Source organism: Myxococcota bacterium (genome assembly GCA_040387835.1).
In the GTDB taxonomy this organism is placed as follows: domain Bacteria; phylum Myxococcota; class UBA727; order UBA727; family JABDBI01; genus JAZKCZ01.
Genome location: JAZKCZ010000002.1, coordinates 1 through 56,690, shown reverse-complemented (window position 1 = coordinate 56,690; position 56,690 = coordinate 1). Strand labels below are relative to the sequence as shown.

Sequence of the window (56,690 nt, the reverse complement as noted above, 5' to 3'; positions counted from 1 at the left end):
CGTTGGTGGCTGTATGAAAGTTTGGCTAAGCTTGACGAATCTTTGAGCCACAAGCTTCATATTTACCAAGGCGATGCTCAAGAAATCTTAAAATCGCTGTGTGAGCGGTACCCCGTGCGAGCCGTGTATTGGAACCGTTGCTATGAACCTTGGCGTATTGCTCAAGACACAGTTATTAAAGACGATCTTCGAAAACGCCAACTCATCTGCGAGAGTTTTAATGGTTCTTTGCTCTGGGAGCCTTGGGAGATTCTTAAAGGCGATAAAACCAATTATAAAGTTTTTACGCCCTATTATCAGAATGGCTGTTTGAAGGGGACGGCGCCGAGAAAGCCTTTGAGTGCTCCAAGTTTGCAACTGGTTGAAAAAGGGCATCAAGATGGTTGGTTCACGTCCAGGCCTTGGCAAGCGAAGCTGGCGTCTCATTGGGAAGTTGGTGAGAAAGCCGCTCAGGTAAAGCTATGCGAATTCTTGGAAAACTTCGTGCAGACATATGACAACGATCGCGACTTCCCTAGTTTAGACAGCACTTCGAAGCTATCGCCTCATTTGCATTTCGGGGAGATTTCGCCTCAGCAAATCTGGCACCAGGTTCCGAATAAGAAATCGGTGTTTTTAAAAGAGCTGGTTTGGCGAGAGTTTTCCTATTACTTGCTTTATCATTTTCCGGAGTTGCCTCACAAAAACTTCCAATCGAAATTTGATAAGTTTCAGTGGGAGCATCGTACAGATTATCTGGAAGCTTGGCAAAAAGGGGAGACTGGTGTGCCTTTGGTTGATGCCGGGATGAAAGAGCTTTGGGAAACGGGATACATGCATAACCGAGTGCGCATGGTGGCAGCGTCATTTCTGGTCAAGAACTTGCTCATCGATTGGCGTCATGGGGCCAGGTGGTTTTGGGATTGTCTGGTTGACGCCGACTTGGCGAACAATAGTGCCAGCTGGCAGTGGGTGGCAGGCTCTGGTGCGGATGCCGCGCCCTATTTCCGTATTTTCAACCCGCTGACCCAGGCCGGTAGGTTTGATGCTGACGAAAGCTATATTCGCCGTTGGTTGGGAGACAGACGAATCAAACCAATCGTCGATGTAAAACTGAGTAGGGTAAATGCGCTTGATGCCTATAAGAAGTTGAGGGCTGAATGAACGAGCCTAATATTGTGGCAAGCATCGCTTTGGCCCTGGCCGTGCTTCATAGTGCGGGAACCAACTTTTTCGCGCGAGCGGCCCTTAAATGTAAGGCCGGCTCAAGTATGCAGAATATCTTTGAGTTGCTCAGTGAGGTTGAAGTTGCATTTGCAATGTGGGCATCGCTTTATTTAGCCTATTTAGTGTATGCCGTAGGATATGTGGGTACCAGCGATTATTTGGCCAGCTGCAATTTCACGGAACCAGCGTTTATTATAATGATGGTGGCTCTTTGTTTTACGAAGCCAATTCTTGAAGTCGCTGAATTATTTATCCTGTGGCTGCCTCGTCATTTGTCTGTAAATCGTTCGATGGGGCAGTATGTATCGATGTTAACCTTGGGTCCTCTATTAGGAAGTTTTATTACTGAGCCTGCGGCAATGACCATCACAGCGGTTTTATTGGCGCGACATTATTTTCATGACGGGTGGTCAGTAAGTTTTAAATATTGCTCGCTGGCCGTGTTATTTGTGAATATTTCGGTGGGTGGCACTCTGACACCTTATGCGGCACCGCCGGTTTTGATGGTAGCTCGGAGTTGGGGCTTTGATTTGCCATACATGTTTTTAAACTTTGGGCTTAAGGGTGTTCTGGTGTGTGTTGTTAATGCCTTAGGACTTGCCTGGTGGTTTCGAGAGGAATTTATGAAGCCTCTTGTGCCGAAGGACAAGTCAGCTTTAACCCCTCTCTGGCTACGCATAGCCCATGTCTGCGTTCTTGTTCTTATTGTTATTTTTGCGCACAATTTGTCGGCATTTACCACTATCTTCTTGGCTTTCTTGGTGCTGCACCATGTTACTTCGGAGCATCAAACGCCGCTAAGAATCCAAGAAGGGGTTCTGGTGGGTATGTTTTTGGCCAGCGTCGTGATTTTGAGCGGTCCTCAGAGTTGGTGGCTTGAGCCGTTAATGACTGGTAAATCCAGGGACTTGTTGTTCTTTGGGAGCCTTGGAATGTCAGCGTTAATGGATAACGCAGCAATTACTTATATGGGGTCTTTGATTCCTGTCTTGCCGGAAGCAAGCCGCTACGCTCTTCTTGCAGGCGCTGTGTGCGGTGGGGGCCTCACCGTTTTAGCAAATGCGCCGAATCCGGCTGGCTTTTTGATTCTTAAACCGTTCTTTGGACCGACTGGTATTAGTTCCATTCAGCTATTTAGATATGCTTTATTACCAACCCTAATAGCGGCATTTTGTTTTTATTTTTAGTTTGTCTGGTAGGTAATACTCTCAGCCATCCGATACGTGCATTTTTTCCGCTTTGCGCAAGACAGCCTCAAAATTCGCTATCATAGCTTTCTCTATGGAACGACGAAAAATTCGAAAAAAGATAGGCAGAAGAAGTCTAAGTTCTGTTTTCACGGCAACTCTGGTTTCTTTATCGCTGATTGAAGTAAATACGTACTCGCAAGTAACCTTTTGCGCTGGGAATGAGTTGTAGTGAAAAACAAACTTATGGTTTGGCATTACCTCATCAACATGCAATGAAACCTGACCATATTTTAGCCTAACTATAACGACAGCCCCCGGTGTCATCGGACCGGAATTCTGCACAGACTTAATCCTTGTCTTCGGGTCTAAGCTGATTAGAAATGCCGGGTCGGTAAGATAGTTCCATGCGCTCGCGATCGGAAGATTTGCAATTAATGATGTATTAAATATTATTGGAGTTTTCATCTTTCAATAGTATGGCTGATGTGCTGGATTCGTCAATCCTAGCAAGGGTGACTCGTCATTGCGAGGAGCGTAGCGACGCGGCAATCCACCCAACGCACGGAATGGATTGCTTCGCTGCGCTCGCAATGACGATCTACCCTCGGTGATGAATGCTCACATCGTGCAGAATGCTGGACGAGACTAGCTCGGTAGCGCTTTTCTCGAACCAGCTTTCGGGCATGCATTCGGCATAGCTTGGTTGTAGAAAGCGATTATCCATTAACACGATCACGCCCCTATCGGTGGGCGAGCGAATCACTCGGCCCGCTGCTTGAATCGCTTTTGCCATGGCTGGGTAGACATAGGCGTAATCAAAGCCGGCGTCATAATGCTTTTGGTAGTAGGCCTTTTTGCCTTCTTGTTGTTTGTTACAGTTAGGCAAAGGCGGGCCAATGATAAAAGCACCGATGGCCATATTGCCAGGATAGTCTACGCCTTCAGATAATATGCCGCCTTGGACGGCAAAGACAATGTGTGCTTTGTTATCATCGCGTAAATTTTCCATTAGGTCGTCAATTTGCGATTTGTTCATGCCTTTGCTTTGACGAACGAGCTCAAAACCATCGCTGGCTTTCATTCGAGTGAACACCTGTTCAAGAAAATCAAAACTGGGGAAGAAGGCGAAATAGTTACCTTGCTTGACGCTCGAAATGCGTTCAATGGTTTCGGCGATGCGGCCGTAATTTTGGGCGCGGTCCGTGTATTTGGTCGATATCTGGGGAATCAGCAATATCTTGCGATTAGATTTGGGAAACGGCGATGCGAGTTCTGTGGTTGTAAGCTTGGCGCCTTCTAGGCCGGTTAAGCGGGCGTAAAATTCGAAGGGTTTTAGGGTGGCTGAGAAGCCAACCACATGTTTGAAATCCAGATACTTAGGCTTTATCATTTTGCCTGCATCGCAGCAGGTGATGTGAATGGCGGCCGGGCTTTTATCGCGCGTGATGAAGAACTCAGGGGCATCTTGCTCGATAAGCGCTAAAACCGAGGTGAATTCAGACCAATAAAAGGACATCTGCAAGATCGGATCGCTGGCGCTGAGAGCAACATCGCTGGCTAAATAGGTGCCTAAAAATTCGCGGATGGCTTCATCGTGTGCTAAGAAGGCACGGCTCAGCTCTTCATCTGGGCAATGGGCAACGAGATGCACGCATTGACCGAGTAGGGCGTGAGCTTGTGGTTTTAAAGCCTCGGGAACTGACTCGAGTCGCGCGGCCAGTTGCTCGAAGGTATGGACTTCGAGGGAAGGGGAGTAATAATCCATGCCTCGTTGCGGCAGATTGTGGATTTCATCGATGATGAGATTGGGTTTGCCGCGTTCAGAGATGTTGTTCAAAGAGATGCGACCGCCCGAATTTGGGGAGAAAACGTAGTTGTAATCGGCAATGACCACATCGGCATGTTTGGCGGCTTCGTATTGAAGCTCTACGGGGCAAACTTGGTGGTCTTGTCCTAAAACGCGCAAGCTTTTGGCACGCCATTTGCGCTTTTTGATTAGCAGCCCGGGCAGATTGTTTTGTGCGACTTTGGTGAAATGGTCTTTGGCAAACTCGCAGTAACTTGGGTTACAGATGGGTTCGTCTTTTAAGCAAAGCTTTTGCTTGGCAGTGAGAGTCAGCGTTTTAATCGGTGATTTTGAAGTTGATAAAAGGGTAGCGGCTTCTTCTGCTAGGACATGTTGGCTATTTTTCGGGGTTAAATAGACGACTTTTTGCCCCTGAGACAGCGCATTTTTTAGGGCCGGGTATAAAACGCCCATGGTTTTGCCGAGGCCGGTGGGCGCCTGCGCTAGAAGTGTTTGGCCGTTTTCGAACGCGGTTTCTACTTGGGAGATAAGCTCAGTTTGGCCTTCTCTTTTGGTTTCGAAAGGAAATTCTAAACTTAACGCTGCTTTCTTGCGACGCTGGATGGTTTTTTGAGCCAGTTTGATTTGAACGATTAGGTCATCTAGGCGGCTATTCAGCCAAGCTTCGTAGGCGGGGACGTCTAGCGCGACTGGCATATCTGCAGATGCACCTGTGCGTGCCGACACTAAATGCAGCGTGAGCTTTGGGATATGGCCGGTCTTTTTATAGTGGAAGTAGCCATAGCTTTGAAGCTGTAGGCGGTAAGGGTGCTCGAGGTTAGTCTCCAACGCGCGCTGCAGGGCTGGTAAATCAAAGCTCGATTTTATCTCTTCGATTTGCATCGGTTCGTCTTGAAAAATACCGTCCATGCGACCGGTGATTTTGAAGTCGTAGCCTTGATGGGAGATTTCGAATGAAATGAAGACTTCTGGTTCGTAATTGGTAGATTCACTGACGCGCTTTGCTTGCAGCTTTTGATGAATCTCGATGCCAGTTTCCAGGCCAGTTAGGCCTGAGCCCGATTCAATGCTACCAACCATGGGGCTGGGCAATGCGAAATCCACCACGCTTAAAGCGATTTTCATAGCAGACTCAATTGCTGAGGGTTTTTAGGAAACAAGGCTGAGTCTGAATAGGCCTTAATGCCGAGCGAGTTTAGACGTCTGACCAATGCACCGCTGCCTCGGTGTTGGACATAGACTCTTTTGGCGCCGGTTTCTAAAACGGTTTTTAATAAATCGTTCCAATCGGCATGGTCGGATAGGATGAATCCCGGATGCGAGTTGCCCCAGCGTGGCCGCTTGGACCAGCCGGATGCGAATGCTGTTTCAAAATCGTCACCTAAAACAGGCGCAAATTCACCGCGCAAAAAGGACGGGGGCACCACGAATAATCGAGATTGGACCGGACTTGTTTGACGGGTGACTTGAATCGTTTCGGGCAAGATAACCTTTTCGTCCCGGTAACAATCGTTGATAACAGACGTTGCAGCATCGCAGAATATGGGCTCTTTGGCCCATGGGTGTAGAAGGTTGAGTACTCTTTGGGCTTTGCCCAATGAATAGGCCAAAACGACGCTATTTTTACCGGCGGCCTGATTTTCCAAATGCCAGTCGTGGATTTGCTTGCCCAAATCGATGTCTTTGCCCCACACAAAGCCAGGCGTACCAAAGGTGGCTTCGGTGATAAAGACATCGCACGGGACAGGCTCGAAAGGCGCACAGGTGCCGTCTGGCTCTCGTTTGTAATCGCCTGAGGCAACCCAAACTTCGCCGCCAAATTCTATGCGCACTTGGGCAGAGCCTAAAATGTGACCTGCGGAGTGAAACGAAAGTTTAACGCCGCGTATATAAAACGCTTCGCCATAAGCGTGATGGTTAACCGAGATATTTTGGCCGATGCGAGCTTTTAGAACACCCAAGCCTGGTGTGGTGCAATGGTACTCTCGGCTGCCACGGCGTGCATGGTCGCTATGGGCATGCGTTACGACCGCGGTGTCCACCTTGCCGTTTGGATCAATATGAAAATTTCCAGCTGGACAATACAATCCGTTTGGAGTCATTATCAGCATAAGAATTAGAACATAGTTCTAAATTCTTGACGCGTAAACTGGGATGACTTAGATGCCGATTAGGCCTTGTCTTAGGCCTTCTGTGACAGCTTCTACTCGGTTACAAACGTCTAACTTTTGGTAGATATGCTCCAGGTGGGTGCGGATTGTGGCTTTCGATAGGCCCAAAACGCCGGCTGCCTCTGTGTTGCTTAGGCCTTTGGCAATAATTTGCAGGCATTCCAGTTCGCGCTCAGTTAGGGAGCGGCGATAGGGTTCTGGGTGGAGGGTGCGTTGGGTGACGGCTGGTTGAAAGTGTTTTAATAGCTTGCGGGCTAGGGCAGGCTGGATGACGCTGCCGCCGTCGTGGACGTCTTCGATGGCTTCGATGATTTTGGCTGTTTCGCCGCCTTTTAGCAAATAACCTGCTGCGCCATGTTTGACGGCTTCTAGTACTCGATCAGCGTCGTCAAACACAGTTAGCATGAGGACTTCGATTTTGGAGTATTTGACTCTGATGAGCCGGCAAAAATCGATGCCGCTCATTTTGGGAAGGCCTATGTCACATAAAATGACGTGCGGTGGATCGGGCAGCTTGTCGATGGTGACAATCGCCTCTTCGGCGCTAAGCGCTGTGCCTACGACCTCTAAATTGGCAGGCGCGTCGAGCAGCGAAGCGAGGTTTTTTAGCAAGGCCGGCTGGTCTTCCAGAATGAAGACGCGAATTGGTTTCATAGACTAGCTCCGATTTGGATGTGAGTACCGCAAAGTGGTTGAGACTGGATCTTAAAAGTGCCGCCCATTTGTTGAACCCGCTCCTCTATGTTTCGAATCCCATAATGGTTCTTTGGAATCTTTGTGGGATCGAATCCAATGCCATCATCCTTGATATCCAGCAACAGCTGATTTTGTTCGAAGGATGCATTGACTTCGACATTATGTGCCTGAGCATGTTTGGCGATGTTGGTCAGGCTTTCTTGGAGAATGCGCAAAATAGACAATGCGCGGGTGTGCGAAATACTGGAAAGATTGCCTGGTATGTTTAACCGGCTGTTGATGTGATTGCGCTTAGCGAAAAGGTCTAAGCAGTTTTTAATTTGTAAGTTTAAGTCTAGGTCATCCCGCATGATTGAAATGGCGTAGCGGGTTTCTTGCAGGGCTTCTCTGGCTAGGTCTTGAATCTCAATCGAGCCGGCCTGCTCAGCCTGCAGTATTAATGCTGATAAAACAGAACCTACGCCATCGTGAATGTCTCTGGATAGGCGCTGGCGTTCTTCAATGATGGCTTGTTTTTTGAGCGCTTGCTCCAAATGCATAATGTGACGGCTGGTGGCTTCCTCTTCGCCCAAAATCTTGTTGGTGAGGTAGATCGTGCAGCCGTTTAGCAAGCTGTAGAGGGCCAAAGCCTGCAGCGATACATCCGGGTGTAGCGCTGTTAAAATCGGCAGAATTAACAGCGGCGGAAGCATCGTCAATGGTTGATGAAAAATCATCGCAAATAGGAGCGTTACGGCCGGCAGGATGGCGATTAAGGGACTGGCGAAATTGCCCGTATGTGAAATGACATTGATGAGCCAGATTAAATCGCAGCTTAATGTACTGAATACTAAAATGGGCCCCCATTTTTTATTTGGCGCAAACTGGTGAGATAAAGCGATGCCGGCAAGTATCAGGGCAGCAAAAACGGCGTTGGGAAAATATATTTGAGTACCAGTTAACAGCGCCGCCCGCACGAGCGTCAGCGCCCGTGCCCGCGTGACGAACCGCTGTTCAAGCCGTTCTTGTTCAGATGGGGGCTTCATATTTTATCAACAACGAGTTAGTGTTGGCAATGCATTCCCTTAAAGGAGACTTATAATGCCCGGATCTAGTCTGTTGGAACGAGTAAATACATTAAATCCACAATTTGATTTTTGGTCACTGAGACACGTCGAAGCACGCTCCGAACATCTTAAGGTGCGCCAAGACGTTTTAGAACCACCTTACCAGTGTGTCGACATAGGCATTTATGTGACGGTGGTGCAAGATGGCGGCGTGGGTTATGCGGCGAGCCCTGATTCTTCCAAAGCTGGCTTAGCAGATGCTTTTGAGCGCGCTGCCGCTTGGGCAAGACAGTCTGCGCGCCAAGCCCTCTTTGATGCTAAATTGTTTCCCAAATCGACTTTGAGTGGCCGCTATAAAAGTCATGTTAAAAAATCCTACCTCAAGTTTTCTTTGAGCGACCGCATTGATCGACTGAAAGAAGCCGCTGCGCTTTTGAAAAGCGATGACAGAATTGTGGATTGGACGGCGTCATTTTCTCACACGCAGTCTAAAGAGTTCTATTGCAACTCCGAAGGTGCGCGCATTCAACAGGATTTTGAGATTTTTATTCCAAACCTGACGGCTACAGCTCATGAAGCGGGCCAAACTCAAACGCGTACTTTGGCTGGACATGGGGTTGGGCGCCAGGCTGGCTTTGAGCTCTTGGACCAGATTAACTTTAAAGAATCAGCTGTTCGCATTGGCCAGGAAGCCGTTGAGTTGGTTTTAGCCGATAATTGCCCATCCGGTGAGCTAGACTTACTTTTGGCACCTGACCAAATGATGCTGCAAATCCATGAGTCAATTGGCCATCCTTTAGAGCTCGATAGAATCTTGGGCGATGAGCGTAACTATGCGGGCACCAGCTTTGTCACTCAAAATATGTTTGGCAACTATCAATATGGCTCTGAGCACTTGAACGTTACTTTTGATCCGGCCAGAGCCGGCGAGATTGCAAGCTATGCCTTTGATGATGAAGGTACGCCAGCCGAAAAAGTGTTTCTCATTGAAAAAGGGATTCTAAAACGCCCATTAGGCGGGCCATTGTCGCAAGCCCGTGCTGATATGGAAGGCGTGTCGAATACCAGAGCTTCTAGCTGGAATCGCCCACCCATCGATCGTATGGCAAATCTGAACTTGGAAGCCGGCTCGCATTCAATGGAAGACATGATTAGCTCGGTTGAACGCGGCGTTTTCATGGAGTCTAATATTTCTTGGTCTATCGATGACTCACGAAATAAATTCCAGTTCGGTTGTGAGCGAGGCCAGTTAATCGAAAATGGTCGATTAACTAAGGTGGTTCGCAATCCCAACTACCGCGGCATCTCTGCGACCTTCTGGCGCAACTTAGCCAAGGTCGGCAATGAAAGCACGGTGGGCGTATACGGAACCCCTAATTGCGGCAAGGGCGAGCCAAATCAAGTAATTCGTGTGGGCCATGCCTCGCCAGCCTGTTTATTTAATCAAGTCGATGTTTTCGGAGGACATCAGTGAATACTCGTGAATATTTTTTTGCATTAACTGAAAGACTGGCTGCTGGGATGAAGGCAGATGAACATTTTACTTGCTGGTTTTCCGGTGAAAGTTCCGATTTTGTCCGCTTCAATCATGCAGCTGTGCGCCAGGCAGGCTCGGTTAAACAAGGCTTTTTGAGAGCCTCTTTAATTCAAGGTCAAAAACAAAGCGTCTTCACCATGGGCATTTGTGAAGATATTGAAAAAGATGGCGAAGCATTGGAGCGCCTGCTCAATGAACAGCGCGTTAAGATGGAATTTATCCCCGATGATCCCTATCTGTTAATTTCAACGGTGCCGCACTCAAGCGATTCAGTCGAAGAAAGCCAGCTTTCGGATCCAAGGCAAGTGGTGGAATACACGCTTGCCATGGCTCAAGGCCTCGATTTGGTCGGCATTTATGCTGGTGGTACCATCTATCGTGGTTTTGCTAATTCGTTCGGTCAGAAGAACTGGCTCACGAAGCATAATTTTAATTTGGATTTCAGCGTCTATTTAAGAGCCGATAAAGCGGTGAAGGCTTCTTATGCAGGCTTTGTATTCGATCCGTTGCATTTTGAACGCGAACTTACCTTGGTGAAAGAAAAGCTCAGGGCCCTAGAACAGCCATCCAGGGATTTAAGCCCGGGTAAATACCGCGCCTATCTGACACCGGCAGCCTTGCATGATCTGGTTTCCATGCTCGGATGGGGCGGCTTAAGTGAAAAAGCGCTCAGAACCAAACAGTCTTCGCTTAATAAAATGCGGGATGAAGGTAAAACGCTTAGTGCGCTGTTTTCCCTTTATGAGCATACGGGCAAGGGCACAGGTCCGCTATTTCAAGCGCAAGGCTTTATTAAACCAGATTGCGTGAGCCTTATCAAAGAAGGCGAGCTGGTTGGAAGTCTTATTTCACCAAGAACCGCCAAAGAGTACGGCACGCATACCAATGGGGCGGACGGTTCAGAAACACCTGAGGCGTACGATGTTGCGCCGGGTAATTTGCCGCGTGAAGATGTTCTAAAAGCTTTGGGCACCGGCATTTATATCGGCAATCTGTGGTACCTCAACTACTCCGATAGGCAATCAGCTCGCATTACGGGTATGACTCGTTTTGCAACCTTTTGGGTAGAAGATGGTCAAATTGTCGCGCCTTTGAACGTGATGCGCTTTGACGATAGCCTTTACGCGTTGCTAGGTGAGAACCTCGAAGCGCTGACCAAAGAGTGCGACTTCATGCTCGATCCAAGCACCTATGAGGAACGCTCAACCGGCAGCGCGCATTTGCCCGGTGCGATCATCAACAATTTCAACCTGACGTTGTAGCTCCTCGTCATTGCGAGGAGCAAAGCGACGTGGCAATCCACGCCCCGCTCGAAAGGCTGGATTGCCGCGTCGGCTGCGCCTCCTCGCAATGACGATGGCGTTGGGCGTCAACTCTCTGCTTGGGTACTTAACCTAAGCGGCATGCCGTTCTCCCTAGCATACTGCATCACCTGGTGCGCCTTAGTCTCCGCAACATCTTTGGAGTACTGCCCCACAGTCGCTTTGCCTTCCAAATGCACGGTCATCATCAGCTTTTGAGCTTCCGCTGGGTTTTTATGAAAGTAAAACTCCAGCACATGCGTCACAAATTCCTGAGTCGTATAATCATCATTATGCATAATGACGAAATATCGCTTAGGCTTTTTAAATTCGGTATCCTGCCGAGTTAAGACATCGCCTTCTTCTTGGTGGTGCGGTTTGGTGGGCATGGCTGTTAGGAAAAGCTTAACACTCTATATCCGGACCTGACAAGCATACTGGGTTTGAAGGGTTTGGGACCTGTATTGTTATAAAGGTTCACAATGTTTAGCCTGTTGCTAACAATATGCTCAGCGCTACCAATATATCTCTCTCTTTTGGGTCTAAATTACTGTTTAAAGGCCTTTCTTTTTCTCTGCTTCCAGGCGAACGCGTTGCTTTGGTCGGGCAAAATGGGGCGGGTAAATCCACATTTCTTAAATTGCTGACCGGCCAGCTGGAGCTGGATGCGGGTTCCATTGATAAGGCAAAAGGCAAGCGCATTGGCTTTTTGACTCAAGAGCCGCAACTCGAGTTGGAGCAAAGCGTGGTCCATGCGCTTCGGCATGGATTTCATGGAGAAGATTACCAGATTGAAGAAGTCTTATCTCGGCTTCATATTAAGGCTCGGGATGAGAAGATTAAGACGCTGTCTGGGGGAGAGCGGCGGCGGGTGGATTTAGCGCGGGTTTTATTAGAAGAACCGGATATCTTTTTGCTGGATGAGCCTACCAACCATTTGGATTTGGGGGCGATTAAGTTTTTGGTGGATTATTTTAAAGCCACGAACAAGCCGCTTTTGTTTATTTCCCATGATAGCGCCTTCATTGATGAAGTCGCTAATCGCATTGTTGAGCTTGATTCGGCGAAGTTTTTCGCGCACGAAGGCTCATATGCGACTTTTATTGAAAACAAGTTGATTCGAAGCGATATTGAAGGCCGGACGTTGCATCGTAAAGATAGATTGATGGCCAGAGAGCTTGCTTGGCTTCGGGCGGGAACGCCGGCTCGTACGACCAAGCAGAGTGCGCGTATCTCGCGAGCGCAGGATTTGATTGGAGAGGTTTCGGCGGAGTTTGAGCGCACGCGGCTGAAACAGGTTGAGATTGAAAAAACTAAGAATAAGCGTTTGGCTAAGACAATTTTGGAATTCAAAAATCTTGGATTTGAGCCGTTGTTTAAAGGCCTGAACTTGATTGTTACCGCTGGGCAACGCTATGGGATTTTGGGGCCCAATGGTTCTGGTAAGACGACACTTTTATCGGCAATTTCGGGGACTCGCGAGGCAACAGAGGGCGAAATTATTCGCGGGCCGCATACGCAGATTATTCAGTTTGACCAAAACCGCGCGCAGCTGGATCCGAATAAAAGTTTGAAAGAGACTTTGGCGGATCAAGGTGAGACAGTGTTTGTGGAAGATAGGCCGGTTCATATTGCGAGTTATTTAGAGCGTTATTTATTTTCGCCTTCGGATCAGAATCGGAAAGTTTCGACATTGTCGGGTGGCGAGCAGAATCGGTTGTTGCTGGCCAAGCTTTTGAAGCATGGGGCTAATTGTCTGCTGCTGGATGAGCCTACCAATGATTTGGATACGGCGACGCTGGGGGTTTTGGAAGAACGACTCGACTCGCATGAAGGGGTGGCGTTTATAGTTAGCCATGATCGGCGTTTCTTGGATCGGGTTTGTACGGATATGTTGGTGTTTGAGGGTGGGGTGATTACGCATTATGCGGGGAGTTATTCTACTTATGAGAGGTTGGTGGCGGAGGGGGGGAAGCCCTCTTCTGCCTTTGCTGACGCTACGGCAGACAAGCCCACGAGTAGTTCAGGGCAAGACGCGCGGGTTAAGAAACCTAAGCGGAGTTTTAAGGAGCAGCAGGAATATGCCAGTATAGAGGCAGATGTTTTGGCGGTGGAGACGCGAAAAGGGGAGCTTGAGGCTTTGCTTTCGGATCCGGCGAAATATGCTGAGTATGGGGCTTATGCTAAGGAACTTAAGGCGGTTGAGTCAAAAGTTGAAAAGCTTTATGAGCGATGGCAATATCTGGAATCGCTTGCCTCCTAATCCGGAGTGTGATTTCCTACGCAGCTTATGATCGATTTAAAGGCCTTTGAAAAAGATCCTGAGCTGTTTGCGCAAAAATTGAAACGCCGCGGGGAAATTGAAAATTTGCCCGAGCTGTTAAAGCTGGTCAAAGAGCGTAAAGCGTTGATTGCAGCGTCGCAAAAGCTTCAGGAAGAGCGTAACGAGGCTAATAAATCGCTCGGCAAGGCTGCCAAGGAAGAGATTGAGCTCAAACGGGGCGCTTTGAAAGAGCTCGGCCAAAAAATTAAAGATCAAGAAGCAGAGCTCCGGCGGCTTGAAGACGCTTTGAACTTTGTTGCACTGCGTATACCGAATATGCCTGCAGATGATGTCCCTACGGGCGCAGGCGACGAAGATAACGTGGAAGTTCGGCGCGTGGGAACGCCTCGGGAATTTGAGTTTACGCCGCTTGATCACGTGGAGCTTGGCAGTCGGTTGGATATTATTGATATTGAACGAGCTGCGAAGACTTCCGGTTCGAGATTTGCCTTTTTAAAGGGGCAGGCAAGTAAACTTAATCGAGCGCTGATTCAGTACTTTTGTGATTTCCATACCAATCTAGGGGATACTGAACTCACGCCACCATATTTGGTTCGTGCAGCCGCCATGGTTGGCGTTGGGCAGTTTCCGAAATTTAAAGAAGATGTTTTCGAAATCCAGGTGCCTGAGAGTGAGCCATTTTACTTAATTCCTACGGCCGAAGTCCCTGTGACCTATTATCACGCAGATGAGATCTTAAATATTGCGGCGATGCCGATGAGGTATTGCGCGTACTCAGCTTGTTTTAGGGCTGAAGCAGGATCTGCAGGACGAGATACCCGGGGCCTTATTCGTGTCCACCAATTTGAAAAGGTTGAAATGGTGCGATTTTGTACGGCTGCGCAAGCTGAAGCGGAGCTTGACGCTATGGTGGCGCGCGCTAGCCAAATGCTAAGCGAGCTTGAATTGCCGCATCGTGTGGTAGCGCTGTGCACGGGCGATATCGGTTTTCATTCGCAAAAGACTTATGATTTGGAAGTCTGGTTGCCGGCACAAAATACTTTTAGGGAAATCAGCTCCTGTAGCTCATTTGGGACTTTTCAAGCTCGTCGCGCGAAGATTCGGTATAAAGATGAGCAAGGCCAAACTCAGCCGGTGACAACGTTGAATGGGTCAGGTCTGCCTTTGGGTCGGACTTTGGTAGCGATTTTGGAAAACCATCAGCAGGCAGACGGCAGTATTCACATTCCGAAGGTCCTTCAGCCTTATATGGGAGGGCTTACATGCTTGACCTGAAATCTAAGTTGTTAGCGGCAGGGCTTGTTACTGAAAAGCAGATTGAGCGGGCTGGGCAAAAAAGGCCACCTAATAAATTGAAAGGCATGCCGAAGGCAGAACAATACGATGTCATTCGCAAATGGGTGGATCGCAATCGCCTGGACAGAGGCATCGGGACCGAGAAGTTCTTTTTCGAGAAAGCAGATAAAAGCGTTAGTTGGCTGAGCCTGGATGCGGATGTCATTGCGAAAATTCAAAGCGGAGATGCGGGCTTGACGGCATATATGTCCAACAGCGGCTTGGCACATACGGTGCTCGATCGTGATATCGTTGAGGATATCGTTGAAGTGTTTCCCGAATGGCTACGGATTTTGAAATAGGGCAAACAACGGATGTCCTGAAGGGCTGAACTGCCTAAACTAGAGCCATGAAGATGCTCTGGCTGCTATTTAGTGCCTTGTCGGTTTCCCTTTATGCGACCTTGGCATCTCAAATACCATCGGTAAAACAGATGACCCGTAAAAGTGCGGTGATTGTCGATGCTGAAGTGACCAATCAAAAAGTATTTTTGGATGTAAAGGGTAGGATTATCACGCTCAGCACCCTAAAAGTGAGCGAAGGACTTAAAGGCGCAAAGCTGGGCCAGGAGCTCGTTTTGTACCAGGTAGGGGGCGAGCTGGACGGCAGAGTGGCGCGTATCCAGGGAGCTAGTATCTATCGACCGGGCGAGCGGGTGGTGCTGTTTGCTCAGCCCTTTCGCAGTCAAATTGTTAGTTATGGGTTAGGCCTCGGCAAGTTTAACGTTGTGCGCACACATCACGGGGCTGAGGTGGTGGAAGATATCCATGATGTTCACGTTTTAAATGGCAAGTCTTTCCAAACGCCGAAACCTAGGCGCTTTCCGTCTTTAGAAGCTTTTAAGACTGAAATCCGAGGGGCTTTATGAGGCAGGTTGTTTTATTGCTTTTTCTGCTAAGTGGCTACGCAAATGGATATGCATTTCTATGCAATGGCGTTGATGCGGAAGGCCAAAGTGAGCAAGATACTTGCGGTGTTTGCGATGACACAACTGCGACCAAGTGGCGCAACAGCTATTTGCAATATTGGGTAAGTACCACCGAACTTCCGGCTTCGCTTAACGCTTCGTCTTGGATTTCCTTGGTTAATAGTTGCTTTGCTTCTTGGAATACCGTTTCGGGCGTTCACTTGACGACTAACTATTCGTCGGACGTTGTTTCTCCTCGAAGTTTTGGTGACGACAGCGAGCATCATGACGTTTTTTGGGTTAACAACGATGATGAGTGGATGGAGTATGTGGGTGCTGCACCTGATGGCATCCTCGGGGTGACTTTGCCACCCTACGCTTGTCAAACCAGCTCTGCCAAATTCAGGGTTATTCAAGACGCTGATTTGATTTTGAATGGAACGCCTACGGCAGGTTTTAAATGGCAGCCTGAATGTAGTCGGTTGAGTAATTCATGTCAGTCGATTCGAAGTACGTTAACTCATGAACTGGGTCATTTTTTGGGCCTTGGGCATCCATGTGTGGACAGCTCGTCTGCTATTATGTGTGCGACGGCGGCTTACTTGGTTCAGTATCCTCTATTTGATGACCAGCAAGGGATTCGTGCGCTCTATGCGGATGGCTCTTCGGGTGCGTACGCAACTCGGTGTAGCAGCAACACAGACTGCTCAGCCAGCCTTCAGTGCCACACGCAAAATGGAAGCAAATATTGCAGTCATGCTTGTACCGAAGATGCTGATTGCGACAATCATTTGATGTGTACTTCAGGGTTTTGTGAGTTTCCGGCCGGGTCAGCTTTGGGTGCGGCTGATTTGCATGAAGAATGCTCTGAAAGCCCTTGCGATCAGGGCCTGATTTGTGTTGGCGTGAACGTTGCCTCAGAGCCAGCTTACTATTGCTTCGAAGACTGTAGTGAAAGCAGCGCCTGCTCTAAAGATAGAGATACTTGCCGCACTTTGAAAAACTCGAAGGAGGAAGCCATCGCTTCTAAAGCGTGTATTCAAGTGGCGACCGCTACGGACGAGCGATGTGGTGTTATCGATAATGTCCCTGTTGTGTGTCCGACAGGCTACTCGTGTAGCGCTGAGAAGTGTCAACAAAGTACAACGGGCGAAAGTCTAGCGGCAACCGGCGGCTCTTCAGGCGGCTCTTCAAGCTCTTGCGCTAGCGCGGGCCCTCCAGGTGCCTTAGGCATGCTTTTGGTGGCGCTAGGAATCTTGGTTCCCAGAAGACGGAAAAAATGCTAGAAGCCCGTTAAATGTTGGCGGCAATAGATATTGGTAACACGAATATTGTGGTGGGGGTCTATCTAGGCTCGCTGCTGCAGTGCCGCTTGCGTTTTCGGACGGAACGCAAAGCTACCGTTGATGAGATTGGCCACTGGATTACCGCACTGCTGAAGCATCACGATATCTCGAAAGAACAAATCAATGATGTTTGCATTAGTTCAGTTGTTACCCAGTTGGATCGTATTTTTGCCGAAAGTTGCGAGCGATATTTAGGTCGAAAGCCCCTTTGGGTGAAGCAAGAGCTTAAGCCGAACATGCCTTTATTGGTAGATAGGCCGGATGAGTTGGGTGCCGACCGCTTAGTAACAGCCTATGCCGCTTATCGGCAGTTTGGAGGTCCTTCTATCATTGTTGATTTGGGGACTGCCACCACTTTTGATGTGGTTAGTGGAGAGGGCGAGTATTTGGGCGGCGCGATTGCACCCGGCCTTGAAATCGCCAGTGAGGCGCTATTTCAGTCTGCCTCGAAGCTAAGCCGTGTGCCGCTGGAGCATCCGGCACGGATGATCGGCAAAAATACAGAAGAACATCTGCAAATTGGATTGGTGCAAGGTTATGCCTGCCTGATTGACGGTTTGGTTAAAGCAATGCAAAATGAGCTGAGCGTCCCAGCCCAAGTGATTGCGACGGGCGGTTTGGCGCCATTTATGAAACAAGCATCCAAAACAATTCAAATGGTTGAACCTGACTTAACGTTGTCGGGGCTATGCTTGTTGTATCAGGAGTATCAAAGTGGAACCCGAGATTCCTTTATCTCAAATAGATTTGAATGCATTGTGGGTAGTCAAGCGGCTACGTGCTAAAAACCACGAAGCCTATTTAACAGGCGGTTGTGTCAGAGATTTGTTGCTTGGCAAAACGCCCAAGGATTTTGACGTTGCGACCAGCGCGAAGCCTGAAGAAGTTCGTCAGATTTTCAGAAACTCTAGGCTAATTGGTCGCAGGTTTTTGCTGGCGCATGTATTTTTCCCCGGCAACAAAATCGTTGAAACGGCAACTTTTAGAGCGAACCCTTTGGATGTACAAGAAGACGTTCCGGAAGACTTGCTGGTTACCCATGACAATGTTTATGGGGATATCGAACAAGATGCCAAGCGACGTGACTTAACCATCAACGGCTTGTTCTACGATCCAATCGAGGGCAAAGTTATCGATTACGTCGGTGGCAGAGTCGATTTGGAGGCGCGTTCAATTCGAACGGTAGGCGATCCGGACATTCGCTTCCAGGAAGATCCGGTGCGGATTCTTCGTGCGATTAAGTTTGCTTGCAGGCTTGAATTCGACATCGAAGAAAATACCTTTGCGGCCATGAAAAAGCATGTCGCAGAGATCCCAAGATGTGCGCCGCCAAGACTGCTTGAAGAGTTTTTGCGCCTGTTGCTTTCTGGCCATGCGGTCAAAGCATTCAGCCTGTGTAAAGAGCTTGGTATTATCGATATCTTCATGCCGGAGCTTACAGAAGACTTCAGCAAGATGTTGGTTGTCTTGGATGAAGCGCATACGCGGGAAGTTGATATTTCTTCAGCTGTGGCGCTATCTGCTTTGATGCTGCCAACCTATTTGGCGCTCGAGCAATCAGAACACAACGAGCGCAATTGGATCGATAAACTTTGTGTGGCCTGGGCTGAGCGCATTCGCTTACCGCGTCATGACCAAGATAAGATTCGAAGCTTGCTTTCGACAATCTCTTCATTTAAGCCAGCGATTATTCAAAAGTCATGGTTTAGAGAAGCGTTGTTGCTTTATACTTTGCATTTGTTTGCGCATGGTGAGTCTTTAGATCCAGTTGGTGTCCTAAAAGCGATGGCCTTGCAGTCCAATAAGCCATACTTGCAAACCAAACGTGGTGCGCCGAAAATTAGACCACATTTTAATCGGCGACGTCGCCCGCAAGGCAGGCATCGCGGCAGACATCCTTCGGGAGAACATGCGGCTTAATTACTTAAGCATATGGGCCTTTCTAGGCCTCTTAAGTTTGACGGTGGGCTGTCGTACAAGCAGTGGCTTGCGAACAGCAACAGGCGGTTACGCGGGCGGGGTCTACACGGTTCAACGTGGCGATACCGTTCACACGATTGCTCAAAAGAAGAGAGTTTCTGCGTTTGATTTGATGGAAGTCAACGGCATTCTTGATTCGAGTGCCGTAAAACCTGGCCAAAAACTGTATATTCCTGAGTCTGATATGCCTTTGGCTGTGGCCAAGCAGCAGGCTAAGACCCCTAAGCCTGCTGCGAAGGCTGAGCTCACCACAGATGGCAAGAAAATGGATTTTGCCTGGCCAGTGAAAGGCGCCGTTTTATTCAAAACTTTCGATTTAAACCCCAATCGCCTTTATGAAGGCATCGCCTTAGCAGCGCCGCGTGGCACACCTGTGCAAGCTGCGGCCGAAGGCGAAGTTATCTACGTGGGCGATGACGGTACCCGTTATGGGCGTATTGTCATTGTTAAAAATGCGGATCCTTTTGTGACAATTTACGCGCATTTAGATGCGGTAGATGTTACCAAAGGCCAGCAGGTAAAACGTTTAGAGCGCTTAGGCACGGTAGGCACGTCCGGTGGCGTGGATTCGCCTCGAACTTATTTCCAAATTCGCAAAAATCGTACCCCGGTTGACCCCGAACTATATTTAAAGCAATAGCCAAATCTACGTGCTTGCTCTCATAGCTCAGGTGGATAGAGCGTCGCTTTCCTAAAGCGAAGGCCACAAGTTCGAATCTTGTTGAGAGCACCATTTAAGAATGTTTTTCGATGTAGTTTCTTACATACGAGCAGCCTGGGATGACTTTAAGATTTTGCGCCTTTGCATCTTCAAGCGCATATCTTGTTAGTTGCGCGGCGTAACCATGACCTTCGAGCTCTGGCGGCACATAGGTGCTGTAAAAATTCACCACGCCAGGGCCCGTTTCTTTGTACCGTAGCAAACATTCTTGGCCGTTGATTAAAGCGAAATACTTTCCCTGGCCCGCGTCATGCTTGATATCAAGTTTTGAATTGTCGATCATCTATGTTAGTTTAAACCAAATTTGAGGGAAAAATATGAAATCATCGAATCCTGTTTTAGCGAGAGTTTTTGACCAACCTGGGCAATATTTAACAGGCGATCGAATGTCTGTGGGTGGCACAGTTAATAAGACTGGCTTGTTGTTGGTGATTGCATCGGCAGTGGCAGCCTACCCTTGGAGTTTGCTCACTGAGGCTCGCACTGCTGAGCTTAACGGCCTTTTATGGGGCGGCATGATCGCTGGATTTATATTAGCCGTGATTATTAGTTTTAAGCCAACTTGGGCACCTATTGGTGCGCCTCTTTACGCAGCAGCTGAAGGTTTGGTATTAGGCGGTATATCAGCAATTATGAATGCGGCTTATCCTGGCATCGCTTTGCAGGCCATCGCGGGTACCTTCGGAACTTTGGGCGTCATGTTACTTTTGTATAAGACCGGCGTGATGCGAGCCACTCAGCAATTTAGAACGGGCGTGATTGCTGCGACCGGCGGTGTAATGGCAATTTATTTGTTATCTATGGCGCTTCATTGGTTTGGCGTATCTCTGCCCTTTGTTTATGGAAACGGTTTGACCGGAATTTTATTTAGTGTGGTGGTCGCAGGCATCGCCGCATTAAATCTCATTTTAGATTTTGATCTAATCGAACAAGGCGCCAAGGCTGGCGCGCCTAAGTATATGGAATGGGTAGGTGCATTCGGTCTTATGGTGACCATGGTTTGGCTCTATCTAGAGATGCTACGTTTGTTCTCCAAGATTCGCGGCCGAAACTAGCCAAGGATGCTGCAACAATGCGGAAATGGGTTCATCGGCGGCTTTGTAGCGGGCAACAAAATCGTTTGCAATCTGTGAATGCTCGCCCGGACCTAAAAGGCGCTCACAAGTGACACCAGCTGCATGAATGTCGACTCTGACAGGGTTTGACTGCTCATCTATGGCTGGTGATTTGCCTATCGAAGGCTTAATTTCTGTTGGCATATTAATATAATATCATAATCCTTTAATATTTTTGGCAAATTGCCATATTAATAGTTTTCTAAAATTTGAACGATTGAGCTGTTGCCATGTAGACAAAGTTCGATAAGTCGTTCGCTCTTTGGGCTTGTATTTGCGCCTAGCATGGCTCTGCAGGTTAAAGCCGCTGCGTATAGGTCAATTTCCACCGCATTTATCGAGCCTAGCTTTCGATAGGCTAAAGTTCCACTAGAGAGGTGCGAAGGGATCAAAGGTCTGCCTGGAGTAAAAAAACGCGCTTCACCAAAATCGATTAACGTTAGGTGGCGAGTTTCTGAATCCCACATGATATTGGTTGGCTTAACGTCTAGATGAGCGATGCCTTGTTGATGGCAGTAATCTAAGACTGAAAGCAGCTGCCGAATCGCAAGTTGCGCATCGGCTTCGTTTAAGATTTGATCCTGCAAGAGGGCTCCAGGGGCTACTGTGGTCGCAATTTGCAGGTAGTTATCTTTCTCTGAGCTGCCGATAAATCTTGGGATGTGAGGGTGTGGGGACAGCTGTGCAAGCACTTTAATTTCCACTCGCATTTTTTTAGCATGATATTCGATCAGGCCTTGTTGCACAACACCCCCGTATTCTCGCTGCGCAATATGACCAATATCTATCGTTTTAATCGCCATGGATTGGCCATTATAACGTTTGACAAGGACAACTCTGCCGAAAGCGCCCCGTCCAAGCGCGGTCGGTTGGCGTCTCTCAAATGACGGAATCAGAGCTCTAGGCGTTTTGATGCTTCGCCCTAGAGGCGTCAAATGGCCCGGCTCAAACGAATTTTCTGGAGTGTCAAACGTTGCATGCTCCAGATCGGGAAGTTCTAACTCCGCTAATGTAGCCATGTCGCCTGATTGGCTCGCTGCAGAGGAGGGTCGTGTGACACGCATATAATCAGCTTAAACTGATTTAAACAGCAAAATATTCTCGCCTGCTTTGATGGGGGTTGCATCCATGACACAAATTTTATCTATAATCATGGGCACTTGGCCTTCGAATTTCAAAGGATGAAAACATTTCATCACTTCTATGAGCCCAACGGTATCGCCAGGATTTAATTTTTGGCCCTCAACGATGAATGCTGGTTCAGTAGGTGAAGATCTGAGATAGAACAGGCCTTCCAGAGGGGCTTTAAATGTCTCGCCAGAAACCGGACTGCTGTTCGCTATTGGCGTGTTAGCCGTGATGTTAGACTCGATGGCGGAGGCACTTGGATAGCCTAGCAATGCCAAATCATGAAGGCTCCAAATCCTCGGGTTTTTAATTCTACGACTGCCTTGGTTTTGGTAGCAGCATTCGACAAGGCATTCGAGATAGGACCTAATTTCAGAGAGCTTAATAATCTCGTCCGTATCCATTTGCCCTGCGGCTTTGTAGGGATCCATGTCGGCTTCGATACGCTCAGACAAACTCTTCATGGCATCGGTTTCACCGGGCCTGGTGTTAAACGCCCCCAGCGCCAGTGTTTTGCCTTCCATAACCGCAAGGCGTGAAAAACAAGTCGATAGCTGAATTACCGGATCGTAAGGTAGCCCAGCCATCGCATAATAGCCTGCGCCTGAGGCCTTGCGCAGTAATACGGTCATGAAAGGTGTTTGGTTGACCGAGTTCGCATAAATTAAACTTGAGCCATAACCCAATAGACCTTGCTTTTCTGCTTCAGCGCCTACGTCGAATCCTGAAACATCTTGCAGCCAAACCAGCGGAATGCCGTCGCTATCACAGGCTCTGGCGAAGGTGGCAAGTTTTGCGACGCCTTCTTTATATAAAATGCCACCCGGCCGCTTTTGCTGAGGTGCGTCTGGGTGAGGCAGCAGCCCTTGCACATTGGCAGCGATGCCCACGTACAAGCCAGATATTTTGGCAATGCCGGTGATAACTTCATGGCCCATGTGCTCAAAGACTTCCATAAACAAGCTGTCATCAACCAAACGCGCTAAAACTTGTCTAATGTCATATGCCTCGTTCGCTGAAATCATGTCTTTAAGTTCAGTGGTCTCAAAGTTTGGCAGGGCCGCTTCAGCGTCATTTCGATAATAATCCGCACTGCTGGAATTGCAGCGCCCAATTTCTTCTCGAATGCGGGCTAGACAAGTTTGATCATCAGGCACTCTGAAATCGGCACAATTGGAAAGATGCACATGCACACTGGGTCCACCGATGTCTTTGGAACTTAAATTTTGACTTTTGGCGCCTTGAATCAAAGCCGCGCCGGCAATGACCATATATGCTTGCTCGGTCATATAAACTTTGTCAGAAATGATGGGCATGTAACCACCACCCGCAATGCAGTCCCCAAATACGCCAGCGATTTGAGGCACTCCGGCGTTACTTAACAAGCTGTTCATTTTGAAAATATGACCAGCACCTTTTTGACCGGGGAAACTTTTTGCCTGCTCTGGCAAATAAAGCCCGGAGCAATCCACCAAATAAACCACCGGGATTGTAAGCTTTAGAGCCATCTCTTGCGCCCGGATTATCTTTTCCGGCGTCTTAGGCCACCAAGATCCCGAAGCGACTGTGTTGTCATTTGCAATGACCATACACCAACGATTTTCAATCCGAACAAACGCCGTAATCACACCCGCCGCCGGCGCAATTTTATCTGCGCTGCCTGTCTGAACAAAAGTTCCAATGGGAAGGATGTGGTGCTGGGTGCTGGGGCCCCCGCTGTCACCCCGGCCTTGAGCCGGGGTCCAGGGTTGTGCTGGGTGCTGGATCTCGGGTCGATGCCCGGGATGACAGTCAGCCAACGCCTCCACCCGCTCCCAAGCCGTCATCTTCCCCTTGGCATGCACCCGCTCTCGATACTTCTCACCCCAACCTAGCTTAATCTCCTGCCGCTTAGCCTCAAGGATATCTTCAAGCGGCGATTCTTTTGGCGGCAAATTCAGTTTCGAGCCGATGGGATTCAAAATCACTTTGGCCATGCAAATTCCTCAAAAAAGCGGCAAGAATATTTGCCTTCAATAAATCGCGCGTCTTGTACAATCGCCTGGTGCAGACCTTGTGTGGTAGGCACCCCGTCGATTACCAGCTCTAAAAGCGCCAGCTTAAGCCGCGCCACCGCTTCCGCGCGAGTGGGTGCATGAACAATGAGTTTGGCCAGCATACTGTCGTAATAAGGCGTCACGACAGTGCCTTCGGTTAAGTAGGTGTCAAACCTGACGCCGGTAGGAATTTGCAGCTTACTCACCGTCCCGGGGGCGGTGGCATTAATGCGGCATTCAATCGCGTGACCTTCTGGTTTGGTATAGACAGCTGTCAAAGGCTGCCCCGCTGCGATTTTAATTTGCCAGGCGATTAAATCGAGACCGGTTACCGCTTCGGTAATGGGGTGCTCAACCTGAATGCGCGTGTTCATCTCCATAAAATAGAGATTATTTTGTGCGTCCATCAGAAACTCAAGTGTGCCAGCGCCTAAATAGCCGATTTTTGAAATCGTTTGAATAATCAGCTCGCCGATTTCATGTCTTAGATGCGCAGAGAAACCGGGAGCAGGGGCTTCTTCCAGAAGCTTTTGGTGTCGTTGTTGGATGGAGCAATCGCGCTCGCCCAAGTGAATCACTTTGCCATAAGCATCTGCCAGGATTTGAAATTCGATATGCCTGGCGCCAACGATAAATTTCTCGAGATAGAGCTCAGGATTCGCAAATGCTTTTCCAGCTTCCGCGCTAGCTTCCAGATAAGCTGGCGCCATGTCAGCCGGCGTATTGACTAAACGCATACCTTTGCCACCGCCGCCGGCTGTGGCCTTGAGCAGGACCGGGTACTTTAGGACTTCGGCTACGTTGAGCGCTTCTTCGACAGAACTCAATATTTTAGAAGAGCCTGCAAGCACGGGCAAGCCAGCTTCTCGCATGGTCGCAATCGCAGTGGCTTTATCGCCCATTTGGCGAAGGTGCCTTGGTTTAGGTCCAATAAAAGTCAGCTTTTGTTGCTCACATCGCGTCGCAAAAAGAGCATTCTCGGATAAAAAGCCATAACCTGGATGTAACGCTTCGCAGTCGTTTTCCCTGGCGGCTTTTAAAATGGCATTTTGGTTTAAGTAGCTTTGACTGGCCGGAGCCGGGCCAATATTCACCGCAACCGTTGCCTGCTTCAGGTAGGCCAAATCAGCGTCAGCATCGCTGTAAATCGCAACCGTTTGAACGCCGAGATCCTCGCAGCTTTTGATAATACGCGCCGCAATCTCTCCTCGATTCGCAACGAGAACGCGCTTAAACATGCTTAAAGTTCTTCCACATCATGGATTCGACTGGCTTAGCCGTCTTTTGGTTGTATTTAGCAGAGCCCTTTTTGTCATAAGGCGTGTCGATCGTCCCCTCAACCATAAAATAAATCAGCTGCCCAATCGGCATGCCGGCATAGACGCGCACCGGCTGCTTCACGGAGATTTCTAAGGTCCAGTAGTTGCAAAAACCGACATCGCCTTTGCCAGCTGTTGCATGGATATCAATCCCAAGGCGCCCGACACTGGATTTGCCTTCCAAAAACGGCACATGCTTGTGAGTCTCGGTATATTCTTCCGTAACCCCTAAGTAAAAGCGCTGCGGCTCCAAAACAAAGCCTTCTTCAGGGATGTCAAAATAGTGCACCGGGTTGTGAGATTTAGAATCCAGCACATGAAACTCATAAAGCGCCAAAGTCTTGCCCAAGTGAACATCATAACTGTTGGAACCCAAGGCTCCCGCACGAAAAGGCTCAATTTTGATATCGCCAGAGGTAATACAAGCTTTAATGGCAGAGTCACTCAAGATCATGCTGCAGCCTATAGCACCAAACTTTGAAGCTTGCTAAGGTGGATCTCATGGCAAAAATCAGCATCATTCAAGGCCCCAATCTCAATCTCCTCGGGACAAGAGAGCCTCATATTTATGGCCACACCACTTTGGATGAGATTCATGAAAATCTACGAAAGCTTTTCGGAACGAAACATCAGCTAGAATTTTTTCAGAGCAATCATGAAGGCGATTTGATCGATGCCATTCATGGAGCGATTGCCTGTGATGGCCTGGTGATTAACCCTGGGGCTTATGCACATACTTCTTATGCAATCCGAGATGCATTAAGCTCGATCGCTAAGCCTGCCATGGAAGTACATCTGACCAATCTATCTAAGCGCGAATCTTTCCGGCATACCTCAGTCACGGCCCCCGCTTGTATCGGTCACATTGCTGGTTTGGGTGCCTATGGGTATGAGCTGGCTATGTTAGCTCTACTTAACTATTTAGGTTGAGGCTCTGAGTTCGCTGTGGAATTTGTCTGCCTCTTCTTCCCAAAACTCAACGCTCTGTTCACCTATTTTTCTATTTAAATCGTCCCCCCATTGATTGAGTTGCGCTTGGTAAGCGGTCGGCGGTCCATTGCGCTTCGCTAGTTGGGTTTCGAATTCTTGTTTTAGCCACGCAGTTCTTGCCGCCGTACTCGGGAGCTTCAAGAAATCGCCTCTATTTTGCGAGGTATCAAACAGTTCTGAAAGATGTTTATGTTGAACGCCTCGCATAATTTCCTTCTTCAAATCAGACATGCGGTCGCGGGTGAGAGCTTCTTTCACTAGACGGCGAGTGGTGGCGAATTTGGTGTCGAGTGTGGTTCTAACCGCGGTGTATACCCGGTAACCCGCCCATACAGCGCCAGCGCCCAGCAATATAGCTGCTCCAACTCCTGCTGCTATGCCGCCGGTGGCAATTGTTGTAAAGATCGCTCCGGCACCTAAAGCGCCGACCACGGCAGTACCACCTACTGCGCCCAAGGTTTGATAAATAGCGCGTTGACGCTTTTCCGTAGGCTCGGAGATTTCCCACCAATGCGAAAATTTCCTCCTCATGTTGAGCATCGCTTTCTGTAGCCCGCCTTCTTTAAAGTCGCTGTAAAAAGAACCAATCGAGGTGGTAAACTGCCGATTGGCCACAGTGTTTAAGGCCGTTTCCAACTTAGCCCCATAGTCCCCTTCAAACGTAATCCCATTTATCAATGCGCTGATAGCTATCTGATTGTCGGTATACTCGTTTAGGGTGGATGCCGCCGCTCGTTTGATTGTGCTGGTGTAGTAACCCACCGCGCCGGCAGCTATTAATCCAGGGATCCAACTGCCGGTTACCACGGTTGTTATTGCGCTAATCGTGTTGGCAACGGGATTTTGGCCCATCAATGCTGTCGTGACGTTGACTCCTTCTGGCGCCATACTTAAAAGATCTAGCAAGGCGATAAGCTCTGGAGGCATTGGAGCAACCGTATGCTGGCTGGCTTCAAGGATGGTTCGGTCGCCTATCAACATTTCTCGCACTTGCGTTTCCATGTCGGATCGGCTCCAAATCGATCCAATGATGCCCGTACCCTGAATTTGGTCATAAAGTTGTTGTAAATCACCACTCAAAAAAATAGCTTCTCGCGGATGTTCTTTCGCCCAAGAATATAGCTTTTCCAGGAGTTGTTTAATGACCAAAGGGGCGCTTGCACCATTTCTTAAATTAAGAGCAGAGAAAATGTCCTGCCCGTTTAGACGAGTTGCCAGCCGCTTTCTAGCTTCGTTAATATCCATGCCATTTAGGGAAAGTTGGTGCTCTCTTTCAAGTCTAGAAAAATCAAGTTGCATTGTTGATTTTTGAAATGCGAATGTTGCTTTATTTTTTAAGTAGCGAACACTAGATATTTGGTATCTTAGGTCATTTAAATCTTCCACTTTAGTGACGTGCTTAAAATTGGCTTCTTGAAAAGAATGTATCGCCAGACGGTAATTATATTTCAATCGTTCTATTTGCCTGTTGAGCGACCTGATTTCGTCATCTGCCGTTGTTTGAGCCAGCTGAACCGTTAGGTCTTTTATTCGCCTGTTCGTTTCATTGATGTTTTGCTTGTATAATTTCTGTTGGGCAGCGTAAGATTTTGCCGCTTTTTCTTGCACTTGGTCAATTCGGGCTAACGTTTCTTGCTGTATAATATCTAGGGCACTTTTGATGTCGCTTAAGGATTCCTCATTTGCAAAAGGCTGATGCAAGATTGCTGTTTCCCGCAAGGTCCTCAGTATTTTCAGAGCTTCTTCTGGTTCAGTAATAAGAGAGATTCCGCTCAGCGCGTCCCTAAATTGGGGGAGCAGTTTAGGAGATCCTTGGATAAAAAGATTTCTTCCCGTTAAAATGCTCGTTTCGAAATGGATGTAAGACTGGACGCTTTGTCTCTGAGCCTCCAAAAGCGTAATGCGCTGCTTTACTGCTGTTTCTATGTCCGGGTCAGGATTTTTTGTCAGTACTTCTTTTAGTGCATCGATATAGCTTTGAACCAGCCGCACTCCCTCCTTAAGTTTGCCGACTTGGTTCTGGACTTGATGCAATGGTCTTGAAGGATCTCTTAGCAACTCCAAATCAGGTCTATCGTTTTTATTCTCTAATTTTCTACGTGCTTGATTGGCATCCGCTAAGGATTTTTCCAAAGGGGTCAACGCCAGCAAGCCTACGCGACCGAGCGCCCGTCTCCACGTGGTAGGAAGAGAAATATCCGCCATGGAAGATGGTGCTGCTTCGCCTTTTTTTGCAAAAAAAGGCAATGCGCTTTGCAACTGCTTCTGGGTTTCTAAAGTTGCTTTCATGCCTTCCGGATGTGTTGTTAAAGGCACGGGCGCCAGAGCAGGGGCTGCGGAGACAGGGCGTTCTGCGGTCTTTGTTGCTACCGATACCGTAGTCTGTCGGCCCGAGGCCGGCGTTGGTCGTCGGCTCGCGGTACGATCTATCGGTGGTAGTCGAGGCGGAACAGCTCGCACTGGGCGGGGCGCCTCGAGCTTGTCGGCATCCGGTAGCTTGGACGGCAAGCTGGTTTCGGTTAGCCACTTCTCAATACGTCTGTCATTTTGCACGCGACTAGGCATGCCTAAATTATATAACAGTTACTTTCTAAATACCCAGTAAAGCCATCCAAAAGATGGGATGAGTGCTAAGGCGCCGATACCTAAAGCTGCTAAGACAGGGTTTAGGATGCTTGGGGAGGCCGAGCTGTTGATTATGGTGTGCGTGCTCACAATCATATAAGGAAATTGTGAAAAGGCCCAGCCGCACAGGATGCAGATGACTTCCAGGATGCCGGCTAAAGTTGCCAGCAGGTCATGGCGTAGCCATAGAGCAATGAAGACCGCTGCGGCAGCGCAGGCAGTGAAGATTTGAAGGGCTAAAGACCAGGGCTCACCGAGCAATTGCCGATAAATTAGTGGGGCATCGATTTTTGCGACAACCAAAATCCAAATTCCGGTGAAAGCGATCAATACGCCGAATGCCATCGCGCGATACCTGAAATCCTGTTTTAAAGCATCATATTGCGCGCCGTTTACCGCATAGAGAGAAGCTAAAAAGCCGCATAGCCATAAGGTAAGCAGGCCGACTAAAAGGGGAAAGCGAGCTGTCCAAGGAGCCACGTAGCTTAGCCAGAAGTCTTCTTTACCCGTAAGATTGGTGGGCAAAAAGCCGGAAGCGACCGAGCCTAGGCAAATGCCTAGCATTAAAGGGGTGATAATGCTGCCGATGGCGAATAGGACATTCCAGCGTTTCTGGTATTCGCTGGCGTTTAAATCGTGCGACCTAAATACGAATGCCGTGCCGCGGAAAGTAATGCCGAGCAGCATTATGGTGAGCGGGATGTTCAGCGCAATCGAAATGGTTTCGAAAACCGGGGGAAAGCACACGAAAAGCAATACAATGATTAGGATTAACCAGACATGATTAGCTTCCCAAATCGGCGCAATGCGGTTGGCGATTAGATGCCTTTGGTCTTTACTTCTGTGGCCAACGCACAAAAGATCCAAAATGCCGCCACCGAAATCTGCTCCTCCGGTGAGCAGATAAATGCATAGAACTAAAAATAAAATTCCGGCCAAATAGTACTCAGGCATCAACATGTAGCACCCGCTTTCTGAGAAGATAGATTACGACCACACCCAAGATAAAATACAGCGCGGAAAAGGCGATGAACGGTATTTGCAGGTGGGGCATGGGAGTGATGGCATCGGCAGTACGCATCACATGAAAGACAATCCAGGGCTGGCGGCCGATTTCGGTCACCATCCAGCCAGCTTCGACCGCGATAAATCCTAAGGGTGAAGCGCAAACTAGAAGTTTTAAGAATCTAGGATGAAAAAACCATCGCCTTCTTTTCCAAAGGAACATCGCTCCGAAAAAAGCCATGCCGAGCATGGCCATGCCGGCCATCACCATCACTTGAAACCCAACGTGTATTGGCCAAATAGGAGGCCGCTCGTCTGCTGGAAAACTCTTAATGCCGCGTACTTCTGCATCAAAATTTTCGTAGGCTAAAAAGCTGAGCATGTAAGGAATTTCGATGGCGTATTCCGTCTTTTCGAGTTTTTCATTGGGCCAGCCTAAGATTCTCAAAGGGGCGCCACGTTGGGTATCCCATTGGCCCTCCATAGCGGCAAGCTTAATTGGTTGGTATTTGGCCACATGTTCCGCACTGATATGACCGCTGAAAAGCTGGATGGGGATGAAAAATGCCCCCACACAAAAGGCAATCATCAGGCCTTTTTGATGAAAGGCATTGTTGGGATTTTTAAGTAGTGCCATGGCATGGACGCCTGCTGCGGCAAAGCCTACGCTAACGTACGCTGCCAGTGTCATATGGAAAGTTTCAGAAAAAGCGGCAGGGTTAAACATGGCAACCCATGGGTCAAAATGCGTGACAACGCCATTTTCGAGCGTAAACCCAACTGGCGTGTTCATCCAGGCGTTGGCGCAGATAACGAAAATGCCTGAGAGGGAGCCTGTCACAAATACCATGATGCCTGCGAACCAATGCGCTTTGGGCGATACTTTGTCCCAGCCGTAAAAATAGATGCCTAGAAAAATCGCTTCCAGGAAGAAGGCGAAGCCTTCTAAAGAAAAGGGCATGCCGATAATCGGGCCCGCAAAGCGCATAAAGCCTGGCCACAAAAGCCCCAGTTCGAACGAAAGCGCTGTGCCAGACACCGCGCCCACCACAAACATGATGGCAGTTCCCTTAGCCCAACGTTTGGCGAGCGTGAGATAGGTTAAGTCATTGGTTTTCAAATAAAAATATTCGGCCAGAATCATAAGCAAAGGCATACCAATGCCCATAATGGCAAAGATAATGTGAAAGCCGAGCGACATGGCCATCTGAGAACGGGCGGCGAGCAAATCAGTCATAAAACACTTTTGCAACTCTGCAGATTTAAATGCAAACGAAATCTCAGAATGTTTGCAATTGGCTTTCAAAAGTCGCTATGTGGTAATTTAATTGTATATATGAAAATATGCGACGCAATCGTAACTTGCTTAAAGGAATTTGGCGTCGAATTCATATTTGGCGTTAGCGGCGCCAATATCGAGCATATTCATGATTCCATCAATCGTTTAGGCGAGGGCAAGCTGGTTTCGATCATGGCGAAACATGAATCAGGAGCAGCCTTTATGGCCGATGCCCATGCCAGAGTCCACAATCGTTTAGGTGTTTGCTGCGCGACTTCGGGGGGCGGCATGCTCAATCTGTTGGTTGGGGTGGCCGAATCTTATATGGAGTCGGTGCCTGTTCTCGCTCTGGTAGGGCAAGCGCCCATTGGCCTTGAAGGTAAGGGAGCGTTTCAAGACTCTTCAGGTTTGGAACACAGCGTCATGGGCGAGCAGCTTTGGGGCGCGGTTGCGAAATACATGGCCAAGATTACTCAGGCTAAAGATTTTTGGTCTGAGTTTCTCGAATGCTTAGAAGCTGCCGTCAGTGGCAGGCCAGGGCCCGCAGTCTTGTTAATCCCCAGAGATGTCTTTGAGTTGGAGGTTGAGGCGCCGCCGCCAGATTGGCTGCAAAAATTGCGGGCCAGAATTGTTCCAGCGGAGCCTAACGAAGCAGAGATCGAGCTTATTGCAACTCGTTTGCGCGCTGCGAAGAAGCCTGTGCTCATCTTAGGACAGGGAATCCATTTTTCCAGGCGGCAGGAAGCGGTCACGCAGTTTGCATTGGAAACGGGCATCCCGGTGGCAACCACAATGTCTTCGATTGGTGAGTATCCTAACCAAGCTGAAAATTATCTAGGCATGATTGGTATGGCAGGTCATCCTTCGGTGCATCGCTATATTCAGCAAGAAGCAGATTTGATTTTGGTGGTCGCATCTGGCCTAAGCGTTTTAAATCGGGGGCCGTTAGGGCCGGTGATAGACAGCGATAAAACTGTTTTTATCAATCTCGATAGCTCAAGCATTAAGCGCTCGTTTCCCAAAGCACAGTTTGTTTCGGCTGAGGCGGGAGATTTTTTTGCCAAGCTATTGAAGCAGTCGCACGATTTAAAATGGTCCATGCCTGCATCGTATCGAAGGCAATGTTACAAGGCCGTCTTATCGAAAAATTCAGACAGTCATAACTGGGATGGTAATTTGCTTCAAAGCCAAGCCATTGGTGCTTTGCAAAGTATCCTGCCGACTCATGGGCATGTTTTATTTGATGCTGGCAATTGCGCCGCCGCAGCCATGCATTACAGTGTGATTCCTTGGAAGACGACGGCTACCATTGCGCTCGGCATGGGCGGCATGGGTTATTCCGTGGGTGGGTCGATTGGGGCTCAGCTAGGCTCAGTGTCCGATTCTCGAACTGTGGTGTTTTTGGGAGACGGCGCTTTTTTGATGGTGGGACTGGAAATTCACACTGCCGTCGCGCTGAAACTTCCCATATTATACGTGGTGTTTAATAATAATCAGCACGGCATGTGCGTTACCCGCCAGCAGCTTTATTTTGAAGGACGCCTGGAATGTGTTGCTTATCCCTCAGTAGATATTGCCGGCGTTGCTAGAGGCTTGGGCGGCGCTGAGGCGCTTTGGGTTGGTAAGGCATCGAGTCTGGATGAGGTGAACCAATTGTTGGATGAATATCAGTCGTTTAAGCACTTGCCTGGTGTATTAGACCTAAGAATCTCAAGAGAAGAAATACCACCATTTACGGCCTTCTTGCCGCCAGACGCAGAGGTTATTGACCTATGAAAAGAGCACATATTGACCATATTGCCCGCTTTATGCCTGAGCATGTTGTTAGAAATGAAGGCCAGGCTGGCTCTGAAGGCGAGTTTTTTAAAGCGCCCAAAGAAAGACGCTTTGCCTGGCCCGAATACAACGCAGCTGATTTAGGGGTGCGTGCGCTGCAAAACTTGCTGCAGCAAACGGGCCTTAAGGGATCTGACATCGATTTGATTATCTGTTCTTGCTCGATCCAAGATTACGTCAATATTTCGGTGGTGCCGGACATTCAATATCGAGCGGGTGCCACCAGGGCACAGGTTTTGAATATTGATACAGGTTGTGCATCTTATATTTCGATGCTCAATACAGCGGATGCGTTTATTAGAGCCGGCATTCATCAAAAAATCGTCTTGGTAACCATCACCAATTTTGTTTCGAGATTAAAAGAATTTCAGGAATCTCCTAAATCTAAAGTTTTAGGAGATGGTGCCTCGGCAACTCTGATTACGGCTGGCGAGCAAAGTATTTTAGCCAGCGTGGAAGAATCTCATGGCGAGAACTATGGCCTGTTTATTTGTAGGCCGCGAAGCGAGCAGGGCGAGCCTCAGAATTATTGGGAGTCAGGCACAGGCCCATTACAAGTCGAATTTGATCCTGAGCAAGTTGAAAAGATTAAGAAAAACTCACTGGGTTTAGTGGTGAGCGCCATCAATAAGAGTATTGAAACCGCAGGGCTTACCAAAGACCAAATCGACTTTTTGGTGACGCACCAACCAAATCGCGGTTTAATTCAACTTTGGCGAGAGGGCGTAGGCATTGTCGGACCTCGTGCGTTCGATACGTTTGATCAGTTTGGCAATTTGTTTCAAAACTCGATTCCTGTGACGCTCTCCGTGTTGGCTGAGTCGGGAAAATTACAAAAAGACTCAAAAATAGCGCTGGGTACTTTTTCTAACGGCGGAGATTTCGCCGCCGGCATGGTTCTTAACTTGGGGCCTCTTGCCTGAGATTATTTGAAACGTTAATGACTCTTGTAGTATGGTTATTAATGCTCAGTCTATTGCCGCCGATCTTGCTTTAATTCGCGAAAAAAAACCGCTCATTCATTGTGTCACCAACTTTGTGACAATGAATTGGGTGGCCAATGGGCTGTTGTCCCTGGGAGCATCACCCATCATGGCTCATGCGATCGAAGAAGTGTCCGATTTGGTGCATATATCGAACGCTCTTGTTTTAAATATCGGAACTCTGGAAGCTCGTTGGATTAACAGCATGAAGACAGCTCTGGATGCTGCTTTGGAATGCCACATCCCGGTTATTTTGGATCCCGTCGGGGCCGGAGCAACACGTTTTCGAACGCATACGGCCCATGATTTATTGGCTCAGGGCGGTGTGAGCGTGGTGAAGGGCAATGCTTCGGAGGTGTGCGCATTGGCGGGTGAAAAGCTAACGACCAGAGGGGTAGATTCATCGCTGACCCCAGATGAAGCGTTGCGGGCAGCGGAAAAGCTCGAGCATGAATTTGGTTGCGTCGTCGTTATTAGCGGCAAGCAAGATATTGTTATCGCCGCTGGCTCACAGTTGCGGGTGTATAATGGCACGCCGATGATGACGCGCGTGACGGGCATGGGTTGTTTGGTATCGGCTTTGATGGGCGCTTTTTGTGCCGTGCAGGACGATCCTTTTATTGCAGCAGCCCATACCATGGCAACTTGCGGCATCGTCGGCGAGATAGCATTGACGAACGCCAACGGCCCTGGAAGTTATTCTGTTTCATTTCTTGATTTTCTCAGTCATGTTAACCAGTCGTCAATCGCTCAATATTTAACAGTGGAGTCTCATGCGCAATCTTAATATTAGTCTACAACTCGTTTTAGAACCTCATTCCAACTTACCTTGGCTTATCAGCGAAGCTGTCAGGGGCGGTGTTACCTGCGTGCAATGGCGGGATAAGTTTTTTAGTGACCACGATTTCTATGAACAGGCGAAGGTCATTAAGCAGGTCTGCTCGGATCTTTCAGTGCCCTTAATTATCAACGACCGGCTCGATATGGCGTTGGCGATTGGTGCTGAAGCTGTTCATTTGGGTCAAAAGGACATGCCGTTTCACGTGGCCAGGCGAATTTTGCCTGACCATGTGGCGATTGGTATATCGGCTGAGTCTTTGGAAGATGTAGAAAAAGCAGCCGATTTGGATTTGGATTATCTTGCCATCAGCCCAGTTTTTAAAACAGCAACGAAAACTGATTTGGCGCCGCCTTTTGGCTTTGACGGGCTGGAAAAAGCTCGCAAGATGAGCCGGCATCGATTGGTAGCGATTGGCGGGATTAAAGCCCACCACGTCTCGACCCTGAGGCAAATAGGCGTCGACGGCGTGGCGGTCGTGAGTGCCATCATGCGCGCGCAGTCGCCCTATGAGGCAGCCAAGGCATTTGTGCTATGAAAAAAGTCTTAAGCATTGCAGGTTCCGACTCAGGTGGCGGCGCTGGCATTCAAGCGGATTTAAAAACTTTTGCTGCCTTGGGATGCTACGGTACGACCGCCGTTACTGCATTGACCTCGCAAAATACTATGGGTGTGCAAGGTGTGTTTCCAGTGACGCCGGCCTTTGTGGCGCAGCAAATCGATTCCGTTTTAAGTGATATTGGCGCGGATGTGATTAAGATTGGCATGCTACTCAACGCGCCGATTATTGAGGCAGTGGCACGCAGTCTGAAGCGATTTGCGCACATTCCAATTATCTTAGATCCAGTGATGATTTCCACCTCAGGCCATGCGTTGCTTGAAGACGATGCCGTAGAGGCTTTGAAGCGAGACCTGTTTCCTATGGCGGCTTTAGTAACGCCTAATTTTGATGAAGCTATTTTCCTGGTTGGTACCTGCGAGGCAAAGGCGGCAGCGCAGAAAATCTTGGCGATGGGTCCTCAGGCGGTTTTAATCAAGGGTGGGCACCGATCCTTACCTAGTTGTGAACATGCTGAAGATTATCTTTTGGATGCAGGTCAGAGTACGACATTTTCGGCACCATGGGTCAAAACGAAAAATACGCACGGCACGGGGTGTACTTTGGCAGCGGCTATCGCCTGCTATATGGCATTGGATTTTAGCCTGTCAGACTCGGTCAAGATGGCTAAGGCTTATTTATCTGGCGCCTTGCAAGCGGGCAGTGAGATGAACATTGGTCAAGGTTTTGGGCCAGTGCGCCATGATTGGAGGGCAATACCATGCGCATAGCGATTCTGTTTTTTTCGGTTACCATCCATGCGGCTACTTTTATGGAGCAGGCGCAAGGATTGACGCATTCTTTGCTCGATCAAATTATTAAGACTCCGTTTATTCAAGAGTTGAGCAATGGGACCTTGATCAATACCAAATTTCGATATTATAGAGCTCAAGATAACCTGTATAACTTACACTATGCCGATACCCTTGCGTTGTTGGCCACCAAAACCGAGACGATTTCCACTAAGGTGTTTCTGTTTAGCGCTGCTTTGCGGACGACGCAGGCGTTAATACCAACTGAAAACCGAACACAGTGCCCTAGCTGCAGTGCGTATTCGAGATATGAAAGGGCGCAAGTTGACGCGTCTTTTGAGCAGGGCCTCGCGGCAATATTGCCTTGTTACACCGTCTATGCGACCGTCGCCGAATGGCTTTATAATCATTCAACGGCAAATAATCCTTACGGTAATTGGATTAAACATTATGCGTCGCCTGGCTTTGACAATCATACCAGACAAATCGAAGATATTTCAGATACTGTTTTCGCAGCTCAGGGTGCGCCTGAGCAAAGAGCGATGCTTGAAATTTATAGAAACTCAACGCAATATGAACTGGAATTTTGGCAAAGCGCCTTTAATTTAGGAAAATAGTTATGAACGAAAAATTATACGAAAAAGCGTGTTCATTGATGCCTGGCGGCGTTAATAGCCCGGTTCGAGCTTTTAATGGTGTTGGTGGCACGCCGATTTTTATTAAAAAGGGTGAAGGTAGCAAGATTTTTGACGAGTCTGGTAAATCCTATACCGATTATGTTCTATCTTGGGGCCCGTTGGTGATGGGGCACGCTTATCCGCCAGTGATTGAAGCAGTGATTACGGCCGCTAAAAATGGCACCAGTTTTGGTGCACCGACGGCCGCTGAAATCGAATTGGCGGAGCTGCTCATTTCTCGGTTTCCTTCGATGGACATGATTCGCTTTGTGAATAGCGGTACTGAGGCGACCATGAGTGCGCTCAGGCTTGCGCGTGCCTACACCAAGCGGTCGAAAGTAATTAAGTTTTCGGGGAACTATCATGGTCATGCGGATATGTTACTCGTGCAGGCAGGCAGCGGTTTAGCGACCTTGTCGCTCAGCACATCCGCCGGGGTGCCTGAGGAAGCAGTGAGCGATACTTTGGTCGTGCCTTACAACGATTTGACAGCCGTTTCCGATATGTTTGCCAAGTTTCCTGGCCAAATCGCCGGTATTATTGTTGAGCCTGTGGCCGGAAATATTGGGCTGGTCCAACCAAAGCCTGCGTTTTTGCCTGGTCTGCGCAAATTATGCGACCAGCATGATGCGTTGTTGATTATTGATGAAGTGATGACTGGCTTTCGGGTCGCTCCCTCTGGCGCTCAAAGTTTGTATGACGTTCCGGCCGACATTACCTGTTTAGGCAAAGTTATAGGTGGCGGTTTGCCTGTGGCTGCTTATGGGGCTCGCCGGGAAATTATGCAGCAAGTTGCGCCGCTTGGTCCGATGTATCAAGCAGGGACACTTTCAGGCAATCCGCTGGGCATGGCCGCGGGGCTTGCGAATGTGAACGCAATTTTACAGCCCGGTGTGTTTGAGAAAGCGGCCGAGCGAGCAAGCCAGCTGGTTGACGGTTTTAAAAAGCTGGCTGAACTACATAACATGCCAATTCAGACTGCGTCTGTGGGTACCATGTTTGGTATCTATTTCTTGAATAAGCCTGGCGAAGTGACCAACTATGAAGAAGCAAAAGAACTGGTCGATGCAAAACGTTACGCTGCCTTCTTCCACGGGATGCTGGCGCGAGGACATTATTTTGCGCCGAGTGCTTTTGAGGCGGGCTTTGTGAGTGCTGCCCATACGCCGGGCGATATTGAGAAAACTTTGGCGGATGCTAATTTAGTCATGGGGCAACTGGCTAATTAACATTGAACGCCACTTGGCTTTCGTTTAGTCTGCCCCCATGCAAATCCAGATTTTTAAATTTGGCGGGTCGTCGTTAAATGAAGCCAAAACGATCTTAAGGGCAGCGGAGCTAATTAAAAGCGCCCCGGGTTCTTTGGTGACGGTGGTATCTGCGATGGGCGGCATCACCGATTTGCTTATTGCTCGCACTGATTTTGCTGAATATAAAAATAGACACCAAGATGCGATTAGAACTCTTGGGCTAGATGGAAATTTTGATTTAGCACCGGTCCTGGGTCATGGCATGGCAGCTCGATTGGCCAGTGGCGAGCGCTTGATGGCCCAGATAATGACCGCGCTGTTGCAAAAGCAAGGCGTGGATGCGATTTACGTTGACGCGCTTGAAATTATTCACACTCAAATGGGGCCGGCAGGACTGGTCTATGATGCCAGGGTTTGCGCAGAGCGCGCTCATGAAATCCTAATGCCTCTGCTGCGCGCAGGCCAACGCCCAATTGTGCCTGGATTTATTGGCTCTGGGCCTAATGGAGAGCTCGTAACTTTAGGGCGGGGTGGTTCTGATTATACGGCAACGATTTTAGGAGCGAGCTTAAATGCTGAGCGGGTGACGCTCTATAAAGAGGTGGACGGCCTCCTGACGGCAGACCCCAAGTATATCCCTAAGCCTCAGCCTATTGCGGAATTGCACTATCAAGAAGCGGCTGAACTATCATATTACGGCGCGAAGATTTTGCATCCCCGCTCAATTGTGCCGCTAATTAAGCCGAAGATTCCGCTTTATTTAAAAAACACTTTTTATCCAGACAGGCCAGGGACAAAAATTTCGGGCGAGGTGTCTGAAAACTTAAATCCCGTACGCGCGCTAACGGCCATTACGCAGCAAGTTTTGATTTCGGTGGAAGGCTGCGGCATGATGGGCGTTCCTGGGGTTGCCATGCGGACTTTCAAGGCCATGGCGGAAAATCGCGTTTCGGTGACGCTGATTTCGCAGGCTTCTAGTGAAGCTTCGATTTGCTTTACCATCGCAAAAAGCGATTGCGCCTTGAGCCACGAGGCCCTTCGTAAAGAGTTTGCTTTTGAGCTGCAAAACCAGCTAATTGAACGCATTCAAATTGTCGAAAACGTGGCTGTAGTGGCTTGTGTCGGTCGAGGCATGAAGGGGTATCGCGGTTTGTCTGCGCGCGTGTTCGGAGCGTTTAAACATGCGAATGTGAATATCATGGCGATAGCTCAAGGCTCTTCCGAGTTTAATATCTCCATGGCCATTGCCGAAAGTGAAACTTCGTTTGCGATTCAGACGTTGCATCATGAGTTTTTCGGTGCGGAAGATCCGCTCCAAGTTGAACTTGTTATCGAAGGCTTTGGCCAAATTGGGCAGGCGCTGATTCAACAGCTAGTTTCTCAAGAAGATTATTTGCGCAAAGAATTTGGGGCATTGATTGGCGTCAAAGCGCTGGTTGATTCTCAAGGGCATCGCTTGTTTGACCCTATTGCGAGCGGCTCGCAGCTTATGGAGCTAATTGAACAGAAAAAAGCGAAGAGCTTTCGTGCGGGAATGTCTGGACCGATACCTTTTAGTCAACTGCTGGTGCATCGAGGCATTTGTGTGGATGTGACGGCTATCGACCATCACGCGACTTTAATGGATGCGCTGCGAAATCATTTTGATTTGGTCTTAGCGAATAAAAAGCCTTTGACCGGCCCTTTTTTGGAATATGCCGATTTGTTTGAGACGGCCAAGATAAACGGATGCCAACTGCGTTATGAAGCGACGGTCGGTGCAGGTTTACCCATTATTGATACGGTGGATAAGTTGGTTCAAGCGGGCGACGCGCCTTCGAAGTTGGAAGGCTGCTTTTCTGGGACGCTAGGTTATCTCATGAGTGCGCTAGATTCTGGCACAGTATTCTCTACGGCCGTGGCGCAGGCTCAAGCTCTGGGTTTAACCGAGCCTGACCCTAAAGACGATTTGAGGGGCACTGATGTCGCGCGAAAGGCGCTGATTTTAGCCCGCGAGCTGGGTTGGAATTTAGAGCTTTCAGATATTCAGACCGAATCACTGGCCGATATCAGCGATGAAGAATTTAAAGAGAGAGTGGGACGGGCGCATCAGGCCGGCAAGCGACTAAGATATATTGCCAAGGTGGTTGCCCACCAGGAAATTTCTGTCGGGCTGCATGAGGTCGGACCGGATTCGCCATTTTATTATTTGGTTGGCACAACGAACCAAGTCAGTATTAGTACGCCGCGTTACGAGCATAGCCCCTTGGTTGTGACTGGCCCTGGGGCCGGTGCCGGTGTAACTGCCGCTGGGGTTTTAAATGATATCGTTGCCTTGGCTGTGAGGGTGCGGCGATGAAGCAGGTTAGACTTTATGTGCCGGCGACTATTGGCAATGTCGGTCCAGGTTTTGATGTGCTAGGGCTCGCTCTAGACGGCTTGGGCAATACCTATAAGCTCGCAGTATGTGACGATGCATCTAAAGTCGTTTCAGTGACAGGGATTGACGTTGAAAGGCTGCCGCAGAATCCCGAGAAGAATTTGACCTTGCTGGCGGCCGATAATATGGCGCAGTCACTGGGGAAGGTCTGGCATTTTGCGTTAATGGTTAATCAGGAGCTGCCTGTGGGCGGCGGGTTAGGCTCGAGTGCCGCCGCCTGTTTGGCTGGCGCTTACGGCGCTTATTGCTTGGTGACTGGCGAGCAGCCGGACAATAATGCCCAAAAGCAGATTTTAGACCAGGCGCTGATTTTAGAGGGGCACTTGGACAATCTAGCACCGGCCTGTTTTGGGGGGCTGACGGTTTCATCTCCAGCCGGTGTGAGCAAGGTGTCCGAGGGCTGTCCGCTATGGGTTGTCGTTTTATTGCCAAGTAGCCGACTGTCCACCAAGCTGGCGCGTTCTGTTTTACCAAAAGAGCTTCCTCAGGCTGACTGGGTTAGACAAATGGCGTTATCATGTGCGCTTGTATGCGCTTGGCAACAAGGCGACGCGCTGGGCATTTCAAAGGCCTTGGTGGATCCTTACGCTGAGCCAAGAAGAGCACATTTGATCCCGGATTTTTATGAATTGAAAGACAGCGCTTTAAAAGCGGGCGCATTGGGATGTTCTATCAGCGGTGCGGGGCCAAGTATTTTTGCTTTGTTTGACGATAGGCTTGCCGCTTACGATTTTGCCAGGAGCCACCAAGGTCATGTGGGGGCCATTGCCAAAGAAGGAATTCGCTTATGCTAAGTTTTCAGTCTTGTGTGGAGTGTCAACAACGATTTGACCTGGATAAAATCATCTATGGCTGTGAATGCGGCGGGCTGATTGAAGTGAAACATCCGGTTTTTCCTAAAGAGCCGCCAAAAGCAGATGGTTCAGCCAGCGGTGTCTGGCGTTTTAAAGAAGTTATTTTGCCCATAGACGATGCTGAAATTGTTTCACATCCTGAAGGCAATACTCGTCTGTATGAAAGAGACGCCTTATCTGCATGGGCCGGCGTAGAGCGGGTGTTGTTTAAACACGAGGGTGAAAATCCCACGGGATCTTTTAAGGACCGCGGCATGACTGTTGCCGTTACCCAAGCTAAACGCTTGGGGCAAAAAACTTTGGCATGCGCTTCAACAGGAAATACCAGCGCTTCTTTGGCTGCATATGGGGCTCAGGCGGGACTTAAGACGCTCGTTTTTTTACCGGAAGGCAAAGTGGCGCCGAGCAAGCTTTCCCAAGCTGTTGCTTATGGTGCTGAATGTCGCGCCATAGCCGGCGATTTTGACTTGGCCATGCAGGAAGTGGTCAAAGCGGCTGATAAAGACGGACTCTATTTGGTTAACTCGATAAATCCTTTTAGACTCGAGGGTCAAAAATCCATCATGTGGGAGCTGTTTGATCAACTGCAATGGCAACCACCAGATTGGATTGTGGTGCCTGGCGGGAACTTGGGAAACACCAGTGCATTTGGTAAAGCCATTTTAGAAGCCTTTGAAGCGAAATGGATTCAAAAAAAGCCTCGGATTGCGGTGATTCAGGCGCAAGCTGCAAATCCATTCTATCAAAGCTTTCTGAACGGTTTTAAAACTTTTGCTGGCGTTAAAGCTGAAACCAAAGCCAGTGCCATTAATATCGGCATGCCGGTCAACTTCACGAAAGCCAAACGGGTCATTTCAGATTTAAATGGCCGCGTTGAACAGGTGAACGACGAGGAAATTCGGGAAGCAAAAAGGGTTATAGACCACAGCGGCATTGGCTGCGAGCCGGCGAGCGCAGCGAGTCTGGCAGGCCTTAAAAAATTAGTTGATCAGAAATTTGTGAAGAGTCATGATACGGTTGTGTGCATTTTAACCGGGCACGTCCTCAAAGATCCCGTAATGTCTTGACGGGCCCACTTTGTCGAGACAAAATGGTTGGTATCACGTGTTACTGATACATCTATTTTCAGCGATTGCTTCCGATATTCTGTTGATGCTCACGGCAGTGACGTCACTTTTGTATTTGTATCAGGATCATACATTGAAATATCGTAAGCAAGTCGTGGCGCTGCCTTCGATACAAGCCATGGATTTATGGAGCTTGCGTCTGCTCATTGCGGCTTTTGTTTTGATGACATTTGGCATTCTTGCGGGATCTCGGTTAGCCTTTGAGCAGTGGGGCGATGGATGGTATCTAGATCTCAGACAACTTTGGTCGATCGCGAACTGGGCGCTATTTGCTTTTGTGTTGCTTGCTCGATTTCTGGTGGGCTGGCGGGGACGTCTGGCGGTTTTGACCACGCTGGGGGGCGTGACGCTCGTGCTTTTAGGTTTTTTTGTTCTTCATTATTTTAGTTGGAGCAGGCATGCCGAGCTCTGATTTAATTTGTGTTGGGCTGAATCATGCTCAGACGCCCATTGAGCTTCGGGAAAGGGTCGCATTCCCCGGCAGCGCCTTGAAAGATGCGCTGCGTGAAGCGCTACTGGAAGAAGTGATTGAAGAAGCGGCTATATTGAGCACTTGCAATCGCATTGAAATCTACGCGCAAGGCTCAAGCGAACACGGGCCTATGGCACTTGATTCGTTCCTGCATCGCTTTCATCAGATTCCCAATCAGCTGCTGACGCCCCATTTGTACAGCTTGAGAGGGCCAGAAGTTTTAGGGCAGTTGATGCGTGTGACTTCTTCGCTCGATTCCCTGGTGGTCGGTGAGCCACAAATCTTAGGCCAAGTGAAGGATGCCTATGTGAGGGCCAGAGAACACGGCGCTGTTGGTCCTATTTTAACCCGCGCATTTTCGAGGGCATTTTTAACGGCTAAACGCGTGCGCACCGAAACAGACTTGGGCAAAAACGCGGTGACGGTCGCTTACGCCGCGGTGCAGTTGGCAGGCAAGGTATTTGGCGAGCTTAAAGGTCTACAAGGTTTATTGATTGGTGCTGGAGAGATGGGCACGCTGGCTGCTTCTCATTTTCGTCAAAAAGGCGCCAAAATCGAGTTGGCCACTCGCTCCAGTGATTTGATGATCATGTTGGCCAAGCCTGATTTTGTGGTCGCAGCGGCATCGGCAACGCAATATTTGATTGACCCAGCCCAGTTAAAAGCAGTCATGCGCTTTAGGCGCTATAAGCCGTTATTTCTCATTGATATCGCGGTTCCAAGAAATATTGACCCCAAAGTAGCCGCATTGGATAACGTCTACCTGTACAATATAGATGATTTGGCACAGGTGGTTGCAAATAATCTGGAAGAACGCAGGGCTGAAGCTTTGAAAGCTGAGCAAATTATTGCGGAGGAGTTGGAGTCTTATCGTTTAAAAACGAGAGAGCGACAGCTCGTACCAGTGATCAGTGAGCTGCAAAGCCAAAATTTGTTGGCAGCGGAGACTGAGCTTAGCAAGTTGATGCTTCAAGGAAATTTTAGTGGGCCACAAAACCAGTTGATCGAAGATTTTGCTAAAACTTTAAGCGCAAAATTGTTTCACCAGGCGGTGAGAGCACTCAAGCACGCAGACCGGCTAACAGCTGGATAGGCAACAGCTTGATTTCGTCCTCGTTCTCGGGTTCGGGTTCGTCTTCTTCTTCGCGATCCTCATTAGATTCGGGCGCTTTAGGCTTTTGCAAAAAGCTCGGGTCTGTGGCCATCAAATATCGTAAAGTGAGGAGTGTCATTGGCCACATGCTTCAATTATAGAAATGAATGCCAGTTTGGCGTTGTTAAGCTCATATGCCAGGCATAAATGATTTGGGGTTCTTGGTGACTCATGTGGGTCTTGCGCACCCTGTTCCGTGTGAAAACCGTCGCTTTACTTCGGTGCAGACTTCTTTCCTGCCGGTGAGAGACGAGCAGCATCGCTTCGAGCCAGCGGGATCAGCCTCCAGCCGCCGGTTAGTTCCTACGCCGTATGTCCCCAATCGATTTGCGCAATTGGAGTTCGCCGCTTCGAATTCTCAGCAAAGTTTATTTAGCCACTGGATCAATGTTTATTTGGATGAAGCGGGGGCTTTAGCCCTCAAAGATTGGTACGTGGGTTTTAAGGCCTATAAGCCAGCTTTGGCCCAAAAACTTCAGGCCTGGGTTGATGAAGCCTTCAGTGCTCCCTCAGAATATCATCGGTATTTATATGTGGCAGCTCCCACTGCAATTCCCGACATCGGGCCCAAGGGTGATATGCCTGCTCTGACGTGGAAGGAGTTTGTTGCCCAATCTGGAATGTCTCGGAAAACGGCTGACGGCTTGAGCCTGTTGCACCAGCGAGTGACCGCGCGTCAGCCCTACATAGGAACACCTAATCCAGCACAAACGGCAAAAGAGTTTAGGCAGTTCTTTGATAATATGAACCACGCGCTCAAGCATATTTACTCAGCGCTTCGGCAAAAACCGGTGCCTGAGAGAGAAGCCACGCTGCAGGCGCTGTCGGAGGCAGGGATTTGGTGCGGTAGCAGACATTTTGAAGAACTCAGAAACTTCGTATCTATGTTAAAGCCTGACTTAATTTTAGGCGGTGTAGGAGAAGAGGCGGCCCTCGGTGAACAAATCAAGTCCGTGCTGCATCAACTTAGGTTTAATATCTTAACCGGCTTGGTGCCCAAAAATGATCCGCATTGGCACAATCAATTTAAACGCGAATTGGGCGGTGTCTTGGGCGTATCCAGCGCGAGCTTTTTCGATCCATTGGCAAAGCCCATGGGTAGCGAAGAAAAAAATTACAATATTGAGCGGTTTTTTAGGATCTACACCGCTGAAAAAATTATTGATGAAGTCATCGCTCAGATACTTAGGCGGAAAATTTCTTTGACGTTGGTAAGCGCTGCATTGGGCGAAATGGGCGCCGACGAGTCTTGGTTTGATGAAGAAGGCATACCAACTCGAGGCGCCTTGGTGATATTGCTTAGACGTCAGGGGATTCTGGAAATCCCAGCCAATGCGAGAGGGTTTTATACACCTGCTTGAGCTCGGGCTCCAAAACTTCCAGGTGGCTTTGGATCACTTTGGTGTCGCCCCTGGCAATGGGACCTGTTAGCGCATTTTTAATTTCGTGGCGCTGCAAATTGTTTGCCACTGATTGCAGCAAGGTTGCGAGCCCTCTGCGAGCGGAGGCCTCATCGATGCCTGTTTCCAACATCAAATCGATGGATTTAGATACCAGCCCTAGGCTCAGATTACCCGTGAGCACGGCGGCAGCATGATAGTGAACTGCTTTGTCCGGGTTTACCGAAACTGGAATTAAATCCAGCGCTAAGGCAAGCTTCTTCAAAGCTTCCTCTGCCCATGCCTGACTGGCGGATATGGTGCATAGGCTGCCCGCAGGTATCGGGCCATCACCGTTTAGTGCTGCCAAAGGATGAAATTGAGCGATAGCAGTTTTGCTTTCTAAGTCCGCTAGGATTTTATAAGAGTGGGCCCCCGAAAGATGGACCACCATGGCTGGCATTTCAACGCTAAGCTCGTTTGCAACCGCCTTGATGGCATCATCTGGCACACTTAAAAATAGAATGTCTGCTGGGGAGGCAAGCTGAAAATCCGATTCGTTTGGATTTAAACTTTGTAATGAGAACTTCATTGCTCTGCCGGCACGCCCAAGTGCGTAAATACCGCACTTCACGATACCATCCTGTGCTCGATTACATTTTGATGGTCTTTGGCTTCAAATAGCCTTTTGACGAAAATCCCAGGCAAGTGGATATCATCGGGATCTAAAGTACCGACCGGCACAATCTCCTCAGCTTCTACAACGCAAATACTAGCTGCCATGGCCATGATGGGAGAAAAGTTCCTGGAGGTACGATAAAATCGGAGATTGCCATAGGCATCAGCTGTCTTGGCTCTAATAATCGCATAGTCTGCTTTGAGAGCCTTTTCAAAAATCATTTGCCTGCCGTCTAACAGCCGCTGTTCTTTGCCCTCGGCAACGACAGTGCCTACACCTGTTGGAGTGAAAAACCCGCCAATACCGGCGCCGCCAGCCCGGATGCGTTCTGCAAAAGTGCCTTGTGGATTTAATTCAACGTCTAATCGACCGGCCAGCATTTGCTGTTCCAGGTCTGGATTGCCACCCACATAAGAACAAATTACTTTTTTAACTTGCCCGCTTTGAAGCAAAATGGCTAACCCTTGGTGCTGGTTGCCGCAATTATTGCTGATAATGGTAAGCTCTTTTTTGCCTGAGTCTTTAATCGCTGAAATGGCATGTTCAGCAAGGCCTGACAGCCCAAACCCACCGCTCATAATGCTAGCACCATCGAATAAGTCGAATAAAGCGGCGCCGGCATTTGGGTAGATTTTGTTCAGCATGCTTTTAAGGCGATATCAAAATTAGCTGGAACATGAAAGTGCATGGCTTTGCCGGTGATGGGATGATTAAAAAACAGCTCTTCGGCATGTAAGGCATGCCGGTCAAAGCCCGGTGTTTTCGGCCCGCCGTATAGATTGTCACCCAACAGTGGATGTCCGATATCAGCGAGTTGTGCCCGAATTTGGTGTGTTCGACCCGTGAAAATTTCGATGACCAGCTCGCTCACTTTGGGCACTAGTTTGCTCAATGAAAAAAGACCGGTCACTAGAAATTTCGAGTGAGCAAGACGCTCGGTTTGCTTTTTGGTGGTAAAGCGTTTGCGGTTAGTCGGATGTCTGGCATGTCCGGTTTTTAGTTCAAACTCGCTTTGTTTAAATCCGCCCACGCACAAAGCACGATAGATTTTGCGAACTTCTCGATTTTTAAACGCCTCGCTCAAACGTTTATGACTTAAATCATGCCGAGCAATGATCATTAAGCCCGATGTATCTTTGTCTAAGCGGTGCACAATGCCCGGGCGTTCGCTGTCTCCGACCACTAAGCCTGGGAAATGATGTAGCAGGGCGTTAACTAAGGTGCCGTCTGGATTGCCAGCGCCTGGATGAACCACCACGCCCGCATTTTTATTTAATACGATTAGGTCTGCGTCTTCGTAAATAATCTCGATGGGTAAATCTTGAGCGATGAGATTTGTTTGTTTGCGCGCTGGAATATCCAAGGATATAATTTCGCCAGCCTTTACCAATCTAGATGGTTTCTCGCCCATGCTTTTGAGCCAGGATTGAACGCGCGAGCGCGAGCCATCTGGGATTTGACGAGACCAAATCAAATCCAGACGCAGGCCTTCGTCGGCTTTTGTCGTAGTATAAAGCATGTTATGGACAGGCATGAGCCAGATTTTTATCAAAAAAACCACTGCCAGGATAGAGCTATGCTAGGCCGAAATATCATTTTGGCTGGTTTTATGGGCAGCGGCAAAAGCCGAATTGGTCGAATTTTGGCCGAAAAACTGTCCATGCCTTTTGTGGATATGGATCGCACCATCGAAGAGCGACAAGGTAAAACGGTCCAACAAATCTTTGCGGAATACGGTGAGCCTTTTTTCAGGGAATTAGAACGGCAACTTTGTTTTGAATTATCTCGAAAGTCGGGCGTTATTATTGCTTCAGGGGGCGGAGCCTTAATTCCCCAGGGGAATCGCGATTTATTTGCTGAGCATTCAATCTTTTGTTTAAGAGCGCCCTTTGAAGTGCTGGCTGAGCGATTGTCTCGCAATCAAAAACGGCCCCTGGCGCCGCATGCCAAGCAGTTGTGGGTAGAGCGCCAACCAATTTATGACAAGATATTTCATCAGGTAGAAAGCCACAAAGAAGCGCCCGATAAGATTGCGGAGCGCATTGCACGTCTTTATGAGCTCGATGCCAGGTTTGAAGTCCCCAAAGATAGCTTTTATCCAGTGATAATCCGCTCAGGAGCTTACGAGGAGCTTCCGGACTTTTTGGAATGGCTAGGATTGACGCAGCGAAAGTTGGCGGTGATTAGTAACCCTGAAATAGCAGCGCAGCACCAACCGAAAATTGGTGAGCTTATCAATATTCCAGAAGGCGAGTCGCACAAAACTCTGGCCACTGTAGCGAGTCTGTACAACGCACTGTTAGATGGCGATTTCACTAGGCATGACACATTGATGGCTTTAGGCGGCGGCGTTGTGGGCGACATAACAGGCTTTGTGGCAGCCACGTACTGGCGCGGCATGAATTACATTCAAGTTCCCACAAGCCTGCTAGCCATGGTGGATTCCAGTGTTGGCGGGAAAACAGGCGTGGATTTGCCCCAGGGCAAAAATTTGGTCGGAGCCTTCAAAAACCCCATCGGGGTATTAATCGACCCCGCCTTTTTAAAAACGCTCCCTGAACGAGAGCTGAAATGCGGCCTGGCAGAAGTGGTAAAGCACGCGGTAATAGGCGATTTGGAGTTATTTGAACACTTAGAACAAGGCAAAATGGACCTCGAATGGGTGATTCGCCGAGCCATAGCTGTCAAAATTAAAATTGTTCGTGAAGACCCATATGAGCAAGATAAGCGCATACTGCTAAACCTGGGTCACACCTTCGGGCACGCGATCGAGCTATTAAGCTGCTATGAAATCCGCCACGGAGAAGCTGTGGCCATAGGAATGGTGCAAGCGGCCGAGTACGCCCTTCAACAGGAGGTATGCCAGCCGAAGATGGTGACGCGCCTCAGAGCATTACTGACCAAGTTAGGTTTGCCCACGGACGTTCCAAAAGAGATTTCCAAGAAAGACCTTTGGGACGCGATGCGCCATGATAAAAAGCGGAAAGATGGCAAGTTGCGGCTAATTTTACCTAAAGACATCGGGGATGTACGAGTGATCGCTGTTTAGCCAGTGCTACCGCTCGTTTAGCAATTCCAGAAAGTCTTTCGGGCCTACGAAACCGCTAACTTTCCTGCCGCTGTCTAAAAACACCAAGGTTGGTAGCCCTACGATTCCGTAGGCTTCTTGCAGTGCTCTTGTTTCTGACGAGTCTACAGTGACATCTACCCGAATGACTTCCACGTTCTTTAAAGCTTCCTTCACGGTCTCATTTCCGAAGGTTTTCTCATCCATCTCATGACATAGCGTGCACCAGTCTGCCCAGAAATCCAAAACGACGGTTTTATTAGCCGCGTGCGCTTTGTCGATTTGAGCTTCGATGTTTTGCTCGCTGGCCGAGGGGTGAGCAAAGCCGCTCCATGCGGCCACCGCATAATTAAAACTCATCCAAATCAGGATAAGCCCTAGCAAAATCTTAATGCGGTTCATCCAAGGCCCGCCCTTGGGCAATTTACTAATCGAAGACGAAAAAGTTCCCAAGACCAAAAATGGCAGACCCATGCCAAGCCCATAGGAAAACATCAAATAGGAGCCTTCGACCATGTCTTGCGTTTCAGCAATCTTAGTCAAGATGCCTGCGAGAATTGGCCCGGTGCAGGGTACAGCAATAACCCCGGCAACCAAACCCATCAGAAAACTGCTTTTATGGCCACGCTTGGCGCCGATTCGCGTGAGCATGTGGGTGAACTTAGGGGGCAGTGTCCAGTTGAAGACACCCATTAAGCTAAGCGCCATCAAAAGCATCATGATGGTCAAAAAAGCATTGAGCCATGGACTTTGCAGGCTTGAACCCGCTAAAATTCCTAAATAGGCAAACAGGACTCCTAAAGCGGTATGCAGCAAGACCATGCCAGCCACATAGCTCAGCGCGATTCGAAAGCCGTGCCAATGAGAATCATAACGCCGAATACCCATCACACTAAGTGTGATGGGTATGAGCGGGTACACGCAGGGTGATAAGCTGCCTAAGAATCCGGCAATAAAACTGGTGAGTAACATGTTTATAGCGTAACCATGGTTGACACTCCCAGTAAAGCAGAGCCTTTCGACTTGCCTCAAAATGACATTCGTTTTGTCTTTAACGCCAAAAATGCGACCAGTGACGCGCGTGATTTGCCGAATTCTCGCGATGAAACCAGGGCCATGCCAGATTCACAGGCGCAGCGCTTTGTTCATAGTCCGCGGGGAGAAGTAGACGAGGCATCCTGGAACGATTGGCGTTGGCAGCAGCGCGAACGCTTTCGCAACATTGAGCAATTGAAGCGAATAATCAAAGTCAGCCCGCAAGAGCAGGAAGCTTTTGAAAAGTCAGATGCCATGTTTCATATGGGCATTACGCCTTACTATGCGGCGCTCATGGATGTGGATGATCCGGGCTGCCCCATTAGGTTGCAGTCTGTACCCCAAATGGGCGAGCTGGATATTTTAGAAACCGATTTGGAAGACCCTTTAGGCGAAGAAAAAGATATGCCGGTTCCAGGCATCACCCACCGCTATCCCGACCGCGTGCTTTTTTACACCAATCATAATTGCCCTGTTTATTGCCGGCACTGCACGAGGAAGCGCAAAGTGAGCGACCCAGGCAGTATGGCGAGTAAAGAACAGATCGAAGTCGCTTTGGACTATATTTCTAAGCATACGGAAGTGCGAGATATTGTTGTGTCTGGAGGCGACCCGCTCTCACTTTCAGACGATCGCCTCGATTATATTCTAGGCCGCTTAAGAGCGATTCCGCACGTTGAAATCTTTAGAATGGGCACGCGTAACCTGGTTACACTGCCTCAGCGCATTACCGATGATTTTGTGAAGATGCTACGCAAGCATCAGCCGGTTTTTGTGAACACCCATTTCAACCATCCGAAAGAATGTACCGCCGAAGCTTTGGATGCGTGCCGCAAATTAGCCGATGCAGGTTGCGTCATTGGAAATCAGATGGTGCTTTTAAAAGGCGTTAACGATGATTGGCGCATTGTGCGGGAGTTAAATCATCGACTGCTGTTGATGCGTGTTCGTCCGTATTACATGTATCAATGCGATTTAGCGCAAGGTATCAGCCATTTCAGGACCTCGGTCGAAACCGGTCTTGAAATCATGGAACATCTCAGAGGTCACACCTCTGGGTTAGCCATTCCGACCTATGTGATTGACGGTCCAGGCGGTGGCGGCAAAATACCGTTGCAGCCAAATTATATCAAAAGTCATGAAGGCAAGAAGTGGACTTTAAGAAACTATAAGAATGAGACGTTTACGTATTATGAACCGTGAGGTATAGCCTGCCTCTCACATGATTAAAACGAACCAGATATCCCTATTTTTTGGCGGCCGTAAGCTGTTTGACCAAGTCAGTCTCGCGTTTTCAGATGGCAACTGCTACGGCGTTATTGGCGCCAATGGGGCTGGTAAATCAACTTTTCTAAAAATTCTGTCGGGCGAGCAAGAGTCTAGTTCAGGCAAAGTCGAAATGTCTTCAATGGACACTTTGTCGTTTCTGCGCCAAGACCATTTCAAGTACGACGAAAAGACCGTCTTTGACACAGTGGTCATGGGTAACCCCAAGCTTTTTGAAGTGGCAGCCCAAAAAGATGCCCTCTATTCAAAACCAGATTTTTCAGACGCAGACGGTGAAAAAGCGGGCGAGCTAGAAATCCTCTATTCAGAGCTCGGGGGCTACACAGCAGAGACCGACGTAGCCACTCTTTTAGATGGTTTGGGTGTATCTCAAACCCTCTTGTATTCCTTGATGAAAGAGCTGAAAGATGCTGATAAATTGAAAGTTTTGCTCGCCCAGGCTTTGTTCGGTAAACCCACGAACCTGCTGCTCGATGAGCCCACCAATCACTTAGATGAAAAGTCCATTCGCTGGCTGGAAAACTATCTTTTAGACTATCCAAACACCGTTATTGTGGTCTCCCATGATCGACACTTTTTAAACAAAGTCTGTACGCACATGGTGGACATCGACTACGGCAAAGCCAAGTTATATGTTGGGAACTATGATTTCTGGGAGCAATCCAGCCAGCTAGCGTTAGAGCTTCGCAGCAATGAAAACAAAAAACGCGAAGATAAAGCCAAAGACCTAGAAAGCTTTATCGCCAGATTCAGCGCGAATGCCTCCAAATCGAGCCAGGCCACTTCAAGAAGAAAACAGCTTGAAAAGCTGACGCTAGAAGACCTGCCAATCTCCACCCGTAAAAAGCCTAATATTCTGTTCACCCAAAGACGTGAAGCGGGCGACTTGGTTTTGGATGTGAAAGATTTGACGCTTAGCAAAAATGGCCAAAAAATGCTGGTTGATGCTTCGTTCTACTTGAAAAAAGGCGACAAAGCGATTTTGGTAGGCGAAAACGAGCTCGCCAAAACAGCTCTTTTTGACGCCATCATGGGCGAGCAAGCCCCAGACGCGGGTACCTTGCGCCTAGGCTCGACCATCACGCCGGCTTATTTGCCGAAAGACCATAACGCTTATTTCGAAGGCGTCGATTTAAACCTAATCGACTGGCTGAGACAGTATTCAGAAGACAAATCTGAAAACTTCATCCGCGGCTTTTTAGGCCGAATGCTGTTTTCTGGTGAAGAAACCTTGAAAAAAGTAGGTGTCCTCTCTGGAGGCGAGCGCGTGAGATGCATGATGGCTCGCACGATGCTTCTAAGCCCCAATCTGTTGGTTTTGGACAACCCAACCAATCACTTGGATTTGGAATCGATCACGGCCCTTAATAACGCGGTCAAGGCTTACCCGGGCACAGTTTTGTTCGCGACACACGACCAATACTTCGCTCGAACCGTCAGCACTCGCCTATTCGAAGTGCAGGGCACCCAGCTCATTGACCATCAAGTCAGTTACGCCGAGTTTTTCGAAGAATAGCATCAAGGAATATCGGGTTCGGGTGGGGGCGTAAAACGCATAAGTTCGCGCGGATTAGGCAATGTTAAATCTTCTCGTGAGAATAAATCTGGAAAAGATTCCACGCGATTGAGCACGCTCGTTCGGCTTATTGTTTTAATGGCCTTATTGCGCTCCAAGGCCCGCTTCATAAAGGCGAAAGCACCGACTACGCAAAAGAGGAATGCACTATACTGACCGATTGCGTTTAGGGCTTGCGAGTCAATTCTATTTGAACTGAGTTTTTGGTTTGTATGTGCCAGCGCATGAGCGCTTTGAAGAAAAAAACAGAAAAGACTGACGAGAACAGATTTCATGACCTGCTCTCGTAGTCCAGCTCGTCTCAATTTAAAAGATGGATTATTGGAGCGCCTTCTTTTTGTTGGTCTCCCGCACATCATGAGGTTTGTGCCTAGGTAGGGTGACTCTGGGACCGTATAAAGGCCGGTCAATAAGTGGATGGCTTACATAATACACCATGTCATCTGACGGGACTAATTGATTCTCTGGTGCGCCCGCTGCTTGAGGTGCGTTTGGAGCAGGGCTGCTCTCTGGTCTGTCACTTATTATCCTTGTAGGGCTAATGCCTTCATCGTCGGTCTCTTCATCAGCTTGGGACGAATTGCCTGCCGTAGCGGCACCGTCTGACTGCGACGCAGGATCGGGTCTGATAGAAAGGTCATGAACCCTGAGAAGGGGAATTTCTTTGGCAAAGTCTCCGAAAATTTGAAACCATTCGTTAATCTCTTCAGCTTCATAGCCATTATGACGTGAGGGCCGAACAGTTGGTGGCTTATTGTTATCCGCTGTCTGTTCATCTTGGCTGCCATCGTGCTCTGAGGGCTGATCATTGGAGGGCTGATCATTGGTTGTCGTATCTGAATCTGGTTGAGGCTCTTTCTGCTGTTTAACGCTTTTTTTGAGCATCCATGCAGCCCCGGCGGCGGCTGCGATAGTGGTTGAAATGATTTTATGCTCTTTGATCCAGTCCCATATTTTTTGAGAATAGGTATCTTTTGGTTTAGAATTTACAGCCTTAGCCTGCAGCGGACTTGCTCCTCCAAGGGCAAATAGTAAACATCCTATGACGACGAGAATTTTTTTCGTTTTCATGGGGCTAACTCGTAGAGGAAGCTTTTTAAATTTAAAAGGGCTCTATGCCCCATGGCGCAATGGCGTATCCGTCTGGCGCGTTTCCAAGCATATGACTTAGCTTATCTATGGCCCACAGGCAGGTGGAGACCCCTATTACGAGGGACAAAGCGCCTCCGTACACATCAACCATGTAGTCAATGACTCGGCGCAGCCGGCCTTCTGCATGGGTGGGCGCTGATGCGAGTAAAAAGAAGAGGCAGAAAATGAAAACGATGTTGTTTTTCAGGATCATGTGCTCCTTTAGGAGAGATTCTTAGATTTTAAAATATCAATATTGAACCTCTACACTCGGGCTTAAATTTTCTGGGGTTGTTGCGATCGGGTTTCCGGTCAGAATCAGAGTGGTGGTAGTCTGGTGACGACCTAAATGTCTGTGGGTGGTTTTTGGGTAGATTGTCATGCCGTTGCTGCTCAAATTGACTTTTTGAAGATTGAGGAAACGAGCTATGTTCGGCTCAAATAGTAGTTGGCACTCGGTGAGGTCAAGTTCAAGGATTTGAAGTGCAAGTTCGGGAGGAAAAGTTCCTAAAAACTCATTTATAATCTTATATCCCAAGCCAGAAGCACTGAGATCTAACACTTTACTTTCAGCGGCACGATACTCTGCATCTGCCAGAATACTAAATATTGAGCCTGACACTTTGGCGTCCAAAGATTTCATGCGAGTTTTTAAATCAGCTTCAATCTTTTGAATATCTCGCGCAGCCGCATTAATTGAGCAGCCCGTTCCAGCCGTGCGTATGCCGGGAACAGCTGGGATTTTATGAATCGGCAGCTTTTTACTGGTGGAAGGCGCATGACTGACATCGAATTGCTGCGTTAGTCTGTCGTATAGTGCCATTAAAGTTGCATAGAGCCATTTGTCGGCCACAGACATATACTGGCCCTTTTCGCTCGCGCTTTCCAGGCGCCCAAATTCTTCCCAGTTAAACTGCCTCACTTGCTTGGGCTGCTGAACTTCTTGGGTATAATCCGGCAGTCCGGAGGACGAAAGGAGAGATAGAGCTAAAACGTAATACATGCAGTTATTAAATACAGGTTTGATAAACTTGCAAAAGGGTCTGTTTCGAACGAGGCGAATATCCCCTCGCAACTTAAAATAAGCATGCTAGGTCAGCGTGCATGAAATTGTTTCAGATTGTCGCCATGGTGATTGTTGTAGTTGGGTTTTCATTCGCTGGAAACGAGACAGTCCCCAGTAGAGTAACTTTAGCGGAGCAGTTAGAGGCTGCGCTTCAAGAACTTCAAAATTCGGATAACGCAACTATCAATTTTAGAATCGAACTTTTATCAAAAGCTATTGAAATTCTTGGAAGGATTACTAAATGTCGGAGAAGGCATGGTAATTCAGCAGTGGAGTTCCAAAATCAAAGACAAGCGTTAGAGGCCCAACGGACGGCGCTTAGGGCTTCAATGGCTACGATAAACGGGCCACTTCCAGCTGGCGATGGGCAAATTGATACGCCAGTGGTTAACGCTGACGATGATATTTGTGACGAATGGGAAATTGTGATGGCGGAAGATGAGTTTGCCCTTGCATTAGCCACCATAGCTAACTTTAATCGTGGAGCAAGCTGTCGATAGCACTGCCCCTGGCGTTATCTATGCGAGCTAACAAAAGGGCTTCTTTTCGAGCCACAGCATGCTAGGCGTGAGCGAATGAAATGGTTCAAGATTGTTACCATAGTGGTTGTTACCTCTGGGTTCTCGTTCGCGGGTAAGGTGGTTTGCAAGATTAAGCCTACGGCAGCCGACTTTAAAGTTGCTATCTCTCGCTTTCGTAACTTGGAAATAGCAATTGAAGATAGGGTTGCTGCTGGTCAAAAGGCTCTCGATATCGTCAGAAGCCTTAGCAATAACCATGACGCCGGCCGGCTGGAAAAATTCAAAAGTATTCTTAAAGCAGAAATAAAAACGCTTAAGAACTTGTGTCAAGGTGGGTTTGTTGTCGTAGCGGCACCGCTTCCTGCTGGCGAAGGCCCTGTTAGCACAACGGAGGCGGCATTCGAGGGCGATGATACCGAATGGGTGGACTGTAACCCTGAAGAAGATGTAGAAGATATTATGGGTGCAATGCAAGAAGCCATGCCAGATTTAAGGCGCGGGGAACGAAATTGCTCAAGTCCAGCATCTGACTTTGATAGTGTAAGTGAATAATGCAAATAGACTCCACCGATAGCCAGCTCCTTGAGCTTTATAGCCATGACGAAACGGGCGGGCTTGAGCCTGTTTTGCCGTTTGGGGTAGCTCAGCCTACGACGCTTGCAGAGGTGCAGGCGGTGGTGCTCGAAGCCAGAAGGCTTTCGAAAGTCTTGACGCCTCGGGGGGCTGGGACTGGGAAGGCGGGCGGATGCGTGCCTTCCGAAAATAGCATTGTGGTTGATTTTTCGAAGATGAACCAAATTTTGGAGATTAGCCGGGAAAATCTCACCGCTCGTTTGCAGCCGGGGGTGATTCTGGCAGATTTTAAGGCGGCGGTTGAGGCTCAAGGGCTGTTTTATCCGCCGGATCCCAACTCGATGATCGGTTGTACAGTTGGGGGGAATGTCGCGACCAATGCGGCTGGGCCTT

Annotated in this window: 56 protein-coding genes and 1 tRNA gene (1 of these 57 running past the window's edge); 34 read left to right on the top strand and 23 right to left on the bottom strand. The window is 48.7% G+C overall.

Annotation, left to right across the window (positions count from 1 at the left end; all coding sequences use genetic code 11):
• Together V4534_02920 and V4534_02915 are read left to right on the top strand one after the other, a co-directional pair.
• On the top strand, positions 1 to 1,143 hold the 3' portion of the coding sequence (locus tag V4534_02920) for a deoxyribodipyrimidine photo-lyase (GenBank protein MES2503810.1). 141 nt of this gene lie to the left of the window's left edge; 1,143 of the gene's 1,284 nt are visible here — the last part of the coding sequence; its start codon lies off the left edge, out of view; its stop codon occupies positions 1,141 to 1,143.
• Positions 1,140 to 2,393 carry a putative Na+/H+ antiporter gene (locus V4534_02915; GenBank protein MES2503809.1) on the top strand — a complete coding sequence of 418 codons (1,254 nt, stop codon included), beginning with the start codon at positions 1,140 to 1,142 and terminating at the stop codon, positions 2,391 to 2,393. Before V4534_02920 ends, V4534_02915 begins: the two co-directional genes overlap by 4 nt.
• 21 nt (positions 2,394 to 2,414) lie before the next feature.
• Here the strand turns inward: V4534_02915 and V4534_02910 are convergent, their stop codons facing one another.
• The 5 genes from V4534_02910 to V4534_02890 all read right to left on the bottom strand — a co-directional run bounded on the left by V4534_02910 (position 2,415) and on the right by V4534_02890 (position 8,095).
• Positions 2,415 to 2,861 (bottom strand): hypothetical protein, encoded by a 447-nt coding sequence (locus tag V4534_02910; protein MES2503808.1) that lies wholly within the window; start codon positions 2,859 to 2,861, stop codon positions 2,415 to 2,417.
• A 133-nt stretch (positions 2,862 to 2,994) separates the two neighbouring features.
• The gene (locus V4534_02905; protein MES2503807.1) at positions 2,995 to 5,328 is read right to left on the bottom strand and encodes an ATP-dependent DNA helicase; all 2,334 of its coding nucleotides are present in this window, start codon (positions 5,326 to 5,328) and stop codon (positions 2,995 to 2,997) included.
• On the bottom strand, positions 5,325 to 6,305 hold the full coding sequence (locus V4534_02900) for a ligase-associated DNA damage response exonuclease (GenBank protein MES2503806.1): 981 nt from the start codon (positions 6,303 to 6,305) through the stop codon (positions 5,325 to 5,327). The genes V4534_02905 and V4534_02900 overlap by 4 nt, the downstream gene beginning before the upstream one ends.
• A gap of 57 nt (positions 6,306 to 6,362) precedes the next feature.
• Positions 6,363 to 7,028, bottom strand: coding sequence for a response regulator transcription factor (locus V4534_02895; protein ID MES2503805.1), 666 nt, complete (start codon positions 7,026 to 7,028; stop codon positions 6,363 to 6,365).
• The gene (locus V4534_02890) at positions 7,025 to 8,095 is read right to left on the bottom strand and encodes a sensor histidine kinase (GenBank protein MES2503804.1); all 1,071 of its coding nucleotides are present in this window, start codon (positions 8,093 to 8,095) and stop codon (positions 7,025 to 7,027) included. The genes V4534_02895 and V4534_02890 overlap by 4 nt, the downstream gene beginning before the upstream one ends.
• 55 nt (positions 8,096 to 8,150) lie before the next feature.
• Between V4534_02890 and V4534_02885 the strand changes: the two genes are divergently transcribed.
• Together V4534_02885 and V4534_02880 are read left to right on the top strand one after the other, a co-directional pair.
• On the top strand, positions 8,151 to 9,590 hold the full coding sequence (locus tag V4534_02885; GenBank protein MES2503803.1) for a TldD/PmbA family protein: 1,440 nt from the start codon (positions 8,151 to 8,153) through the stop codon (positions 9,588 to 9,590).
• Entirely contained in the window at positions 9,587 to 10,915 is a 1,329-nt protein-coding gene (locus V4534_02880; protein ID MES2503802.1) for a metallopeptidase TldD-related protein, read from the top strand. The genes V4534_02885 and V4534_02880 overlap by 4 nt, the downstream gene beginning before the upstream one ends.
• A 107-nt stretch (positions 10,916 to 11,022) precedes the next feature.
• Here V4534_02880 and V4534_02875 read toward each other — a convergent pair whose 3' ends face one another.
• Positions 11,023 to 11,343, bottom strand: a complete 321-nt coding sequence (locus tag V4534_02875; GenBank protein ID MES2503801.1) for an ATP-dependent Clp protease adaptor ClpS — start codon at positions 11,341 to 11,343, stop codon at positions 11,023 to 11,025.
• Between the two features lie 116 nt (positions 11,344 to 11,459).
• Here V4534_02875 and V4534_02870 point away from each other — a divergent pair, with 116 nt between their 5' ends.
• The 9 genes from V4534_02870 (at position 11,460) to V4534_02830 (ending at position 19,539) form a co-directional block, all read left to right on the top strand.
• On the top strand, positions 11,460 to 13,217 hold the full coding sequence (locus tag V4534_02870; protein MES2503800.1) for an ABC-F family ATP-binding cassette domain-containing protein: 1,758 nt from the start codon (positions 11,460 to 11,462) through the stop codon (positions 13,215 to 13,217).
• A gap of 27 nt (positions 13,218 to 13,244) precedes the next feature.
• Entirely contained in the window at positions 13,245 to 14,513 is a 1,269-nt protein-coding gene (gene serS, locus V4534_02865; protein MES2503799.1) for a serine--tRNA ligase, read from the top strand.
• Positions 14,501 to 14,875, top strand: coding sequence for a hypothetical protein (locus V4534_02860; protein ID MES2503798.1), 375 nt, complete (start codon positions 14,501 to 14,503; stop codon positions 14,873 to 14,875). Before serS ends, V4534_02860 begins: the two co-directional genes overlap by 13 nt.
• A gap of 131 nt (positions 14,876 to 15,006) precedes the next feature.
• Entirely contained in the window at positions 15,007 to 15,441 is a 435-nt protein-coding gene (locus V4534_02855; protein ID MES2503797.1) for a hypothetical protein, read from the top strand.
• Positions 15,438 to 16,766 (top strand): matrixin family metalloprotease, encoded by a 1,329-nt coding sequence (locus V4534_02850; GenBank protein MES2503796.1) that lies wholly within the window; start codon positions 15,438 to 15,440, stop codon positions 16,764 to 16,766. Before V4534_02855 ends, V4534_02850 begins: the two co-directional genes overlap by 4 nt.
• Before the next feature lie 11 nt (positions 16,767 to 16,777).
• Positions 16,778 to 17,611, top strand: a complete 834-nt coding sequence (locus tag V4534_02845; GenBank protein MES2503795.1) for a type III pantothenate kinase — start codon at positions 16,778 to 16,780, stop codon at positions 17,609 to 17,611.
• Entirely contained in the window at positions 17,541 to 18,746 is a 1,206-nt protein-coding gene (gene pcnB, locus V4534_02840; protein MES2503794.1) for a polynucleotide adenylyltransferase PcnB, read from the top strand. The genes V4534_02845 and pcnB overlap by 71 nt, the downstream gene beginning before the upstream one ends.
• Positions 18,736 to 19,446, top strand: coding sequence for a M23 family metallopeptidase (locus tag V4534_02835; protein ID MES2503793.1), 711 nt, complete (start codon positions 18,736 to 18,738; stop codon positions 19,444 to 19,446). Before pcnB ends, V4534_02835 begins: the two co-directional genes overlap by 11 nt.
• A 16-nt stretch (positions 19,447 to 19,462) precedes the next feature.
• A tRNA-Arg gene (locus V4534_02830) sits at positions 19,463 to 19,539 on the top strand.
• 1 nt (position 19,540) lies between these two features.
• On the opposite strand, the gene V4534_02825 is transcribed toward V4534_02830, so the two are convergent.
• Positions 19,541 to 19,810, bottom strand: a complete 270-nt coding sequence (locus tag V4534_02825; GenBank protein MES2503792.1) for a GNAT family N-acetyltransferase — start codon at positions 19,808 to 19,810, stop codon at positions 19,541 to 19,543.
• A 34-nt stretch (positions 19,811 to 19,844) separates the two neighbouring features.
• Between V4534_02825 and V4534_02820 the strand changes: the two genes are divergently transcribed.
• Complete coding sequence (locus V4534_02820) at positions 19,845 to 20,582, top strand: Bax inhibitor-1/YccA family protein (GenBank protein MES2503791.1); 738 nt, start codon at positions 19,845 to 19,847, stop codon at positions 20,580 to 20,582.
• On the opposite strand, the gene V4534_02815 is transcribed toward V4534_02820, so the two are convergent.
• From V4534_02815 to dcd, 5 genes are read right to left on the bottom strand one after another with little or no spacing between them, the layout of a single operon-like run.
• Positions 20,547 to 20,786, bottom strand: a complete 240-nt coding sequence (locus V4534_02815; GenBank protein MES2503790.1) for a hypothetical protein — start codon at positions 20,784 to 20,786, stop codon at positions 20,547 to 20,549. The two genes, V4534_02820 and V4534_02815, sit on opposite strands and share 36 nt — an antisense overlap.
• A 47-nt stretch (positions 20,787 to 20,833) precedes the next feature.
• Entirely contained in the window at positions 20,834 to 21,661 is an 828-nt protein-coding gene (locus V4534_02810; protein ID MES2503789.1) for a protein kinase, read from the bottom strand.
• 54 nt (positions 21,662 to 21,715) lie between these two features.
• Complete coding sequence (locus tag V4534_02805; protein ID MES2503788.1) at positions 21,716 to 23,746, bottom strand: carboxyl transferase domain-containing protein; 2,031 nt, start codon at positions 23,744 to 23,746, stop codon at positions 21,716 to 21,718.
• Positions 23,734 to 25,044 carry a biotin carboxylase N-terminal domain-containing protein gene (locus V4534_02800; GenBank protein ID MES2503787.1) on the bottom strand — a complete coding sequence of 437 codons (1,311 nt, stop codon included), beginning with the start codon at positions 25,042 to 25,044 and terminating at the stop codon, positions 23,734 to 23,736. Before V4534_02800 ends, V4534_02805 begins: the two co-directional genes overlap by 13 nt.
• Entirely contained in the window at positions 25,037 to 25,579 is a 543-nt protein-coding gene (gene dcd / locus V4534_02795) for a dCTP deaminase (GenBank protein MES2503786.1), read from the bottom strand. Before dcd ends, V4534_02800 begins: the two co-directional genes overlap by 8 nt.
• A 47-nt stretch (positions 25,580 to 25,626) precedes the next feature.
• Between dcd and aroQ the strand changes: the two genes are divergently transcribed.
• On the top strand, positions 25,627 to 26,055 hold the full coding sequence (aroQ, locus tag V4534_02790) for a type II 3-dehydroquinate dehydratase (GenBank protein ID MES2503785.1): 429 nt from the start codon (positions 25,627 to 25,629) through the stop codon (positions 26,053 to 26,055).
• Here aroQ and V4534_02785 read toward each other — a convergent pair.
• The 3 genes from V4534_02785 to V4534_02775 are packed head-to-tail and all read right to left on the bottom strand — an operon-like array spanning position 26,047 to position 30,982.
• The gene (locus tag V4534_02785) at positions 26,047 to 28,680 is read right to left on the bottom strand and encodes a hypothetical protein (protein ID MES2503784.1); all 2,634 of its coding nucleotides are present in this window, start codon (positions 28,678 to 28,680) and stop codon (positions 26,047 to 26,049) included. The two genes, aroQ and V4534_02785, sit on opposite strands and share 9 nt — an antisense overlap.
• An 18-nt stretch (positions 28,681 to 28,698) precedes the next feature.
• Entirely contained in the window at positions 28,699 to 29,694 is a 996-nt protein-coding gene (locus V4534_02780) for a cytochrome d ubiquinol oxidase subunit II (protein MES2503783.1), read from the bottom strand.
• Positions 29,687 to 30,982, bottom strand: coding sequence for a cytochrome ubiquinol oxidase subunit I (locus tag V4534_02775; protein MES2503782.1), 1,296 nt, complete (start codon positions 30,980 to 30,982; stop codon positions 29,687 to 29,689). The genes V4534_02780 and V4534_02775 overlap by 8 nt, the downstream gene beginning before the upstream one ends.
• A 99-nt stretch (positions 30,983 to 31,081) precedes the next feature.
• Here V4534_02775 and V4534_02770 point away from each other — a divergent pair, with 99 nt between their 5' ends.
• Genes V4534_02770 through hemA form a run of 12 tightly spaced genes read left to right on the top strand, consistent with a single transcriptional unit; the run spans position 31,082 to position 43,923 of the window.
• A complete protein-coding gene (locus V4534_02770; GenBank protein MES2503781.1) occupies positions 31,082 to 32,800 on the top strand; it encodes a thiamine pyrophosphate-binding protein in 1,719 nt (572 codons plus the stop codon).
• On the top strand, positions 32,797 to 33,783 hold the full coding sequence (locus tag V4534_02765) for a 3-oxoacyl-ACP synthase III family protein (protein ID MES2503780.1): 987 nt from the start codon (positions 32,797 to 32,799) through the stop codon (positions 33,781 to 33,783). Before V4534_02770 ends, V4534_02765 begins: the two co-directional genes overlap by 4 nt.
• A gap of 31 nt (positions 33,784 to 33,814) precedes the next feature.
• Positions 33,815 to 34,630 carry a hydroxyethylthiazole kinase gene (gene thiM, locus V4534_02760; protein MES2503779.1) on the top strand — a complete coding sequence of 272 codons (816 nt, stop codon included), beginning with the start codon at positions 33,815 to 33,817 and terminating at the stop codon, positions 34,628 to 34,630.
• Positions 34,617 to 35,219 (top strand): thiamine phosphate synthase, encoded by a 603-nt coding sequence (gene thiE, locus V4534_02755; GenBank protein MES2503778.1) that lies wholly within the window; start codon positions 34,617 to 34,619, stop codon positions 35,217 to 35,219. The genes thiM and thiE overlap by 14 nt, the downstream gene beginning before the upstream one ends.
• Positions 35,216 to 36,010: a bifunctional hydroxymethylpyrimidine kinase/phosphomethylpyrimidine kinase gene (gene thiD / locus V4534_02750; protein MES2503777.1), complete on the top strand. Its 795-nt coding sequence runs from the start codon at positions 35,216 to 35,218 to the stop codon at positions 36,008 to 36,010. The genes thiE and thiD overlap by 4 nt, the downstream gene beginning before the upstream one ends.
• The gene (locus tag V4534_02745; protein MES2503776.1) at positions 36,001 to 36,648 is read left to right on the top strand and encodes a hypothetical protein; all 648 of its coding nucleotides are present in this window, start codon (positions 36,001 to 36,003) and stop codon (positions 36,646 to 36,648) included. The genes thiD and V4534_02745 overlap by 10 nt, the downstream gene beginning before the upstream one ends.
• Before the next feature lie 2 nt (positions 36,649 to 36,650).
• The gene (hemL, locus tag V4534_02740) at positions 36,651 to 37,937 is read left to right on the top strand and encodes a glutamate-1-semialdehyde 2,1-aminomutase (protein ID MES2503775.1); all 1,287 of its coding nucleotides are present in this window, start codon (positions 36,651 to 36,653) and stop codon (positions 37,935 to 37,937) included.
• 37 nt (positions 37,938 to 37,974) lie between these two features.
• A complete protein-coding gene (locus V4534_02735) occupies positions 37,975 to 40,296 on the top strand; it encodes an aspartate kinase (GenBank protein ID MES2503774.1) in 2,322 nt (773 codons plus the stop codon).
• Positions 40,293 to 41,171, top strand: a complete 879-nt coding sequence (locus V4534_02730; GenBank protein MES2503773.1) for a homoserine kinase — start codon at positions 40,293 to 40,295, stop codon at positions 41,169 to 41,171. The genes V4534_02735 and V4534_02730 overlap by 4 nt, the downstream gene beginning before the upstream one ends.
• Positions 41,165 to 42,298, top strand: coding sequence for a threonine synthase (gene thrC, locus V4534_02725; GenBank protein MES2503772.1), 1,134 nt, complete (start codon positions 41,165 to 41,167; stop codon positions 42,296 to 42,298). The genes V4534_02730 and thrC overlap by 7 nt, the downstream gene beginning before the upstream one ends.
• Before the next feature lie 37 nt (positions 42,299 to 42,335).
• The gene (gene ccsA / locus V4534_02720; GenBank protein ID MES2503771.1) at positions 42,336 to 42,770 is read left to right on the top strand and encodes a cytochrome c biogenesis protein CcsA; all 435 of its coding nucleotides are present in this window, start codon (positions 42,336 to 42,338) and stop codon (positions 42,768 to 42,770) included.
• Positions 42,757 to 43,923: a glutamyl-tRNA reductase gene (gene hemA / locus V4534_02715; GenBank protein ID MES2503770.1), complete on the top strand. Its 1,167-nt coding sequence runs from the start codon at positions 42,757 to 42,759 to the stop codon at positions 43,921 to 43,923. Before ccsA ends, hemA begins: the two co-directional genes overlap by 14 nt.
• On the opposite strand, the gene V4534_02710 is transcribed toward hemA, so the two are convergent.
• Complete coding sequence (locus V4534_02710; GenBank protein MES2503769.1) at positions 43,892 to 44,062, bottom strand: hypothetical protein; 171 nt, start codon at positions 44,060 to 44,062, stop codon at positions 43,892 to 43,894. The genes hemA and V4534_02710 overlap by 32 nt on opposite strands.
• Before the next feature lie 55 nt (positions 44,063 to 44,117).
• Here V4534_02710 and V4534_02705 point away from each other — a divergent pair, with 55 nt between their 5' ends.
• Positions 44,118 to 45,344: a hypothetical protein gene (locus tag V4534_02705; protein ID MES2503768.1), complete on the top strand. Its 1,227-nt coding sequence runs from the start codon at positions 44,118 to 44,120 to the stop codon at positions 45,342 to 45,344.
• Here V4534_02705 and V4534_02700 read toward each other — a convergent pair.
• From V4534_02700 to V4534_02690, 3 genes are read right to left on the bottom strand one after another with little or no spacing between them, the layout of a single operon-like run.
• On the bottom strand, positions 45,283 to 45,954 hold the full coding sequence (locus tag V4534_02700; GenBank protein ID MES2503767.1) for a DUF2520 domain-containing protein: 672 nt from the start codon (positions 45,952 to 45,954) through the stop codon (positions 45,283 to 45,285). The genes V4534_02705 and V4534_02700 overlap by 62 nt on opposite strands.
• 38 nt (positions 45,955 to 45,992) lie before the next feature.
• Positions 45,993 to 46,682 carry a CoA transferase subunit A gene (locus tag V4534_02695; GenBank protein MES2503766.1) on the bottom strand — a complete coding sequence of 230 codons (690 nt, stop codon included), beginning with the start codon at positions 46,680 to 46,682 and terminating at the stop codon, positions 45,993 to 45,995.
• Positions 46,679 to 47,560, bottom strand: a complete 882-nt coding sequence (locus V4534_02690) for an RluA family pseudouridine synthase (GenBank protein MES2503765.1) — start codon at positions 47,558 to 47,560, stop codon at positions 46,679 to 46,681. Before V4534_02690 ends, V4534_02695 begins: the two co-directional genes overlap by 4 nt.
• Positions 47,561 to 47,617: 57 nt before the next feature.
• On the opposite strand from V4534_02690, the gene aroB reads away from it, so the two are divergent.
• Complete coding sequence (gene aroB, locus V4534_02685) at positions 47,618 to 49,090, top strand: 3-dehydroquinate synthase (GenBank protein MES2503764.1); 1,473 nt, start codon at positions 47,618 to 47,620, stop codon at positions 49,088 to 49,090.
• A gap of 6 nt (positions 49,091 to 49,096) precedes the next feature.
• Here the strand turns inward: aroB and V4534_02680 are convergent, their stop codons facing one another.
• Positions 49,097 to 50,080, bottom strand: coding sequence for a cytochrome c biogenesis protein CcdA (locus V4534_02680; GenBank protein ID MES2503763.1), 984 nt, complete (start codon positions 50,078 to 50,080; stop codon positions 49,097 to 49,099).
• 15 nt (positions 50,081 to 50,095) lie between these two features.
• On the opposite strand from V4534_02680, the gene V4534_02675 reads away from it, so the two are divergent.
• Together V4534_02675 and V4534_02670 are read left to right on the top strand one after the other, a co-directional pair.
• The gene (locus V4534_02675) at positions 50,096 to 51,346 is read left to right on the top strand and encodes a KamA family radical SAM protein (GenBank protein ID MES2503762.1); all 1,251 of its coding nucleotides are present in this window, start codon (positions 50,096 to 50,098) and stop codon (positions 51,344 to 51,346) included.
• A 19-nt stretch (positions 51,347 to 51,365) separates the two neighbouring features.
• The gene (locus V4534_02670; GenBank protein ID MES2503761.1) at positions 51,366 to 52,946 is read left to right on the top strand and encodes an ABC-F family ATP-binding cassette domain-containing protein; all 1,581 of its coding nucleotides are present in this window, start codon (positions 51,366 to 51,368) and stop codon (positions 52,944 to 52,946) included.
• A gap of 2 nt (positions 52,947 to 52,948) precedes the next feature.
• On the opposite strand, the gene V4534_02665 is transcribed toward V4534_02670, so the two are convergent.
• From V4534_02665 to V4534_02655, 3 genes are all read right to left on the bottom strand, one after another.
• Positions 52,949 to 53,281, bottom strand: coding sequence for a hypothetical protein (locus V4534_02665; protein ID MES2503760.1), 333 nt, complete (start codon positions 53,279 to 53,281; stop codon positions 52,949 to 52,951).
• 43 nt (positions 53,282 to 53,324) lie between these two features.
• Positions 53,325 to 54,077 carry a hypothetical protein gene (locus V4534_02660; protein MES2503759.1) on the bottom strand — a complete coding sequence of 251 codons (753 nt, stop codon included), beginning with the start codon at positions 54,075 to 54,077 and terminating at the stop codon, positions 53,325 to 53,327.
• A gap of 310 nt (positions 54,078 to 54,387) precedes the next feature.
• Positions 54,388 to 55,140 (bottom strand): hypothetical protein, encoded by a 753-nt coding sequence (locus tag V4534_02655; protein MES2503758.1) that lies wholly within the window; start codon positions 55,138 to 55,140, stop codon positions 54,388 to 54,390.
• A gap of 101 nt (positions 55,141 to 55,241) precedes the next feature.
• On the opposite strand from V4534_02655, the gene V4534_02650 reads away from it, so the two are divergent.
• The 3 genes from V4534_02650 to V4534_02640 form a co-directional block, all read left to right on the top strand.
• On the top strand, positions 55,242 to 55,703 hold the full coding sequence (locus V4534_02650) for a hypothetical protein (protein MES2503757.1): 462 nt from the start codon (positions 55,242 to 55,244) through the stop codon (positions 55,701 to 55,703).
• 75 nt (positions 55,704 to 55,778) lie between these two features.
• Positions 55,779 to 56,276, top strand: coding sequence for a hypothetical protein (locus tag V4534_02645; GenBank protein MES2503756.1), 498 nt, complete (start codon positions 55,779 to 55,781; stop codon positions 56,274 to 56,276).
• On the top strand, positions 56,276 to 56,690 hold a 415-nt coding region (locus V4534_02640), incomplete at its 3' end, for an FAD-binding oxidoreductase (GenBank protein MES2503755.1). The genes V4534_02645 and V4534_02640, both read left to right, overlap by 1 nt.

Bases quoted from the DNA above. Each gene is read 5' to 3' on its own strand.
- V4534_02660 (MES2503759.1), bottom strand. From the start codon at position 54,077: ATGAAAACGAAAAAAATTCTCGTCGTCATAGGATGTTTACTATTTGCC.
- V4534_02710 (MES2503769.1), bottom strand. From the start codon at position 44,062: ATGACACTCCTCACTTTACGATATTTGATGGCCACAGACCCGAGCTTT.
- aroB (MES2503764.1), top strand. From the start codon at position 47,618: ATGCTAGGCCGAAATATCATTTTGGCTGGTTTTATGGGCAGCGGCAAA.
- V4534_02895 (MES2503805.1), bottom strand. From the start codon at position 7,028: ATGAAACCAATTCGCGTCTTCATTCTGGAAGACCAGCCGGCCTTGCTA.
- dcd (MES2503786.1), bottom strand. From the start codon at position 25,579: ATGATCTTGAGTGACTCTGCCATTAAAGCTTGTATTACCTCTGGCGAT.
- V4534_02890 (MES2503804.1), bottom strand. From the start codon at position 8,095: ATGAAGCCCCCATCTGAACAAGAACGGCTTGAACAGCGGTTCGTCACG.
- V4534_02705 (MES2503768.1), top strand. From the start codon at position 44,118: ATGCCAGGCATAAATGATTTGGGGTTCTTGGTGACTCATGTGGGTCTT.
- V4534_02765 (MES2503780.1), top strand. From the start codon at position 32,797: ATGAAAAGAGCACATATTGACCATATTGCCCGCTTTATGCCTGAGCAT.
- thiD (MES2503777.1), top strand. From the start codon at position 35,216: ATGAAAAAAGTCTTAAGCATTGCAGGTTCCGACTCAGGTGGCGGCGCT.
- V4534_02700 (MES2503767.1), bottom strand. From the start codon at position 45,954: ATGAAGTTCTCATTACAAAGTTTAAATCCAAACGAATCGGATTTTCAG.
- thiE (MES2503778.1), top strand. From the start codon at position 34,617: ATGCGCAATCTTAATATTAGTCTACAACTCGTTTTAGAACCTCATTCC.
- V4534_02680 (MES2503763.1), bottom strand. From the start codon at position 50,080: ATGTTACTCACCAGTTTTATTGCCGGATTCTTAGGCAGCTTATCACCC.
- V4534_02650 (MES2503757.1), top strand. From the start codon at position 55,242: ATGAAATTGTTTCAGATTGTCGCCATGGTGATTGTTGTAGTTGGGTTT.
- V4534_02905 (MES2503807.1), bottom strand. From the start codon at position 5,328: ATGAAAATCGCTTTAAGCGTGGTGGATTTCGCATTGCCCAGCCCCATG.
- V4534_02735 (MES2503774.1), top strand. From the start codon at position 37,975: ATGCAAATCCAGATTTTTAAATTTGGCGGGTCGTCGTTAAATGAAGCC.
- V4534_02745 (MES2503776.1), top strand. From the start codon at position 36,001: ATGCGCATAGCGATTCTGTTTTTTTCGGTTACCATCCATGCGGCTACT.
- V4534_02915 (MES2503809.1), top strand. From the start codon at position 1,140: ATGAACGAGCCTAATATTGTGGCAAGCATCGCTTTGGCCCTGGCCGTG.
- V4534_02655 (MES2503758.1), bottom strand. From the start codon at position 55,140: ATGTATTACGTTTTAGCTCTATCTCTCCTTTCGTCCTCCGGACTGCCG.
- V4534_02810 (MES2503789.1), bottom strand. From the start codon at position 21,661: ATGGCTACATTAGCGGAGTTAGAACTTCCCGATCTGGAGCATGCAACG.
- V4534_02875 (MES2503801.1), bottom strand. From the start codon at position 11,343: ATGCCCACCAAACCGCACCACCAAGAAGAAGGCGATGTCTTAACTCGG.
- serS (MES2503799.1), top strand. From the start codon at position 13,245: ATGATCGATTTAAAGGCCTTTGAAAAAGATCCTGAGCTGTTTGCGCAA.
- V4534_02675 (MES2503762.1), top strand. From the start codon at position 50,096: ATGGTTGACACTCCCAGTAAAGCAGAGCCTTTCGACTTGCCTCAAAAT.
- V4534_02815 (MES2503790.1), bottom strand. From the start codon at position 20,786: ATGCCAACAGAAATTAAGCCTTCGATAGGCAAATCACCAGCCATAGAT.
- thiM (MES2503779.1), top strand. From the start codon at position 33,815: ATGGTTATTAATGCTCAGTCTATTGCCGCCGATCTTGCTTTAATTCGC.
- V4534_02645 (MES2503756.1), top strand. From the start codon at position 55,779: ATGAAATGGTTCAAGATTGTTACCATAGTGGTTGTTACCTCTGGGTTC.
- hemL (MES2503775.1), top strand. From the start codon at position 36,651: ATGAACGAAAAATTATACGAAAAAGCGTGTTCATTGATGCCTGGCGGC.
- V4534_02800 (MES2503787.1), bottom strand. From the start codon at position 25,044: ATGTTTAAGCGCGTTCTCGTTGCGAATCGAGGAGAGATTGCGGCGCGT.
- V4534_02775 (MES2503782.1), bottom strand. From the start codon at position 30,982: ATGACTGATTTGCTCGCCGCCCGTTCTCAGATGGCCATGTCGCTCGGC.
- V4534_02910 (MES2503808.1), bottom strand. From the start codon at position 2,861: ATGAAAACTCCAATAATATTTAATACATCATTAATTGCAAATCTTCCG.
- V4534_02730 (MES2503773.1), top strand. From the start codon at position 40,293: ATGAAGCAGGTTAGACTTTATGTGCCGGCGACTATTGGCAATGTCGGT.
- V4534_02780 (MES2503783.1), bottom strand. From the start codon at position 29,694: ATGCCTGAGTACTATTTGGCCGGAATTTTATTTTTAGTTCTATGCATT.
- V4534_02665 (MES2503760.1), bottom strand. From the start codon at position 53,281: ATGAAATCTGTTCTCGTCAGTCTTTTCTGTTTTTTTCTTCAAAGCGCT.
- thrC (MES2503772.1), top strand. From the start codon at position 41,165: ATGCTAAGTTTTCAGTCTTGTGTGGAGTGTCAACAACGATTTGACCTG.
- V4534_02835 (MES2503793.1), top strand. From the start codon at position 18,736: ATGCGGCTTAATTACTTAAGCATATGGGCCTTTCTAGGCCTCTTAAGT.
- V4534_02900 (MES2503806.1), bottom strand. From the start codon at position 6,305: ATGACTCCAAACGGATTGTATTGTCCAGCTGGAAATTTTCATATTGAT.
- V4534_02850 (MES2503796.1), top strand. From the start codon at position 15,438: ATGAGGCAGGTTGTTTTATTGCTTTTTCTGCTAAGTGGCTACGCAAAT.
- V4534_02820 (MES2503791.1), top strand. From the start codon at position 19,845: ATGAAATCATCGAATCCTGTTTTAGCGAGAGTTTTTGACCAACCTGGG.
- V4534_02785 (MES2503784.1), bottom strand. From the start codon at position 28,680: ATGCCTAGTCGCGTGCAAAATGACAGACGTATTGAGAAGTGGCTAACC.
- V4534_02690 (MES2503765.1), bottom strand. From the start codon at position 47,560: ATGCTTTATACTACGACAAAAGCCGACGAAGGCCTGCGTCTGGATTTG.
- V4534_02860 (MES2503798.1), top strand. From the start codon at position 14,501: ATGCTTGACCTGAAATCTAAGTTGTTAGCGGCAGGGCTTGTTACTGAA.
- V4534_02870 (MES2503800.1), top strand. From the start codon at position 11,460: ATGCTCAGCGCTACCAATATATCTCTCTCTTTTGGGTCTAAATTACTG.
- V4534_02885 (MES2503803.1), top strand. From the start codon at position 8,151: ATGCCCGGATCTAGTCTGTTGGAACGAGTAAATACATTAAATCCACAA.
- aroQ (MES2503785.1), top strand. From the start codon at position 25,627: ATGGCAAAAATCAGCATCATTCAAGGCCCCAATCTCAATCTCCTCGGG.
- V4534_02845 (MES2503795.1), top strand. From the start codon at position 16,778: ATGTTGGCGGCAATAGATATTGGTAACACGAATATTGTGGTGGGGGTC.
- hemA (MES2503770.1), top strand. From the start codon at position 42,757: ATGCCGAGCTCTGATTTAATTTGTGTTGGGCTGAATCATGCTCAGACG.
- V4534_02855 (MES2503797.1), top strand. From the start codon at position 15,007: ATGACCCGTAAAAGTGCGGTGATTGTCGATGCTGAAGTGACCAATCAA.
- V4534_02805 (MES2503788.1), bottom strand. From the start codon at position 23,746: ATGGCCAAAGTGATTTTGAATCCCATCGGCTCGAAACTGAATTTGCCG.
- V4534_02670 (MES2503761.1), top strand. From the start codon at position 51,366: ATGATTAAAACGAACCAGATATCCCTATTTTTTGGCGGCCGTAAGCTG.
- V4534_02770 (MES2503781.1), top strand. From the start codon at position 31,082: ATGAAAATATGCGACGCAATCGTAACTTGCTTAAAGGAATTTGGCGTC.
- V4534_02825 (MES2503792.1), bottom strand. From the start codon at position 19,810: ATGATCGACAATTCAAAACTTGATATCAAGCATGACGCGGGCCAGGGA.